The 57,671-nt window shown below is 63.0% G+C and carries 52 protein-coding genes and 1 tRNA gene (2 of these 53 cut by a window edge); 21 read left to right on the top strand and 32 right to left on the bottom strand.

All coding sequences use genetic code 11. The features are described from left to right. The 17 genes from AC6H4Z_RS13475 to dapF form a co-directional block, all read left to right on the top strand. A protein-coding gene (locus AC6H4Z_RS13475) for a hypothetical protein (RefSeq protein ID WP_497542480.1) crosses the window boundary here: on the top strand, positions 1 to 793 show its 3' portion. The gene continues 725 nt to the left of window position 1, outside the view; 793 of the gene's 1,518 nt are visible here — the last part of the coding sequence; its start codon lies beyond the left edge, outside the window; the stop codon is at positions 791 to 793. 122 nt (positions 794 to 915) lie between these two features. Then, on the top strand, positions 916 to 1,671 hold the full coding sequence (kdsB, locus tag AC6H4Z_RS13480; RefSeq protein WP_497542481.1) for a 3-deoxy-manno-octulosonate cytidylyltransferase: 756 nt from the start codon (positions 916 to 918) through the stop codon (positions 1,669 to 1,671). Positions 1,672 to 1,676: 5 nt separating this feature from the next. After that, the gene (gene pyrG, locus AC6H4Z_RS13485) at positions 1,677 to 3,347 is read left to right on the top strand and encodes a CTP synthase (RefSeq protein WP_497542482.1); all 1,671 of its coding nucleotides are present in this window, start codon (positions 1,677 to 1,679) and stop codon (positions 3,345 to 3,347) included. Between the two features lie 2 nt (positions 3,348 to 3,349). Beyond that, positions 3,350 to 4,165 (top strand): 3-deoxy-8-phosphooctulonate synthase, encoded by an 816-nt coding sequence (gene kdsA / locus AC6H4Z_RS13490; RefSeq protein WP_497542483.1) that lies wholly within the window; start codon positions 3,350 to 3,352, stop codon positions 4,163 to 4,165. Beyond that, on the top strand, positions 4,162 to 4,728 hold the full coding sequence (locus tag AC6H4Z_RS13495) for a KdsC family phosphatase (RefSeq protein ID WP_497542484.1): 567 nt from the start codon (positions 4,162 to 4,164) through the stop codon (positions 4,726 to 4,728). The genes kdsA and AC6H4Z_RS13495 overlap by 4 nt, the downstream gene beginning before the upstream one ends. Continuing rightward, entirely contained in the window at positions 4,725 to 5,696 is a 972-nt protein-coding gene (locus AC6H4Z_RS13500; RefSeq protein ID WP_497542485.1) for a KpsF/GutQ family sugar-phosphate isomerase, read from the top strand. Before AC6H4Z_RS13495 ends, AC6H4Z_RS13500 begins: the two co-directional genes overlap by 4 nt. After that, a complete protein-coding gene (gene lptC, locus AC6H4Z_RS13505; protein WP_497542486.1) occupies positions 5,696 to 6,244 on the top strand; it encodes an LPS export ABC transporter periplasmic protein LptC in 549 nt (182 codons plus the stop codon). Before AC6H4Z_RS13500 ends, lptC begins: the two co-directional genes overlap by 1 nt. Further along, a complete protein-coding gene (locus tag AC6H4Z_RS13510) occupies positions 6,241 to 7,614 on the top strand; it encodes a hypothetical protein (RefSeq protein ID WP_497542487.1) in 1,374 nt (457 codons plus the stop codon). Before lptC ends, AC6H4Z_RS13510 begins: the two co-directional genes overlap by 4 nt. Before the next feature lie 428 nt (positions 7,615 to 8,042). Then, positions 8,043 to 8,855, top strand: coding sequence for an LPS export ABC transporter ATP-binding protein (gene lptB, locus AC6H4Z_RS13515; RefSeq protein WP_497547049.1), 813 nt, complete (start codon positions 8,043 to 8,045; stop codon positions 8,853 to 8,855). Further along, on the top strand, positions 8,852 to 10,333 hold the full coding sequence (gene rpoN / locus AC6H4Z_RS13520) for an RNA polymerase factor sigma-54 (protein ID WP_497542488.1): 1,482 nt from the start codon (positions 8,852 to 8,854) through the stop codon (positions 10,331 to 10,333). The genes lptB and rpoN overlap by 4 nt, the downstream gene beginning before the upstream one ends. Continuing rightward, positions 10,330 to 11,337 (top strand): glycosyltransferase family 2 protein, encoded by a 1,008-nt coding sequence (locus tag AC6H4Z_RS13525; RefSeq protein ID WP_497542489.1) that lies wholly within the window; start codon positions 10,330 to 10,332, stop codon positions 11,335 to 11,337. The genes rpoN and AC6H4Z_RS13525 overlap by 4 nt, the downstream gene beginning before the upstream one ends. Before the next feature lie 4 nt (positions 11,338 to 11,341). Next, positions 11,342 to 12,511: a glycosyltransferase gene (locus tag AC6H4Z_RS13530; protein ID WP_497542490.1), complete on the top strand. Its 1,170-nt coding sequence runs from the start codon at positions 11,342 to 11,344 to the stop codon at positions 12,509 to 12,511. Then, entirely contained in the window at positions 12,456 to 13,439 is a 984-nt protein-coding gene (locus AC6H4Z_RS13535; RefSeq protein WP_497542491.1) for a hypothetical protein, read from the top strand. Before AC6H4Z_RS13530 ends, AC6H4Z_RS13535 begins: the two co-directional genes overlap by 56 nt. After that, the gene (locus AC6H4Z_RS13540; protein WP_497542492.1) at positions 13,440 to 15,938 is read left to right on the top strand and encodes a YfhO family protein; all 2,499 of its coding nucleotides are present in this window, start codon (positions 13,440 to 13,442) and stop codon (positions 15,936 to 15,938) included. Between the two features lie 46 nt (positions 15,939 to 15,984). Continuing rightward, the gene (locus AC6H4Z_RS13545) at positions 15,985 to 17,841 is read left to right on the top strand and encodes an Ig-like domain-containing protein (protein ID WP_497542493.1); all 1,857 of its coding nucleotides are present in this window, start codon (positions 15,985 to 15,987) and stop codon (positions 17,839 to 17,841) included. Between the two features lie 49 nt (positions 17,842 to 17,890). Further along, positions 17,891 to 18,613: a polyprenol monophosphomannose synthase gene (locus AC6H4Z_RS13550; RefSeq protein WP_497542494.1), complete on the top strand. Its 723-nt coding sequence runs from the start codon at positions 17,891 to 17,893 to the stop codon at positions 18,611 to 18,613. A gap of 22 nt (positions 18,614 to 18,635) precedes the next feature. Next, complete coding sequence (gene dapF / locus AC6H4Z_RS13555) at positions 18,636 to 19,457, top strand: diaminopimelate epimerase (protein WP_497542495.1); 822 nt, start codon at positions 18,636 to 18,638, stop codon at positions 19,455 to 19,457. 238 nt (positions 19,458 to 19,695) lie between these two features. Here the strand turns inward: dapF and AC6H4Z_RS13560 are convergent, their stop codons facing one another. Together AC6H4Z_RS13560 and AC6H4Z_RS13565 are read right to left on the bottom strand one after the other, a co-directional pair. Continuing rightward, positions 19,696 to 20,358 (bottom strand): tetratricopeptide repeat protein, encoded by a 663-nt coding sequence (locus AC6H4Z_RS13560; protein WP_497542496.1) that lies wholly within the window; start codon positions 20,356 to 20,358, stop codon positions 19,696 to 19,698. A 27-nt stretch (positions 20,359 to 20,385) separates the two neighbouring features. Continuing rightward, positions 20,386 to 20,459 (bottom strand) — tRNA-Arg (locus tag AC6H4Z_RS13565). 236 nt (positions 20,460 to 20,695) lie between these two features. Between AC6H4Z_RS13565 and AC6H4Z_RS13570 the strand changes: the two genes are divergently transcribed. Both AC6H4Z_RS13570 and AC6H4Z_RS13575 read left to right on the top strand, forming a co-directional pair. Then, complete coding sequence (locus AC6H4Z_RS13570; protein ID WP_497542497.1) at positions 20,696 to 21,547, top strand: hypothetical protein; 852 nt, start codon at positions 20,696 to 20,698, stop codon at positions 21,545 to 21,547. Positions 21,548 to 21,611: 64 nt separating this feature from the next. Beyond that, on the top strand, positions 21,612 to 24,044 hold the full coding sequence (locus AC6H4Z_RS13575) for an FG-GAP repeat domain-containing protein (RefSeq protein ID WP_497542498.1): 2,433 nt from the start codon (positions 21,612 to 21,614) through the stop codon (positions 24,042 to 24,044). Here AC6H4Z_RS13575 and AC6H4Z_RS13580 read toward each other — a convergent pair. From AC6H4Z_RS13580 to AC6H4Z_RS13595, 4 genes are read right to left on the bottom strand one after another with little or no spacing between them, the layout of a single operon-like run. Further along, positions 24,041 to 25,378, bottom strand: coding sequence for a TolC family protein (locus tag AC6H4Z_RS13580; RefSeq protein ID WP_497542499.1), 1,338 nt, complete (start codon positions 25,376 to 25,378; stop codon positions 24,041 to 24,043). The genes AC6H4Z_RS13575 and AC6H4Z_RS13580 overlap by 4 nt on opposite strands. 32 nt (positions 25,379 to 25,410) lie before the next feature. Further along, a complete protein-coding gene (locus tag AC6H4Z_RS13585; RefSeq protein ID WP_497542500.1) occupies positions 25,411 to 26,625 on the bottom strand; it encodes an ABC transporter permease in 1,215 nt (404 codons plus the stop codon). Then, complete coding sequence (locus AC6H4Z_RS13590; RefSeq protein WP_497542501.1) at positions 26,622 to 27,404, bottom strand: ABC transporter ATP-binding protein; 783 nt, start codon at positions 27,402 to 27,404, stop codon at positions 26,622 to 26,624. The genes AC6H4Z_RS13585 and AC6H4Z_RS13590 overlap by 4 nt, the downstream gene beginning before the upstream one ends. Positions 27,405 to 27,418: 14 nt before the next feature. After that, positions 27,419 to 28,726 carry an efflux RND transporter periplasmic adaptor subunit gene (locus tag AC6H4Z_RS13595; RefSeq protein WP_497542502.1) on the bottom strand — a complete coding sequence of 436 codons (1,308 nt, stop codon included), beginning with the start codon at positions 28,724 to 28,726 and terminating at the stop codon, positions 27,419 to 27,421. A 59-nt stretch (positions 28,727 to 28,785) separates the two neighbouring features. On the opposite strand from AC6H4Z_RS13595, the gene AC6H4Z_RS13600 reads away from it, so the two are divergent. Together AC6H4Z_RS13600 and AC6H4Z_RS13605 are read left to right on the top strand one after the other, a co-directional pair. Further along, on the top strand, positions 28,786 to 29,955 hold the full coding sequence (locus AC6H4Z_RS13600) for a sensor histidine kinase (protein WP_497542503.1): 1,170 nt from the start codon (positions 28,786 to 28,788) through the stop codon (positions 29,953 to 29,955). Next, on the top strand, positions 29,952 to 30,767 hold the full coding sequence (locus tag AC6H4Z_RS13605) for a LytR/AlgR family response regulator transcription factor (RefSeq protein WP_497542504.1): 816 nt from the start codon (positions 29,952 to 29,954) through the stop codon (positions 30,765 to 30,767). The genes AC6H4Z_RS13600 and AC6H4Z_RS13605 overlap by 4 nt, the downstream gene beginning before the upstream one ends. On the opposite strand, the gene AC6H4Z_RS13610 is transcribed toward AC6H4Z_RS13605, so the two are convergent. The 26 genes from AC6H4Z_RS13610 to AC6H4Z_RS13735 all read right to left on the bottom strand — a co-directional run. Then, positions 30,768 to 32,039: a dicarboxylate/amino acid:cation symporter gene (locus AC6H4Z_RS13610; protein WP_497542505.1), complete on the bottom strand. Its 1,272-nt coding sequence runs from the start codon at positions 32,037 to 32,039 to the stop codon at positions 30,768 to 30,770. Beyond that, positions 32,040 to 32,585, bottom strand: coding sequence for an adenine phosphoribosyltransferase (locus AC6H4Z_RS13615; protein ID WP_497542506.1), 546 nt, complete (start codon positions 32,583 to 32,585; stop codon positions 32,040 to 32,042). A 4-nt stretch (positions 32,586 to 32,589) separates the two neighbouring features. Continuing rightward, the gene (locus tag AC6H4Z_RS13620) at positions 32,590 to 32,859 is read right to left on the bottom strand and encodes an acylphosphatase (protein WP_497542507.1); all 270 of its coding nucleotides are present in this window, start codon (positions 32,857 to 32,859) and stop codon (positions 32,590 to 32,592) included. Beyond that, complete coding sequence (locus AC6H4Z_RS13625; RefSeq protein ID WP_497542508.1) at positions 32,859 to 33,524, bottom strand: protein-L-isoaspartate(D-aspartate) O-methyltransferase; 666 nt, start codon at positions 33,522 to 33,524, stop codon at positions 32,859 to 32,861. Before AC6H4Z_RS13625 ends, AC6H4Z_RS13620 begins: the two co-directional genes overlap by 1 nt. Beyond that, complete coding sequence (surE, locus tag AC6H4Z_RS13630; protein ID WP_497542509.1) at positions 33,509 to 34,273, bottom strand: 5'/3'-nucleotidase SurE; 765 nt, start codon at positions 34,271 to 34,273, stop codon at positions 33,509 to 33,511. The genes AC6H4Z_RS13625 and surE overlap by 16 nt, the downstream gene beginning before the upstream one ends. A gap of 4 nt (positions 34,274 to 34,277) precedes the next feature. Further along, positions 34,278 to 34,646 carry a MerR family transcriptional regulator gene (locus AC6H4Z_RS13635; RefSeq protein WP_497542510.1) on the bottom strand — a complete coding sequence of 123 codons (369 nt, stop codon included), beginning with the start codon at positions 34,644 to 34,646 and terminating at the stop codon, positions 34,278 to 34,280. Beyond that, on the bottom strand, positions 34,643 to 35,638 hold the full coding sequence (locus tag AC6H4Z_RS13640; RefSeq protein WP_497542511.1) for an NAD(P)H-dependent glycerol-3-phosphate dehydrogenase: 996 nt from the start codon (positions 35,636 to 35,638) through the stop codon (positions 34,643 to 34,645). The genes AC6H4Z_RS13635 and AC6H4Z_RS13640 overlap by 4 nt, the downstream gene beginning before the upstream one ends. Position 35,639: 1 nt before the next feature. Beyond that, positions 35,640 to 36,365 (bottom strand): glycerol-3-phosphate 1-O-acyltransferase PlsY, encoded by a 726-nt coding sequence (gene plsY / locus AC6H4Z_RS13645; RefSeq protein ID WP_497542512.1) that lies wholly within the window; start codon positions 36,363 to 36,365, stop codon positions 35,640 to 35,642. Further along, on the bottom strand, positions 36,362 to 37,672 hold the full coding sequence (der, locus tag AC6H4Z_RS13650; protein ID WP_497542513.1) for a ribosome biogenesis GTPase Der: 1,311 nt from the start codon (positions 37,670 to 37,672) through the stop codon (positions 36,362 to 36,364). The genes plsY and der overlap by 4 nt, the downstream gene beginning before the upstream one ends. After that, positions 37,669 to 38,967, bottom strand: a complete 1,299-nt coding sequence (locus AC6H4Z_RS13655) for a DUF512 domain-containing protein (protein WP_497542514.1) — start codon at positions 38,965 to 38,967, stop codon at positions 37,669 to 37,671. Before AC6H4Z_RS13655 ends, der begins: the two co-directional genes overlap by 4 nt. 205 nt (positions 38,968 to 39,172) lie before the next feature. Beyond that, the gene (locus tag AC6H4Z_RS13660) at positions 39,173 to 40,798 is read right to left on the bottom strand and encodes a tetratricopeptide repeat protein (protein WP_497542515.1); all 1,626 of its coding nucleotides are present in this window, start codon (positions 40,796 to 40,798) and stop codon (positions 39,173 to 39,175) included. A gap of 61 nt (positions 40,799 to 40,859) precedes the next feature. Then, positions 40,860 to 42,038 (bottom strand): nickel pincer cofactor biosynthesis protein LarC, encoded by a 1,179-nt coding sequence (larC, locus tag AC6H4Z_RS13665; protein WP_497542516.1) that lies wholly within the window; start codon positions 42,036 to 42,038, stop codon positions 40,860 to 40,862. Further along, positions 42,038 to 43,183 carry a threonine synthase gene (locus tag AC6H4Z_RS13670; protein WP_497542517.1) on the bottom strand — a complete coding sequence of 382 codons (1,146 nt, stop codon included), beginning with the start codon at positions 43,181 to 43,183 and terminating at the stop codon, positions 42,038 to 42,040. Before AC6H4Z_RS13670 ends, larC begins: the two co-directional genes overlap by 1 nt. Further along, entirely contained in the window at positions 43,180 to 45,105 is a 1,926-nt protein-coding gene (gene uvrC, locus AC6H4Z_RS13675) for an excinuclease ABC subunit UvrC (RefSeq protein WP_497542518.1), read from the bottom strand. The genes AC6H4Z_RS13670 and uvrC overlap by 4 nt, the downstream gene beginning before the upstream one ends. Before the next feature lie 45 nt (positions 45,106 to 45,150). Then, a complete protein-coding gene (gene murJ / locus AC6H4Z_RS13680; RefSeq protein ID WP_497542519.1) occupies positions 45,151 to 46,773 on the bottom strand; it encodes a murein biosynthesis integral membrane protein MurJ in 1,623 nt (540 codons plus the stop codon). Continuing rightward, complete coding sequence (gene bshC, locus AC6H4Z_RS13685; RefSeq protein WP_497542520.1) at positions 46,770 to 48,353, bottom strand: bacillithiol biosynthesis protein BshC; 1,584 nt, start codon at positions 48,351 to 48,353, stop codon at positions 46,770 to 46,772. Before bshC ends, murJ begins: the two co-directional genes overlap by 4 nt. Before the next feature lie 28 nt (positions 48,354 to 48,381). After that, a complete protein-coding gene (locus AC6H4Z_RS13690; protein WP_497542521.1) occupies positions 48,382 to 48,846 on the bottom strand; it encodes a 23S rRNA (pseudouridine(1915)-N(3))-methyltransferase RlmH in 465 nt (154 codons plus the stop codon). A gap of 76 nt (positions 48,847 to 48,922) precedes the next feature. After that, positions 48,923 to 50,230, bottom strand: coding sequence for a Glu/Leu/Phe/Val family dehydrogenase (locus AC6H4Z_RS13695; protein ID WP_497542522.1), 1,308 nt, complete (start codon positions 50,228 to 50,230; stop codon positions 48,923 to 48,925). Positions 50,231 to 50,250: 20 nt separating this feature from the next. After that, positions 50,251 to 51,372, bottom strand: coding sequence for a tetraacyldisaccharide 4'-kinase (gene lpxK, locus AC6H4Z_RS13700; protein ID WP_497542523.1), 1,122 nt, complete (start codon positions 51,370 to 51,372; stop codon positions 50,251 to 50,253). Further along, on the bottom strand, positions 51,302 to 51,949 hold the full coding sequence (locus AC6H4Z_RS13705; RefSeq protein WP_497542524.1) for a lysophospholipid acyltransferase family protein: 648 nt from the start codon (positions 51,947 to 51,949) through the stop codon (positions 51,302 to 51,304). The genes lpxK and AC6H4Z_RS13705 overlap by 71 nt, the downstream gene beginning before the upstream one ends. Next, positions 51,939 to 53,069, bottom strand: a complete 1,131-nt coding sequence (gene lpxB / locus AC6H4Z_RS13710; protein WP_497542525.1) for a lipid-A-disaccharide synthase — start codon at positions 53,067 to 53,069, stop codon at positions 51,939 to 51,941. Before lpxB ends, AC6H4Z_RS13705 begins: the two co-directional genes overlap by 11 nt. After that, entirely contained in the window at positions 53,062 to 54,072 is a 1,011-nt protein-coding gene (locus AC6H4Z_RS13715) for a Gfo/Idh/MocA family oxidoreductase (protein WP_497542526.1), read from the bottom strand. The genes lpxB and AC6H4Z_RS13715 overlap by 8 nt, the downstream gene beginning before the upstream one ends. Then, entirely contained in the window at positions 54,072 to 54,848 is a 777-nt protein-coding gene (gene lpxA / locus AC6H4Z_RS13720; protein ID WP_497542527.1) for an acyl-ACP--UDP-N-acetylglucosamine O-acyltransferase, read from the bottom strand. The genes AC6H4Z_RS13715 and lpxA overlap by 1 nt, the downstream gene beginning before the upstream one ends. Next, positions 54,845 to 56,119 carry a bifunctional UDP-3-O-[3-hydroxymyristoyl] N-acetylglucosamine deacetylase/3-hydroxyacyl-ACP dehydratase gene (locus tag AC6H4Z_RS13725; RefSeq protein ID WP_497542528.1) on the bottom strand — a complete coding sequence of 425 codons (1,275 nt, stop codon included), beginning with the start codon at positions 56,117 to 56,119 and terminating at the stop codon, positions 54,845 to 54,847. Before AC6H4Z_RS13725 ends, lpxA begins: the two co-directional genes overlap by 4 nt. After that, positions 56,116 to 57,189, bottom strand: a complete 1,074-nt coding sequence (lpxD, locus tag AC6H4Z_RS13730; protein WP_497542529.1) for a UDP-3-O-(3-hydroxymyristoyl)glucosamine N-acyltransferase — start codon at positions 57,187 to 57,189, stop codon at positions 56,116 to 56,118. The genes AC6H4Z_RS13725 and lpxD overlap by 4 nt, the downstream gene beginning before the upstream one ends. Next, a protein-coding gene (locus AC6H4Z_RS13735; protein WP_497542530.1) for an OmpH/Skp family outer membrane protein crosses the window boundary here: on the bottom strand, positions 57,186 to 57,671 show its 3' portion. The gene runs 147 nt beyond the window's last position; 486 of the gene's 633 nt are visible here — the last part of the coding sequence; the start codon falls outside the window, past its right edge; it ends in the stop codon at positions 57,186 to 57,188. The genes lpxD and AC6H4Z_RS13735 overlap by 4 nt, the downstream gene beginning before the upstream one ends.

The raw sequence follows: 57,671 nt of genomic DNA on the forward strand, positions 1-57,671 counted from the left end.
ATCCACGCTGGTCGGTGGCGACGACGCGCGGAACTACTTTCGCGGCACACGCGCGAGAGGAACGATCGAGCGGCGCTGGGAAGACCACTCGTTCAGCGCCGAGCCGTACATCGGCGCTCTCTGGGAGAGCGACCGAAGCGTTCGCCCAGACTCGACCGCCAACGGCGGCCCGTGGAGCTTGTTCGGTCGACACGAGCGCGACGACATGCTCCGGCCGAATCCGCTGATCGACGCTGGGTCGATCACGTCCGCACTGTTCGGCGGCCGCATGGAATGGGACGACGATCGCGGAACCACCGCTCGTCTCGATCTAGACGGCGAGTGGGGGCATCTGTCGCCCATTCGCTCGATCGCTGCCGACTCTGTGGCGTCGACCTTCGCGCAGACCACACTCGACGGCACGCTCGGCTTTCCGACCTTCGGATCGCAGTCGTTCAGGTTCGAGGGCCACGCCCTGATCACGCTCACCGGGAGTGCTCCGCGGCAGCGGTGGGGGTACGTCGGCGGCGCGGGAAGCATTCCGACGCTCGAGTTGCTGACGCGCGGCGGCGATCAGCTGCTCTTCCTGGACCTCCGATACAACATCCCCATCGAGCGATGGGGAGTACCGTACCTTGGCGCGCCAACCATCACCCTCCGGGAGATTCTCGGCGGGGCCGACGTCGACCGCTTTCCGTCGCTCGCGCAGGCGATGGGCGCGCGTCTGTCGATGAGCGTGATCTACGTCCAGTACCTGGTCGACCCCGTCCAACGTCACGGCAAGTTTTCCGGCGGAATCGCTCTCAACCGCTAATTGCCGGTGGCGTAGCGGGCAAGCGACGCGTTCGGTTTGCGTCGCCTCACTAGCAGGGCTACATTCGAGAACGTGATTTTTGCGGCCGTGCGCGCGCTCGCGCAGTTCCCGGAGCGCCCCGTATGAGGACGCTCGCCGTCATCCCAGCTCGACTGGGCGCCACGCGTCTCCCCCGAAAACCCCTTCGTCTCCTCGCCGGCCTCCCGCTGGTCGTTCGCGTGTTGCAGCGCGTCGTCGAGATCGGAGTGGCGGAAGCGGTGGTCGTCGCCACGGACAGCACCGAGGTCGGGGACATCGTCACGGCGCACGGCGGTCGCGTCGTGCTCACCTCGCCAGACCACGTTTCGGGAACGCACCGTGTGGCTGAGGTGGCTCAGCGGCCGGAGTTCGCGGACTTCGACGTGATCGTGAACGTGCAGGGCGACGAACCGTTCGTGTCGCAGCGAGCGGTGGTTGGTGCAACACGTATGGTGACCGACGCGGGATTCCCACTCGGCACCGCGGCGGTGATGGCAACGCCGCACATTCTGCTCGATCCGAACGTCGTGAAAGTTGTTGCTGCCGACGACGGGCGAGCCATGTATTTTTCGCGAGCCCCCATACCGTTTCTTCGAGACGCGGCGGACGCTGAGTTGCAGCGCACGCGCGTTTGGCAGCACCTCGGAGTGTACGCGTACGGGCGGTCGGCTTTGTTGCAATGGATTCAGCTGCCGGAGACGCCGCTCGAGCACATCGAGCGGCTCGAGCAGCTGCGACCGCTGGCGGCAGGCGTGCCAATCGGCGTATCGCTGATCGACGAGCCTGTCCGCCCTGGAATCGACACAGAAGAAGATCTCGAGCGCGCCAATCGCGACTGGACAGCATTTACCACAGGATGACTTCGATGCAAAGCGCGGGACACGCCCTCACGACCAAATACATCTTTGTCACCGGCGGCGTCGTGTCGTCGCTGGGCAAGGGAATCGCAGCCGCGTCACTCGGCCGACTGCTCGTCGAGCGCGGACTGCGCGTGTCGATGCTCAAGTTCGATCCGTATCTCAACGTCGATCCGGGAACGATGTCGCCATTTCAGCATGGCGAAGTGTTCGTCACCGATGACGGAGCGGAAACGGATCTGGATCTCGGGCACTATGAGCGTTTCATCGATCGCGCGTTGTCGCAGGCGAACAACGTCACGACTGGACGCATTTATCTGAACGTCATCACCAAGGAACGCCGCGGCGAATTCCTCGGTGCCACGGTTCAGGTAATTCCACACATTACCGACGAGATCAAAGGTGCGATTCGCCGCCTCTCGCCGGAAACGGACGTCGTAATCGTGGAAGTCGGCGGCACGGTCGGCGACATCGAGTCGCTGCCGTTCCTCGAGGCTATCCGTCAGTTCCGCCACGACGTTGGCCGCGACAATGCGATCTTCGTGCACCTCACGCTGTTGCCGTACATCGCGGCGGCCGGCGAGCTCAAGACCAAGCCGACGCAGCACTCCGTGCGCGAACTGATGCAGATCGGTATCCAGCCGGACATTCTCATCGTCCGCACAGAGCGTCCGATCTCCGACGACATCAAGCGCAAGATCGCGCTCTTCTGTAACGTCGAATTCGGCGCCGTCATCGAGAGCCCAGACGTTCGCACGATCTACGAAATTCCGCTGCGCTTTCACGAGCAGCGCTTCGACGAAAAGGTTCTTCAGAAATTTGGTATTGAGCGTCCGGCACCGGCGCTATCGCAGTGGCGCGAACTCGTGCAGCGCGTGCTCGTGCCGCACGATCGCGTACGCATCGGCGTCGTCGGCAAATACACGGACTACGCGGACAGCTACAAGAGCGTCCAGGAAGCGCTCATTCACGGCGGCATCGCCAACGACGTCGGCGTGGATATTCAGTGGATGTCGAGCGAAGACTTCTCTGGTCCCGAACGCGCCGCGCAGATTCTGCGCAACGTCGACGGCTTGCTTGTTCCCGGCGGCTTCGGCGTTCGAGGCGTCGAGGGAATGGTCGAAGCGATTCGCCACGCACGCGAGGACGATCTGCCGTTCTTCGGGATCTGCCTCGGCATGCAGACCGCGATCATCGAATTCGCACGCAATGTGTGCGGCCTCGACGACAGCCACTCGTCGGAGTTCGCGCCGGAATGCGACAATCCGGTCATCTCGCTGATGGAATCGCAGCAGCACATCACGGACATGGGTGGAACCATGCGACTCGGCGCGTATCCGTGCCGGCTCGGGCGCGGCTCGAAGGCGGCGGAGATCTACGGACAAGCCGAGGTCAGCGAGCGGCATCGTCATCGTTATGAGGTCTCTAACAAATACCGCGATCTCTTTGTCGAGCATGGCTTGCGACTCAGCGGCTTGTCGCCCGACGCATCGCTCGTCGAGATCGTCGAACTCGAGAATCACCCGTGGTTCATCGGTTGCCAGTTCCATCCGGAACTGCAGTCGCGACCCACGCGCCCACATCCGCTGTTCGCCGGATTCATTGCCGCGGCGGCCAAGGCCAAGAGCCGCAGAGGATCGGGACAGGGTTCCGCATCGCTCGTCGAGGCAGCCGACTGAACGTGCCGACTCTTTTTCGACGTGATGCGCTCTTCCTGATCGCCGGCCCCTGTGTACTCGAAGACGACGCGCTCAACCTGCGCGTCGGCGAACATCTCGCTCGGCTCGCGGAACGCGTGCCTGGCGGTATCATCTTCAAGGCAAGCTTCGACAAAGCGAACCGATCGAACGCCGGCGCACATCGCGGCCCCGGTCTCGATGAAGGGCTCGCGGCGCTCGACCGCGTTCGCGCGGCCACCGGGCTGCCGATTCTGACAGATGTTCATTTGCCCGATCAGTGCGCGCCCGCGGCAGCCATCGTCGATGTGCTGCAGATCCCTGCGTTTCTCTGCCGTCAGACAGACTTGCTCGTCGCCGCGGGGGCTACAGGCAAAGCGGTGAACGTGAAAAAGGGCCAGTGGATGCACCCGGAGGGAATGCGCGGCGCCATCGATAAGGTGCGCGCATCGCGACCGGCAGGCGTCCCGAGCGACGACGCTGTGACCGAGCGCGGCACGTTCTTCGGCTATGGCGATCTCGTCGTCGACATGCGCGATTTCATTCGGATGCGTGACGCGTGCGACGCCCCAGTCATCTTTGATGCAACGCACAGCGTGCAGCGGCCCGGGCAGGGAGCGGGCGGCGCGAGCGGCGGAGCACGGGAGTTCATTCCGCCGCTGACCCTTGCCGCACTCGCCGCAGGTGCCGACGGCCTGTTCATGGAAACGCATCCCGACCCGGACCACGCGCCGAGCGATGGCCCCAACATGATCCCCCTCGATCGTTTGGACGACCTGATCTTCCGCGCCATTGATATCTGGGACCGAGTGTCACGGTGATCCACCCCGAACTCGCTCGATCCATCCGTCTCGTCGCACTCGACGTGGACGGCGTCATGACCGATGGCGGCATCTACCTCGGCGACGTCGCAGGGAGTCGCGTGGAACTCAAGCGTTATGAGATCCAGGATGGCCTCGGCATCGCGATGCTGCGGCTCGTCGACATTCCCGTAGCGATCATCACTGGCCGCGTATCCGAGAGCGTTCGCCTGCGCGCCGAGGAATTGAGCGTCGACGACGTCGCGCAGGATCCGGACGGACACAAGCTCGCTGGCTTTACACGAATTCTGAACAAGCGCGGCCTCAGCGCAGAACAAGTCGCATTCGTCGGAGACGATTTCCCCGACCTCGCCCTGTTGCGAGTCGTTGGGCTGCCCGTTGCCGTCGGCAACGCGGTTCCCGAGGTGGCCTCGGTCTGCAAACATCACCTCACGCGGCACGGCGGACGCGGCGCCATTCGCGAGTTCGTTGAGGATTTCCTCAAGGCGCGAGGCGAGTGGGATGTCGCCTGGAATCGCTACGTCGATGCGCGGTCGACTATCCCGAGCGCGGGCGCGGTATGAGCGACGGCGATATCGTCGAGCGTGGACGCCGCGTGCTTCGCCTCGAGCGTGAGGCGTTGGCCGGGCTCGAGGATCGGCTGGGCGACGAGTTTGGCCGCGCCGTTCGGCTGATCGCCGACTCAACGGGCCGAGTCATCGTTGCGGGAGTGGGGAAGTCCGGTCTGGTCGGTCGGAAGATCGCCGCGACGCTCACGTCGACGGGAACCCCGGCCAACTTCCTCCATCCGGTCGACAGCGTTCATGGCGATCTGGGAATCGTGGGCAATGACGACGTGGCCATTCTGATCTCCAAAAGCGGAGAATCGGATGAGCTCTTGGCACTTTTGGCGCATTTGAAAGGGTTCGGTGTACGAACCATCGCCATTACCGGAAACATTGCCTCGGCGCTTGGCCGGAATTGTGATGTAGCTCTCGACGCGGCAGTGCGAGAGGAGGCCTGCCCGCACGATCTTGCGCCGACGACGAGCACGACGGCGGCGTTGGCCCTCGGCGATGCGCTGGCGGTGGTCCTGTTGGAGGAGAAGGGGTTCGCGCGCGAAGACTTCGCCCGGATTCACCCGGGGGGAGCCCTTGGTCGCAAGCTGGTCGTCCGGATCGAAGAAATCATGCTCCGTCAAAACCTGCCGGTCCTCAAAGAGAGCGACACAATGCGGGAGGCAATCGTCATGATTGCTGAGCGCCGCGGCATTGCTGTGGTCACCGATCAGGGCGGTCGCGTCGAGGGCGTGTTGACGGCGGGCGATCTGAGCCGGCTCATCGAACGCCGCGGAGACGAAGACATTTTTCCAATTCCAGTTCGAACACTGATGACGAGGAGCCCAAAGCTGGCGAACGTCGGCGAGTTGGCGAGCGCGGTCGCGTACCGACTCGAGCAGGCCGGCATCATGGCCATGCCTGTGGTCGATGATTCCGACGTCCTCATGGGCGTTGTCCATCTGCACGACCTGCTGCGCGCGAGAGTGGTCTAATGCGCCGACTGCTCTACGGAACGGTCGCGGTGCTCGCGATCGCGCTGGCCGCCTGTCGCGAGACCAAGCAGCCGCCAGTCGTCGGTGGACCGAGCATGGCCGACAGTGCCGATCAGGTACTTTTTGGTGTTCAGTATCTCCTCACGACGCGCGGCGTCCAGCGCGGCGAACTGAAGGCGGACACGGCGTACGTGCTCGACGACCAGAATCGGTTCGACCTTCGAAAAGCGCACGTCACCTTCACCACCGAGACCGGTGCGCCGCAGGGCACGATGGACGGAAACAAAGGCGTGTACAACCTCCGCACCCAACTGCTCGAAGGCTGGGGCGATGTCGTGGTCAAGCTCGTCGACGGACGCACGCTCAAGTCGCCGCACATCACGTACAACCAGATTACGCACCAGATCTCGAGCGACACGTCGTACGTCGCCACTCGCGGCACCGACACCCAGTCCGGGATCGGATTCACGTCGGATCAGGCGTTCGTGAACTTCACGTGCCTCAAGGCGTGCGGCGGAGTCTCCTCAGTACTTCTGCCAGAGAAATGACCGTGCGTCGGGTGGTCGTGCTCGTGTTCAGCGCACTTGGCGTTGCCAGCAGTGTGGTGGCCCAAACGCCGCGCACGCGGTGCGAGCTGGTTCCTCAACCGACAACACGCTTCCACACCGATACGGTGTTCGGCGGCGGCCGCGTCACGTTCCTCGGCGGCGGCGTTCTGATCCGGTGCCCGGCGCGCAACATCACGCTCAAGGGCGACAGCGCGGAGCAGTATCCCGACCGCGACTTCATGGTCGGGAACGTCGTGTATGACGAGCCGCGCTTTCACCTCACATCGAATTTTCTCAATCGCTTCACGGTCGACGATCGCATCGTGGCGGTTGGCGACGTCAAAGCCCGACTCCCAAGCGGCTCTACTCTCGTCGGCAACATCGCTGAATATCGCGCAGCGGTGCCGCGAATCCGTCCGCGACGACAGATGATCGCCAAGCAGCGGCCGACGATCACGATCATCGAGAAGGACTCGAGCGGCAAGCCGGCTCCGCCAATGACGGTAGTGGCCGACAGCGTGTTCATGGACGGTGATTCTCTGATCTACGGCAGCGGGCAAGTCGTGATCACGCGACCCGAACTCCGCGCGACGGCCGACTCCGCGTTCATCGACCAGGGCCGCGAAACGATGAAGCTGTGGGTCAAGCCCGAGCTCACAGGAAAGAAGGACCGGCCGTTCACGCTTACGGGCAGCGTGATCGACATGTTCTCGAAAAACAAGAAGCTGCAGCGTGTTCTTGCCCGCGAGAACGCGACAGCCGTGAGCGACTCGATGACGTTGCGCTCGGACACGATCGATTTGCGCATTCGCAACGACGTGCTCGATCGCGCGTACGCCTGGGGCTCAAAGAGCCGAGCGCGCGCCGAGTCGCCAAGCCAGAATTTGCTAGCCGACTCGCTCGATGTCGTGATGCCGAACAGCAAGGTGAGCCTCGTGCGCGCTGTTAGAAAGGCGTACGCGGAAGCACGCGTCGACACGGTGCGCTTCAAGCCTGATTCATCCGATCGCCACGACTGGCTCAAGGGCGACACGATCATCGCGCACTTCGATAGCGCGGCGGCGAAGGACACGTCGAAAGCGCCGAATATCCGGCAGCTGATTTCATCGGGGCATGCGAGCTCGTTCTATCACCTCGCGCCGAACGACAGTGCTGAACGTCGGCCGGCGATCGACTATCTCATCGCGCGCCTGATCACGATCGACTTCAACAAACAGCGAGTCGCGACTGTAACAGCGGTCGATTCCGTGAGCGGCGTGTACGTCGAGCCCAAAGCTGACACCACAGGCCGCCGCACTCGCGCAAACGGTCCAGCAGCGAACGCTCCGAAATCGATTATCCCACTGCCTTTGCCACCGAAAAAGCCGTGACGGGTCCGTCCGATTCATCTCGCGTTCGTCTGCTCGTCGACCAGCTTGCCAGGGGCGACCGCACCACGGCGCTCGCGCTCCACGCGTTGATCAGCGCCGCTGACTCGGCGGGCACGGTCGACTTCGATCTCGCCACCAAGGTCTACCGCGACGATCACCTCGGTGTGCTTCGAGCGAGCGGACGCGACGCCGATCGCGAAGCCGGCCGTCTGAGCCTGGACGAAGTCCGACAGCATTTGTCGCAATCCGTGCTGCCTCGTCTGGCTGCCGACGGCGTCATCGTTCCGCCTGTTGCCGGCGCGCCGTGGACGACCATCCGATTCAGCGACAAAGTCTGGCAGGCGATCGCGTTCGCGCGCGACGAGTTCGCAACGGCGTTTCGCGCCACGGGCGAGCATTCCGCGGTTCTGCCGAGTACTGATCGTCCGATTCCGGCCACCGTCGCCAAGGGCGTCAAGGTCGTTGGCGGAAGCGTTCTGGAGGCGAAAGGACTCGTCAAGACTTATCGACGTCGGCGTGTCGTGAACGACGTGGCCCTCCGATTGCAACAGGGGGAGATAGTTGGACTGTTGGGGCCGAACGGCGCGGGGAAAACGACGACCTTTTACATGATCGTCGGGCTCATCGAACCGCTTGCCGGCCACATCATGCTCGACGGCGTGGACATCACGAAAACGCCGATGTACAAGCGGGCACGCCGGGGAATCGGCTACCTTTCACAAGAGCCGTCGATTTTTCGAAAGTTGTCCGTCGAAGACAACATCCGAGCGATTCTCGAGACACTCGATCTCTCGGCCAGCGAACGACGCGCACGGTTGGAGACGTTGCTGGACGAACTGAGTATCAAGCACCTGCGGCACAGCAAGGCGTTCGCGCTCTCGGGCGGCGAGCGTCGGCGACTCGAGATCACGCGAGCACTCGTCACGCAACCGAAGTTCATGATGCTGGACGAACCCTTTGCCGGTGTCGATCCAATCGCGGTTCATGACATTCAGCAGATCGTCGGCGATCTTCGTCATCGCGGCATCGGCGTCTTGATCAGCGATCACAACGTCGAACAAACGCTGGATATCGTGGACCGCGCGTATATCATGTTCGATGGGCAGGTGAAGGTTTCAGGCACTGTGCGTGAGCTCGTGTTCGACGATACCGTAGCAGACATCTATCTCGGCCCTACGCTGACGGCGCGATTGCGCGCCCGATTCTCGGCGGCTGATGAAGGGGACCAAAACGGAACATGAGGCCGGGACTCTCCCAGAGCACGCAGCTAAAGCAGGAACTCAAAATCAATCCACGCCTGTATCAGGCGATGGATCTGCTTTACATGCCGCTCCTGGATCTTCAGCAGCATCTCAAGCAGGAACTGCTGAACAATCCCTTCCTCGACATGGTCGAACCGGAGGAAGACGAGGAGGAGGATTCCGGCGAAGAGACCATCGAGGCGAGCGAAGAGACCGAGACCAAGCCCGAAGAGGAAAAAGCAGCCAACGACGAGATCGACTGGGAGGAAATCCTCCTTGACGGCTTCGACGCTGGCGGCCGACGCGAAGAGCACGAGGAGCGCGAGTATTACGAGCCGGTCACTGTCGACAGCCGAAACCTGTCCGACCATCTGATCGATCAGATCACGCTGCTCGACCTCAGCCCGCGCCAGCAGTTCCTCGCCGATGAGTTCATCGGCAACATCGGCGAAGATGGTTACCTCTCCTGCCCGGTGACGCAGATCCTCAGCAGCGTGAACGAAGAAGTCGTTCGCGCCGCCGAAAGCGTTGATCGTGACATCGACGACCTGCCGATGTACACCGACGACGAAGTCGAGGAAATGCTGACGATCATCCAGAACCTCGACCCGCCGGGCGTGGGCGCGCGCGATCTGCGCGAGTGCCTCATGCTCCAGCTGCGCGAGGCTGGTCTCGAACAGTCGGTGCCATTCCGGCTCGTCCGCGATTGCTTCGAAGAGCTCATTGCGCACCGTTGGAGTGAAATCTCCAAGCGCTTCGGCATCAGCCCGAGCGACGTGCAGCGCGCCGCCGACGAGATCAAGAAGCTCGATCCCAAGCCGGGCCTCGTCTACTCGGACGCCAGCGACAACTACATCATTCCCGACCTGATCGTCGAGAAGATCGACGGTCGCTATCACGTCTTCCTCAACGACGCAAATCTCCCGCGCCTCAAACTGAGCCGCGCCTACCAGGAGATCGCGCGCGACAAGAAGAAGTTCGACGGCGAGAACAAGGAGTTCATCTCGAGCAAGCTGAATTCGGCCAACTGGATGATCCAGGCGATCGAACAGCGTCGTCAGACAATGCTCAAGGTCATGAACTACATCGTCGACCGGCAGCGCGAGTTCTTCGAGAAGGGCGTGCAATACCTCAAGCCCCTCACGCTTCGCGAAGTCGCCGAAGTGATCAACATGCACGAGTCGACCGTCAGCCGAGTCACGAACGAGAAGTTCGTTCAGACGCCGCGCGGCGTGTTGCCTCTCAAGTTCTTCTTCTCATCCGGCCTGTCGACGACGGCGGGCGAGGACGTCTCGGCGCGCGGCATCAAGGCGCAGATCGAGAAGCTCGTCTCTGAAGAAGACCCCAAGCGTCCGCTCACCGATCAGGCGATCGTCAACATCCTGAAGGAAGGCGGCGTGCAGATCGCTCGACGTACGGTGGCAAAGTATCGCGACCAGCTTGGAGTCCTGTCAGCGCGCATGCGAAAGCGGGTATGACCCTCACCTCCGGAGTGAGTCCGTTGGTCTCACCCCTCATGCACCGTCCACCGACGACGACAACTCGCGACATCGACGTCTCCGTACTCGTTCCGGCCAAGGACGAGGCGGAGAACCTGCCGCTGTTCATGGAGCAGGCGGCAATCGCCTTTGCCGGCTCGCCGCACAACTTCGAAGTCGTCGTGATCGACGACGGCAGCGTGGATAACACGTGGGCCGTGCTCGAGCAGCTCGCGCAACAGTACTCGTTTCTTCGACTCGCCAGACATCGCGCGCGTCGCGGCATCGCTGACTCACTGCGCACCGGATACCTCACGGCGCGCGGCGACGTCCTCGTGTTCTATCCGGCCGATCTGCAGTTCAAGCCAGAGGACATTCCGCGACTCGTCGCGCCGATTCTCGCAGGCGAATCGGACATGGTCACAGGATTCAAAGAAGGGAAGTACGAAAAGGCATTCGTCTCGGGAATTTACAATCGCCTGAGCCGCACGCTCTTTCACGTTCCCGTCAAGGATTTGAATTCTGTAAAGGCCTACCGTCGCGAGATCATGGACTCGCTGCCCGTTCGACCCGACTGGCATCGGTACATGGTGGTGATCGCCGCGGCACAGGGCTTCTCGGTGTCCGAGATCCCGGTGCCGCTGTATCCGCGCCACGCCGGCAAGTCGAAGTTCGCCACCTGGCATCGCATTCCGGTGGGCGTGCTCGACATGCTCTCCGTGTGGTTCGAGCTTCGGTTCAGCCAAAAGCCATTGCTGCTCTTTGGCATGCTTGGCGCGGCGCTGTTCGCCGTCAGCAGCATCGCGGGTGTCATTGCTCTCGTCTGGATTCGGACGCTCGCGGTCCGTCCGCTCTGGACGGTCATTCAGACCTGCCTCCTCCTCGGCAGCATTTTCTTCGCGACGGGATTGATCGGCGAACAGATCGCCGGACAGCGCGCGCAGCTTCGCGAAATTCGACGGCAGCTCGATGAGTTGGGCGCCAATCGCATCACCGAGCGCTGAATCGATGAAAGTTCTATTTCTGACGCACTCATTTCCGCGTCAGCCGGGCGATGCGGCGGGCTCCTTCGTGCTGCGCCTCGCCATGGCGCTGCGCGGCGAAGGAATCGATACGAGCGTGGTTGCCCCAGCGGCGCCAGGACTCTCCGACCGCGATCGGCTCGAAGACATTCCTGTCGAACGTTTTCGTTATGCGCCGCGTCGCTTCGAGACGCTCGCATACACCGGCAACATGGCGTCGCAATTCCAGGCGTCGTGGAGCGCGCGCGTCACGATGCTCGGCTTCCTCGGCGCTGAGTTCCGATCGGCGGTAAAGGCGCGGCGGGAAGTGGAGCCGGATCTCGTGCACGCGCACTGGTGGTTCCCGAATGGCCTCGTCGGCACCTGGCTTTCACGAATGGCGAACAAGCCCCTGGTGACGACGCTCCACGGCACCGACGTTCGGCTCGCGCGCACCGTCGCCTTCTCACGCCCGGCGTTCCGCCATGTGATGCATCACTCGGCCGCCGTCACCGCCGTTTCACGCTTCCTTGCGTCAGAAGCGCAAGAAGTCGTGTCGACGCCGGCGCCGATCGTAGCGCCCATGCCCGTATCGGCCGAGCTTTTCTCGCCAGGCGGGGAGCGCGAGAAAAAGCGGCTGCTTTTCGTCGGTCGGCTCAACAAGCAGAAGGGAATCGAGCTGCTGTTGCACGCGCTCAGCCGGATTCCAGATACGTCGGTCAGCCTGGACGTCATTGGTGACGGCGACGATCGCGCCGCACTCGAGGAGCTGGCTCGCGCGCTGGGACTCGAGAATCGCGTTCGTTGGTGCGGCGCGCTGCCGCAGCCCAAGCTTGTCGACTTTTACCGATCCGCGGCGGCGCTCGTCGTTCCGTCGGTCGCTGAAGGTTTGGGCTTGGTCGCCGTCGAAGCACAGCTCTGCGAAACGCCGGTGGTCGCGTTCGATTCGGGTGGACTGACGGACATCGTGCAGCACGACCGCACGGGTGTTCTGGTGCCCGACGTCGACGCGGGTGCCCTTGCCGCCGCACTGATTTCGTTGCTCGAGCGTGACGATCGTGGCGCATCCCTCGGCGCTGCGGGACGTCTCCACGCGCTCGCCACATTCGCCCCTGAGTCGGTTGCCCGACGCTACGCCGACATCTATCGATCCGCGATCGCCAGTTCGCCGAAATAAGACCTGGATTGCCGCCCAGTTCCTCATTGCGGCGATCGTCGTTGTCTTCATCGTCAGAGCCCTCGCGTCGCAATGGCGCGCCTTCCGCGGGGTTCCGCTCGTCGTCGCTCCGAACTGGCCTATGCTGCTCGCGGCCAGCGGTGTCGTCTTCGGTACCTACGGCGTACTGATCGAGACCTGGCGGCGCATGCTCGCCGCCTGGGATAGTCGATTGGGATTTGCGAGCGCCGCACGGATCTGGGCGGTCTCCAATCTCGGACGATATGTCCCGGGAAATGTCTGGAACGTCGCCGCGATGGCCACCATGGCGGAGGCGGCTGGCGTCAGTCCGATCGCGGCCGCAGGATCAGCGATTCTCAATACGATCGTCAACATCGCCGTCGGCTTTCTCGTGGCCATCGTGGCGAGTTGGCGTTCCTTCGACCGACTGTCGCAGGGGCACACGGCGATTGGGGTCGGTATCGCGGTCGTCGTGCTCGTTGCCGTGGTCGCGCTCCCGTTCGCGTTGCCGATGCTGCTCGCACTCGCGCGCCGTTTTACCGGACGAAGCCTGGCGATTGCATCGATTCCGCACCGAGCGGTGTATGTATCGCTCGCCGGAAATATCGTGGCGTGGCTGCTGTACGGCGCGGCGTTTCAACTGTTCGTGCATGGAGTGCTCGGGACGGCAAACGGATCGTTCGCCGAATTCGTGACGGCATGGGCGTGGCCATACGTGCTCGGCTATCTTGTGTTCGTCGCTCCCGCCGGGCTCGGCGTTCGGGATAGCGCGCTTGCATTCGCTCTCACGGCGCTGGGTTTGACCACGCCTCCCCAGGCGACATTGATCATGGTGGCTTCACGATTGTGGTATACGGTGTTGGATCTGCTTCCGGGCCTCACTTACGTCGCCATGGGTGCACGTCCACGATCCAAGAGAAACCGGTAGATGGCTCGAAACCCTGACACCTCATCGCCGGCGACGGCGAATCTCGCGGCTCCACGGCACGCCACGGCGTGGGCGTCCCTCGTCTACGCCGTCTCCACGCTGCTCCTCGCGTATCCGGCGCTGACGGGATTGTTCTTGCTCAATCCTCGCAGCGACCAGTACAAGGCCGGTTTCGCCTTCCGCGAGTTTGCCGCACAGCACTTGAGGGATGGGAAGGGGTTCCCCCAGTGGAACCCGTTCATCGAAGGCGGCCTGCCGTACATCGCCGCCATGCACGGCGACATTTTCTACCCGACGTTCCTGCTCCGCATGATCATGCCCACGGACATGGCCATGACGTGGGAGTTTCCGATCCACCTGTTCCTCTGCGGTCTGTTCACCTTCCTCTTCCTCCGCGCGTGGAACCTTGGCTTTCACGGCGCGCTGGTCGGCGGTCTGGCATATCTCCTCGGTGGATCGATTGCTGGCTACGCCGGACCGGGGCACGACGGAAAGCTGTTCGTGAGCACGATGCTGCCGCTGGCGCTCCTACTGCTCACGCGCGGAATGCGCGACGGTCGGATCTGGGCGTGGGGCGCACTGGCGATCACGATTGGGTTGGCGGTTCTCTCGCCACATCCGCAGTTGTTGCAGTACCTGCTGCTGACGTGTGGTGTCTTCGCGCTGTACGTAGCGTTCGCCAATCATCCCGGGCAGGGAACGCTGCCGAGGAGCGTGGCGATCAAGCGTCTTGGTGCGGCGGCGGGATCGGTGTTCGTCGGCGCGATGATCGGCGCAGCGCAGTACTGGCCGGCAATCATCGAGTACAAACCGTGGTCGCCGCGCGCAGCGGGCCACGACTACGCTACGGCGTCGAGCTACTCGTTTCCAATTGAGGAAACGCTAAATGCGTACTGGCCACAATTCTCCGGAATTCTCGACAACTACTGGGGCCGCAACCTCATCCATTTTCACAGCGACTATTTCGGTGTCATCGTCCTGATTCTTGTTGGAGCGGCGTTCGGCCAGATCGCGAATAAGTCGTTTCGTCGGTTCTGGGTCGCGACCGGGGCTGTGGCACTCCTGTGGGCGTTCGGCGGATATACGCCGTTCTTCAAGCTCATTCTCGCCATCGTTCCGGGTACGATCTATTTCCGCGCTCCCAGCACGATTATCTACATCACGGCTTTCGCCGTATCCGTCCTCGCCGCGCTAGGTATGGACCGCGTACTCGCCAAGCGGGTGAGTCCGAAGTACGCCATCGGTTGGGGGATCGCGGCACTGGCGTTCGCAGTGCTGATGTCCGTCGGGGGATACTCGGCGCTTTCGAGTGGGCTGATATCGAGTCTTAGAGATTCAAGCCAATCGCAGCTCCTCGATTACCTAAGCCAACGCGCGAGCACGAACTCCGGTGCGGCGATTCTGGGCGTCTGGCGCTCATTTCTCGTCACCGCCGTGGGCGCCGGGATTCTCTGGGCGTTTCTCACTGGCCGGCTTGCCGCGAAGGGAATGAGCATCGCTCTCATCGCGGTGCTCGTTCTCGATCTCTGGTCGATCGAACGCATGTACTGGGTGTTCTCGCCGCGCGCTTCAACGCTCTACGCTACCGATCCAGCGATCGATGCGATCAAAGCCGACATGGCCAAACGCGGGCAGTGGAGTCGCGTATGGACCGAAGGTTTGAGCGCTGGAGTGGCGCCGCGCGACGCCGCGTTCGCCGGCGATGCGCTCATGTCGCACGACCTGCGCATCGTCGGCAACTATCACGGCAATGAGCTCGGTATCTACGATCAGTTGCTCGGCAACGCGAATCTGTCGCAGAGCCCGGACTTTCAGATTTTTGGACCGCCGTTCTGGCTCCACGAGAACGTCGGCTATCTCTACACGGGTGCCGACGATTCCACGGCGACGCTGATCGGCAATCAGCTCAAACTCGCTGCTCCGATGACGAAGATCGCGGGTCCCGTGCGCAATGCCGCGGGCTCAATGGTCTTTGCGTACAGACTGCCAGTAGACAATCGCCCAGCATGGGTCACGAGCGCGATGGCCAAGGCACCGGAGAATCAGGCGCTCGCCACGGTCCTCGATCCGCGCTTCGATCCGGCGCGTGTCGCGATCATCGATTCCTCGGCGAAAGACATTCAGGTTGGGCCGTTGGCCGCGCTCCCAGAGCCATCACCGATTCGCGCGACTGTGACCTCCGCCACAGACGGCGCGTACGATATCTCACTCGACAAACCTGCGACGGAAGGATCAGCGCTTGTCGTGTCCGAGAACTATTTTCCTGGCTGGCACGCTACGGCCGACGGCAAGCCCGCTGGAGTGGCGCGCGCGAACTACAATCTCATTGGCGTTGCGCTTCCGGCAGGCGCCCGGTCGGTGCAATTGCGCTTTACTGATGCGGCATACAAGAAGGGAAAGGTCCTCACCTTGTTGTCCTTGGCGCTTGCACTCGTCGTATTGGGAGTCGGACTCGCGTGGGATAAGCGACGACCGACTCCAGACCAAGCCATGTCGTGACAACGCCGTCACGAAACGAAAGACCACACAGGTAGGAGCCGGCTCCATGACGTTAACTCGTTCGAATCGAATCGCCCCTCGCGCGCTGATAGCCGCGGTGGCAGCAGCCGCGCTGGCGGCTTGCGGCGGCACTACGGAAGTCGCCGTCAAGAAGGACGTCATTCCGTTCACCATTTCGACGACGGCGACCGATACGCTTCGTGCGGCCGTTGGTGCGGCCGTTGCGCCTGTGACGGTCACGGTGGTCAACAAGGCAGGCGAGCCGCTCGACACCACGCTGGTGACGTTCACCGTCGCAACCGGCGGCGGAAGCGTGACGAGTCCAACAGCCCGCACGAACGCATCCGGCCAAGCGACCACCACGTGGACGCTCGGTTCTGGCGTCGGGTTGCAGACGTTAACGGCAACTGCCGGTGGGCTCACGCCCGTGACGATCCGCGCCGTGGCAGCCGCCGGAGCTGCCGCCGGACTGACTAAGGTTGCTGGTGACGTTCAGACGGCGGCTGTGAACACCAACGTCGCGATCGCGCCGTCGGTGAAAGTCGTCGACAAGTTCGGCAATCCGCTGGCGGGCCAATTGGTCGGCTTTACGGTGGGCAGTGGCGGTGGTGTCGTCACCGGCGGCGCAGTCAACTCGGGCGCCGACGGGGTGGCGACTGTTGGTTCGTGGCGACTCGGCACGGGTGCCGGCGCAAATACGCTGGTCGCAACGAGTGGCGCGTTCACCGCGACGTTCACTGCGACCGCCGCCTTCGGAGCCGCCGCAACCGTCAAGCTGACGCCCGCGGCACCAGGGCAGCTCCTGGTCGGCCAGACCGTTCAGCTCAGCGCTCAGGTTTCGGATGCGTCGGCGAACGTCATCACGGGAGCCGCAGTTACGTACACGACCAGTAACGCGGCGGTCGCGTCGGTCAGCACCGGTGGACTCGTCACTGGAGTAGGGGCCGGAACTGCCTCTATCACGGCGACCTCCGGGGCCGCAAGCGCAAGCGTGTCGGTGACGATCACTGGCCACCCCGTTGGAAGCTCAATTTCGAACACGCTGCAGCTCGGAGCATTTCCGGGTGACGTCGCATTCACGAAGAACGCCATGCTCGTCGGCGTCACGGGATTGCAGCTCGTCCAGGTCTACGATGCGACCGGAACCACGCTGACGGGTACGGTCAACCTGGGTACGGCGGTGCCGATCCTGCTGGCACCGACTCGATCGACAGGACCTGCGGTCGCCATCAACATTGGAACGACCAGCCGCCTCTGGTTCATCGATCCAGCAACCGCCACGAAGGTTGACTCGCTCGACATCAACGACATCGCCCAGTCCGCGGACATGACCAGCGACGGCAGCCGCATCGCGGTGATGCTGTCGAGTGGCTCTCTGGCGATCGTCGATGGAACCACGCACCAGGTCACGAAGCTCCTCCTCGGTGGCGGCGTAACGAGCACGCGAGTCGCGCCAGGAGATTCGCTGCTGTACGCGATGACGAACGTCGGCGTGGTTTTCGAAGTCGACATTCGCAATGCAGTGGTAAAGCGCCAGATCATCACGAACGCGACCGCCACTGACTTCACGATTGGTCAGGATGGACTGTTCTATTTGCTCGACGGGCCGGGCGCCGTGGTGCGTATCGCCAGCATCAACAATCTTGGCGCGCCGCTGCGTGCATTGGGCGTGAGCTCGGGCGGATCGAAGATCGCCGTTACCCCGGATTCCAAGCAGATCTGGATCGCGCACACCAACCCGGCCCAGGTGACCTTCTATACCGGTGATATAAATTCCGGCTACCTTGCGAACGGCCAGATTTCGACGGCCACCGGGTATTTCCCTCTCAAGATCTACATGAGCCCGAACGGTAGCTTCGCTGCCATCACGAACTTCGGTGGCTGGGTCGACATCGTCCGCTGACGAGCGAGTCCCGCGCACCGAGGCCTCTTCCGAACAGGGAGAGGCCTCGGTGCGTGAGCGCGCCCTCGTCATTGTCCCGACGTACAACGAGCGCGAGAACGTCGCGCGCCTGATCGAGACCGTTCTCAGCCAGGATCCACGCCTCGAGGTACTGGTCGTCGACGACGGATCGCCGGATGGAACGGCCTCCGTCGTCGAAGGCATCATCGCGCAGAACAGTCGCGTTCACATCCTACAGCGGCCGAGAAAGATGGGGCTGGGCACCGCCTACATCGCCGGCTTCCGCTGGGGGCTCGAACGCGAGTACGATCTGCTTTTCGAGATGGATGCCGATTTTTCCCACGACCCGGGGCATCTGCCCGACTTTCTCCGCGCCGCCGCATCGAGCGACCTCGTCCTCGGATCGCGCTACCGCGGCGGTAAAGTGACCGTTGTAAACTGGCCAATTTCTCGGCTCTTGCTGAGCTATTTCGCCAACGTCTACGCCAGAGCCGTCACGGGTCTGCCCGTGTGGGACGCGACTGGAGGCTTCAAGTGTTTTCACAGAAAAGTCCTCCAGTCTATTGATTTTGATAAGGTTAGGTCGAACGGTTACGCGTTTCAGATTGAGATGAGCTTTCGCGCCTGGAAGCACGGTTTCACGATCGTCGAGATTCCAATCGTGTTCGTCGACCGAACCGAAGGCCAGAGCAAGATGTCCAAGGCCATCATGCGCGAAGCGATCTGGATGGTCTGGCGATTGAGATGGTTGGGTATCACCAACCGCGCGTGACAGCACCAGGTAAGGGGACGGGATGATTCCGACCGGGCGGCCTTTCTACAAGATGAGCGGGTCGGGCAACGACTTCGTCATGGTGGACGCCCGACAGGAGGCACCCGGACGCCTCGCTGAACCCAGCGTGATCCGCGAGGTTTGCGCGCACGGCACCGGGGTTGGAGCCGACGGAATCGTCTTCCTCGAACCGTCGGACTCGGCCGCGATTCGGCTCACGTACCTCAACGCCGACGGAACCCGGGCCGACTTCTGCGGCAACGCGACCCTGTGCACGACACGCCTGGCCACTGAGCTGGGAATCGGGTCGCCCAAGGGCCTCCAGATCGAGACTGACAACGGTTTGGTTGCGGCAAGGCTGGACGGCCCGCGACCAGAGATCGACCTTCAGCCGGTCTCTGAGGTCCTCGTCGAGGCCTCGGATTTTCCGCTCGAGCACGGCGAGCGCCGGATTGGATTTGCCAAGGTCGGAGTCCCGCACCTGGTCATCCTGTGCGACGACGTGGCGCTGATCGATGTGGTCGGTCGCGGTCGGCCGCTGAGGCACCATCCCAAGCTGCGTGAAGGTGCCAACGCGAACTTCGTTTCGCGCGACCGCTATGGTCGCTGGAAGATCCGGACCTACGAACGCGGCGTCGAAGCCGAAACGCTGGCGTGCGGCAGCGGGTCTGTGGCCACGGCGATCTTGCTGACTCTGTGGAACGAGTCTGCTGGCGACATCGAGCTCGAAACGAGATCCGGCCGAGTCCTGCGAGTGCGACTCCGGCGGGAAGGCGAGCGCTGGTTTCCGAGCCTGAGCGGCGAAGCCCGCGTGGTCTTTGAGGGACGACTTTCAGAGATCTGATCCAAGTCGTTCGTCCTCAACGGCTTTCGAACTAGCAACAGCTGGCGGACTCGACAGGCGTGGGGAGAACTGGAAAAGTTCTCCACAGGATTTCCTCGTCTGTAGTTTACATAATACATCTTATACGAACCGATCCTGAGAGGCGACAAAAAGGCGCCAATGCGAAATGGCGCCTCGATGTTCCTTTGGTGTCGTCCGTTTTAGAGCGCTACTTCAGTCGCCTGGATCCGACTCCGAACTAACGCTTTGCCGGCTGCGCGTCGAGCTCACCAAGTCGGACGCGAGCTTCCGCGGCCATGGTCTGACCTTTCGGATCGTTCAGCAAACCGGTCCAGATCGCGCGCGCTTTGGCGGTATCTCCGGCTGCCTGGAATGCCCGGGCTGCCTTCGACGTGTTGAACGCCTTTTCGTTCTCGAAGCTGCTCGCGTCCGCCGCGCCCTGATAGGCCTTGGCAGCGTCAGCCATTTTACCCATCTGGGCATAACCGTCGCCTTCGAGGCCCTTGATCGTCGCCTCGTTGTCCGACGCAGCGCTCGAACCGCCCACCTTTTCGAGGCGGCTGATGCCGTCCTGGAACTTGCCAGAATCGAAGTCCAGCTGCGCCAGGAGCATCGCGGCTTCGACGCCGGCACCCGTCGATTCGTACCGGGTGTAGACCTTCTGAAGATCGCTCTGCGCCAGTGCCTGGTTGCCGGCCGACAGCGACTGCTTTGCCTGCAGGAGCGCCTTTTCGGCGTTCGCGGACTGAATCTGCTTGGAGCGCATGTAGAACCAGTATCCAGCCGCCGCCACGACGACGATTGCGGCTCCGGCGGTCAGCGCCCGGCTATTGATCCTGGTCCAATCGATGAACGTCTGAGCGCGGTCCGCGGCAGCGGATTCAGGTTGCGTGCTTGTCATGTCTCTGCAGGTAGATGAGCTGTTGAGTGCCCCTGGCGTGACTCGAACACGCGGCCAACGGTTTAGGAAACCGCTGCTCTATCCATCTGAGCTACAGGGGCGCGCCCGACCATTCGGAACAGCATAGGAAGATAAGCGAGAACCGGTCTCCTTGCCACGCGCAACGGACTGGACGCGTCCGCGGGCCGAGCTCCCTGCCGACAACGGCCACCACGAGCCCAGCATTCAGTTTACGACAAACGTCCCATCGTCTCGCGCGCATCCATGATCTAGATCCCGGTCGTTCGCGGCGTTCGCTCCCTCAGCGGCGTCTCACGCACTGCGCAGGAGTGGACTGATGCGTACTGTCGAACGGATCGCGCGCGCTGGAGCCATCTCTCGTACTCGAATCGCCGTTAGCGCACTCCTTGTCGCGGCAGCCGCGTCAGCCGCCTGCGACTCTAGCAAGAATGGCGTGTTGCTACCGACCGGAACTGGCACGACGCCGGTCACGGCGCGGCGCATCATCGGCGTCGTCGAGGTCACCTTCCGCGATATCGGAACATCGGCGATGACGTCTGACGTCATCGTGGCATCGACCGTCGCTGAATTCGAGGCGCTGCGAAGTGCCCGCACGGTCCCGCCGCCCCCGGTTACCCAGGGCAACGTTGCGCTTCGCTTGGGGCTGATCGCCGAAGGATCGTTTACGTCGACAGCCACGAATGGCGCGGCGACGCGATACATGCGCGCGACCTACGGCGTGACCAATACGCGACCCGACAGCACCGTGTTCGACCCCGCAAAGCCAAACCTCACGTTCATCGCCGTCACCTTGCCGAGCACCGTTGCTCGCACGGAGGTTCGATCGCTCCTCCTGGGCAACGGCACCGCCGCGAGCCCATCGATCGCGTCGCAACTCGTGCCGACCGGCCTCGAGGCCGACGATCACTCGGGCGGCGTGATCGATCTCGACCCGAGCACCCTGAAGACGTTCAGCGCGAGCGACCTCTCGAACGTCAAGCTGCCAGCGGGAGCAACGCAGGTGCTTCCCTACGGTTTCACCGTGCGCAAAGCGCAAACGTCGGCCTCCTTCGACGGAGCCGTCACGTTCTCCTATCGCATTCAGGATCAAGCATCGGCGAACGACACGCCGACGACGATCTCCGTCGTGCTGCTGATCGTCAGCGACGCGCTCGTGCCCGTGTCATAGGCGCGGCTTCCGATCCTCGATTGGTCCAATCCTGCTCGCAACTCACGTAGTCGGAGGCGAAGGTATGTCGATTCATGGAACGGCACGGCTTGGCGGAGTGTTGCGGACGCCGGTCCTGATCGCCGCCGTCATCGCTGCGGTGTCGTGCAAACACGATGCGGTTGCGCCTGATGCGCAGACGACTCCCACGCCGGCGCGGCACGTCGTTGGAATCGTCGAGGTCACGTTCCACAACGTCGGTTCGCCGAACATGACGACTAGTGTCCTTGTAGCGCCGACTGTAGCGGCGCTCGAGGCGAAGCATGCGGCGCACGCCCGCACCGACGCCAACGGAATGGCGCCGTCGTACGACTTGACGGTGCCGACGAGTACTTCACCCGGCGACGCGACAATCGAGATCAAGCCGGTTGTCGACGGGGCTTCATCACTCTCTAATGACGGAACGCATAACAACAGCACCGTCTACATGGAGTCCACCTACTTGGTGCGCAACGCGCGCCGCGACAGCTCGGCGTTGGATACTCCGCGCCACAACCTCACGTTTGTGGCGGTGTCAACCGCGAATACGATCCTCGATACGCCCGTGCGAGTATTCGACACGCGGGCAGGGTCGCCAGCGAACCCGCTGCTCGCACGCCAACTCCTGCCAACAAGCCTCGTGATTCCCGATGCGTCGGGCATTGTCGTCGCGTTAGCGCCGGACGTACTGCAAGCGTTCACCGAGGCAGACCTCAACGGCATCGTGCTCCCGCCGGCGGTGACGAACATTTTCCCATACGGGTTCATCACCAGAAAGATCGGATCCGTGACGACGCGCACGCTGGACGCCTCGCCGGGGCCGAACGACTTCGACGGGCTTGTGAGCTTCGCGTTTCGGATTCCAAAACAGTCCAACCCGGCGGCGGATCCCACCACGATTTCGGTGATGATGCTCGCGCTCGATGACTCCGAGACGCGAATCACACAGAGTTTGGAAGAACAAACCGTGCTCGCCTCGACGGCCGTTCGTCTCCGAGCGTTGTCACTACACGCAACAACAGTCACGGTTCTCCCGGGCGGAACAGTGCCTGGCGTGCCGGCGACGCGCTACGTCTGCGCCGTGCGCACTGCCGGGCCGGCCAGCCTTCCAACTGCCTACCTGGTGAACGCGGCGACGACCGCTCTCTCACTCACGCCGAATCCGTATGCACCCGGCGGAAGCTTCATCACACGCACCACCGATTTTCAGGCAACCTTCAGCGGAATTGTGAACGGCGCGACGCCGATCACGTTCCCCGTTCGAGGTTCGCAGAGTGGACAGGCCTTCCTTGGACAGAACTACAGCGGCAACGGCACCACGTTGATTCGTACGCCAACGAAGACGTTCTTCGCCGGCGAAGTTGTCGAAGTATCAATCACCACCGCCCTTTCATGTCCGACTGCGCGCGTCGCACGCTACCGAGTCGCGACGACGCCGAGCCAGGGCAACTTCTTCCCGGCGACGACACTCTCGTCACGCGACACGGCGTCCGGCGTGGTCGTCGCAGACCTGAATCGCGACGGAAAACTCGACATCGTCTCGACGAACCTGGGCTCGAACACTGTCTCCGTAGACATGGGCAACGGCGACGGGACGTTCCGAGCGCCACAGACCTATCCAGCTGGGCGGCATCCGATCGCTGTGGCGGTTGGCGATCTCAATGGCGACGGCATTCTCGACATGGCGGTGGCGAACGAAGTCGACCGAACCGTATCAGTCCGATTCGGTCGAGGCGACGGCACGTTTGGCGACCAAGTGACATACGGAGTTGGAAGCGCACGCGCCATCTCGCTTACCGACATCGATGGCAACGGATTCCTCGACATCGTGGTGGCAAACGCGGAGGCGACCGTCTCCCTTCTTCTCAATGACGGCGGAGGGTTGTTCTTGCCGCAACAACTCCTGCAGGCAAGCGATGGCGGAAAGCACACTGCCCTGGCCATCGCCGATCTGAATCGCGACGGAATCTCCGATCTCGTCGTCACCGACTCCACCACCGGTCATGTTTCGGTGTGGCTGGGCAGCGGCAACGCGACTTTTCAGCCCGAGCGCGAGTTCACCGTCGGAACGGGGCCAAGCGGCGTGGCGATCGGTGATCTGAACGGCGATGGCATTCCCGATCTCGCAGTTTCCAATCGCGTGTCGAACAGAGTATCCGTGCTGATTGGAAATGGCGACGGGACATTTCAGCCGCAGACATTGCTCGAAACCGGGAACTTGCCGTCAGCGATTACCATCGGCGACCTGAACGGCGATGGAAAGCTCGACATCATCACAGTCAATTACAGTTCTCGTGAAGCTTCGGAATTCATTGGCAATGGCAATGGCACATTCCAAGGCCGTCGCACCTTCTTCGTCGGAGAGAGTCCGCGCGCGATCGTCACGGGAGATCTCAACGGGGACGGCGCCCTGGACCTCGTCGTGACCAATGGCACGCTGAACGGATCGGTCTCGATTTTCATCGAGCGCGTTCCCTAGAGACGCGGAGCGGCTGGATCCAAATCACCGGTGTAGTAGGCCAACGCTGTGTGTTGGAGCAGAAGGTTGTAGCGAGCGGTGATGACGGCGCTCGTCGCCTGAACCTGGGTGGCGCGCGCCTGCGTGACTTCCAGGAGCGTAGCCGCCCCAGCCTGGTAGCGCTTCTCCACGACGTCGACTGCCTGCGCCCCCGCCGTCTGCTGTGCCTCCGCCGCGGCGAGTTGTTCGCGCGCTGACGATTGATCGAGGTACGCGCGTCGTACTTCGAGCGCGATTCCCTGCCGCGTCGCGTCGAGCGACAAGCGCTCGTTGTCGGCCGTCAGCTGTGCGCGCTGCTGCGCCAAGCTCGCCGACCCACGATCGAACAACGGAATCGAAACTCCGACGCCAATCGATCCACCGCGACGTTGATCGAGCTGGTCGGCGAAGCCGATGTCACCCGCACTGCTGTACGCGCTGCTGTAGCTTCCCGTCAGTGCGATCGACGGCAGACGTGCGGCCTTCGCGGCTTTCACATCCTGGGTCGCTGCGTCGACGCGCGACGACTGAGCATCGAGATCAGCGCGATTCGCGTAGGCACGCGCCATCAGAGTGTCCAAGCTCGCCGCCTGGGAGCTGTCCACGGCAGTCATACTCGGAGCGACGAACTCGAAGGTACCAGACGGATCGAGTTGCAGCGCCTGGATCAGATCGACCTTCGCCAATTCGACTGCGCGGTTTGCCTGCGCGATCGCGAGCTTCGCCCCAGCAACCGTCGCCTGCTGTTGATACAGATCGGCGACGGGCCGCGACCCTGCATCGACGAACTTCTGAATGACGTCCTGCTGCGCCTGTTGCGCCGCAAGATTCTCCTGCTGGACTCTGAGCTGTTCGCGCTGGTTCGTCAGCGCAACGAAATCGGAGGCGACGGTGAACACCGCGGTTTGCCGCGCGCGCGTGAGGTCTTGCGAGTTCGCCTGCTGACTCGCCTGCGCCGACCGAATCGACGACGCAGTCTTGCCGCCATCGAACAACGTGAGGCTCGTTGATAACCCGCTGCTCAGCGCTTGCGTTTGCTGATTGACGATCGCGCCGTCGCTCTGACTGAAATTCCGGCCAACGTTGTCGGATCCGCTGACGCTCAGCTTCAGATCCGGGAGGAGTTGCATCCTCTGTTGCTGTACCGTGGCGTCACCGAGCGCCGCGGCGTTCTGTGCCTGACGGACGGCGATGTTTTGTTTGAGTGCGATTGCGATCGCATCGTCGAAGGTGATCGATTTCGGCTGCTGCGCGAAGATGGGGCTCGCCGCGGCGAGACCGACCGCCGCGACGAGCGTGTGGCGTATGAACGACATCGTATGACTCCTGTGTTTCTATGACTGCAAGGTCACTCGTAGCGGAGTGCCTGAATCGGATTGAGGCCGGCGGCTTTGCGTGCCGGATAGAACCCAAAGAACATTCCGACCGCTCCAGAGAATCCGAGCGCGATCGCCACAGCCGACGCAGGTGTCGACGTGGCCCAGCCCGTGACGTGCCCCAAAACGGCCGCGCCGCCGTAGCCAACGGCAAGGCCAACGATCCCGCCCAACAGGCTCATCACGATACTCTCGACGAGGAACTGTGTGAGCACGTCCGAGCCGCGCGCGCCAATCGCCATGCGAATCCCGATCTCACGCGTGCGTTCTGTCACCGACACGAGCATGATGTTCATGATGCCAATGCCGCCGACGACCAGCGAGATCGATGCAATTGCGGCGAGCAGTCCAGACATCACACGCGTGGTACTCGTCATCGCCGCGGCGATCTCCGTCTGATTGCGTACGGTGAAGTCGTCGTCGGCACCGTCGAGGCGGTGCGCGTCGCGCATGATCGTCGACACCTCATCCTGTGCGGCGGTCATGTCATCCGCCGATGTCGTGCTCACGAGGATCTGTCCGATGCGCACGTTGCCGCTCAACCGCGTCTGCGCGGTTGTGTACGGAACGAGCACAACGTCGTCCTGGTCCTGACCACCACCGTTCTGCCCCTTCGCATCCAGCACACCCAGGACCGTGAACGGTGCCTTGCCAATCTGAATCTGTGATCCGACGGGATCGGAATTCGGAAAGAGGTTTTTCACCACGGTCGCACCGAGCACCGCAACCTTGCGCGCCGAGCGAACGTCTTCGGTCGTGAAGAATGCGCCAGCGCTCGTGTTCCAATTGCGAATATCAGTGTAGTCAGTGGACACGCCGTTGATGCTCGTGCGCCAGTTCGCGCCGCCCGCGATGACTTGCGTGCGCGTCGACACGACTGGCGACACGGCATTGAACAACGTCCCCTGTTGCTTGAGCTTGTCGGCGTCGGCAACCGTCAGTTTGTTGAACGTGCCGGCGCCCTGATTCACGCCACCGGGTGTGCCCGCCCCCGGCATGACGATGATCAAGTTCGTCCCGAGCGCGTTGATCTGCGACGAAATCTGCGTTTGCGCGCCGTTGCCGATCGCCACCATGACGATCACCGCGCCCACGCCGATCACGATGCCGAGCATCGTGAGGAGCGTGCGCATCTTGTTCTTCAGAATGCTGGTCGAGGCAATGCGCAACAACGTTGACTGTTTCATGCAACCTCCTCGAGCATGGCTGCGGAGTCCGCAGCCTGTTCATCGTCCAGTTCTTTCAGGTCGTCGATCGCGCGGCGGCGTCCAATCACCGGGTGATCGCGTACGATGTGGCCGTCGCGCACCTCAACGATGCGCTTGGCGTACTGCGCAACTTCTGGCTCGTGTGTCACGACCACGACGGTGATGCCCTGATCGTTGAGCTCCTGGAAGAGCGCCATCACTTCCACCGTCGTTCGACTGTCGAGATTTCCCGTCGGCTCGTCGGCCAGCAGCAGCCGTGGCTGTGTTACGAGCGCACGGGCGATTGCCACGCGCTGCTGCTGTCCGCCGGACAACTCACTCGGCTGGTGGTCCAGCCGCTCGCCGAGGCCCACCCGCCTCAACGATTCGGTAGCGAGTGCCCTAGTATCGAGCTTTCGGCCACTGCGATCGTACAGCAATGGTAGTTCGACATTATCGAGCGCGGTGGTGCGTGCGAGAAGATTGAAACCCTGAAAAATGAAGCCGAGCTTTTGATTTCTCAGATCGGCCAGTTGATTCTTGCTGAGGCCATTGACGCGCGTTCCATCGAGCACGTACGTGCCCTCGGTCGGCACGTCGAGACATCCGAGAATGTTCATGAGCGTCGACTTGCCGGAACCCGACGTGCCCATGACCGCGATCAGTTCGCCCGGCTCGACGGTGAGGTCGATTCCCCGCAGCGCGAACACTTTGTTCGAGCCCATCGTGTAGACCTTTTTCACACCCGAGATCTGGATGACTGCGTTGTCCTGTGACATGGTTCGGTCTCCGGTTACAAGCCGCCCGGTCGGCGGGCAGCGCCGCCTGGGCGCGCCGGCTGGAACGGGTTGCTACTACTCGTCGCCGCAGTCGCGGCGGCGCCAGTCGTGCCGTCGGTCACGTTCGTGATGACCTGCATGCCCTCTTCAATTCCCTTCCCGTCGATCTGCGTTTTCTGACCGTCGGTGCGTCCGGTGCGAACGCGTGTCTGATGAAGCGCCCCCTGTGCGTCTATATACCAGAGTGTTGCCATCGCGGGCTTCGCTCCACCCGTGCGCGTCGAGTCGCCTCGTCCACCCTGACCGCCAGCCGCTCTCGCCGCCGCAAATCGAGCGCGCGTTGCCGAATCCGGTTTGGTGCGCGTCGAATCAGACTTCGTCGATGCGCCAGCCTGCTCGAGCATCTGCGGCGTTGCCTTGATGCGTAGCGCCGCGTTCGGAACCGTGAGCACGTTGTCCGCCGAACCCGTGACGAAATTCACCGTCGCCGTCATTCCGGGGAGCAGCTTACCAGTCGGGTTGTCGACGCTGACCACCGCCGTGTAGCTCACGACGTTGTCGGTCGTCGTCGACTGCAAGCGCACCTGCTGCACTTTGCCATCGAAGTGTTCGCTCGGATACGACTGCACCGTGAATTGTGCCGGCGCTCCGTCCTTGATCAGGCCAATGTCGCTCTCGTCGACCGACGCGAGGATCTGCATTTCCGACAGATCGTTCGCGATCAGAAAGAGCTGCGGCGCCGAAAGACTCGCCGCCACGGTCTGACCGACGTCGACGTTACGTTCGACGATCACGCCGTCGATCGGCGCAAAGATCGATGTATATGAGAGATTCTGCTTCGCGCGATCGAGTGCGATCTGCGCGCTCTTGATTGTTGCCTGCTGCACACCAAAGTTCGATTGCGACGTCGCAAACTCGCTCGCCGTGATCACGCGAGCGTCGAAGAGCTGCTTGTTTCGTGTATAGTCGTCCTGGGCGAGGCTCAACTGAGCCTGGGCGCGTTCGAGCTGCGCCTGCGCGTCCTGGACGGCCTGCTGCTGCAGCGTCGGGTCGATCGTCGCCAGGAGCTGACCCTTTTTCACCTTGTCGTTGAAATCGACGTAGATCTTGGCGACCTGTCCCGACACCTGCGTGCCGACTTGCACGGTGCGCACGGCGCTCAGCGCACCGGTGGCCGACACCGTGGACGTCAGCGTTCCGCGCGTCACGGGGGCCGTGCGATAGGCGGGTGTCTCCTTTCCATCTGCCCGGCGATAGAACCACGTTGTTCCAGCCAGCATAGCAACCGCGACGGTCGTGGCGGTAAACTTGATCTTGTTCATATCACGGCCTCCTCGTGTCTTGCTCATTAGACGCTGACGCGAAGAGTTCCATCCACGCTGTGTCACCAACTGCACGCACGCGTCACGAAATGCCGGAAATCGAGCACGAACGGCACGCCAGAGACCGCTTCAGACTTCGCCCGGGCGAAGTGCTGGGGATTCTGGTGTTCTGGGCCTTCCTCGCAGCGCTCACGGCTACAGGTCGTCTTCTCGACCCGCGGCTGCCCGAGCGTCCGGAAGTCTCGTCGGCGCTCATTTCGCTGGCGTTCATCGAGTATTCCATCTGGGCGGCGCTCACGATCCCGATCGCATGGGTCGTCAACCGGCTCAGCCGCGAGACCGACAATCAGGCTGTCAGAATTCTCGTGTTCGTCGGCTTTGGCGTACTCATCGCCATTGCGGTGGACACGACGTTGTTGCAGGCGCGCATCCATTTGCTGCCGCCCTTCCCTGGCCGGCCGCCACGCGCCGGCGGCTATAGCAACATCATTCGCTTCGAGTTTCTCGACGACCTGATGGTGTACTTTGCCGTGCTCGGCGCGGCACTGGCTCGCAACTACTTCCTGCGCTACCAGTTACGGCTCGAAGAGACGCAGGCGCTCAGGGCCGAGGCCGCCCTGTTGCAGGCCCGACTCGCCGAAGCGCAACTCGCGGTGCTGCGAACGCAACTCAATCCGCACTTTCTGTTCAACACGCTGCACGCGATCTCGAGCCTCGTCGAGCGCGATCCGCGCGGCGTTCGTCGAATGATCGCCCGACTAAGCGATCTCCTCCGACACACGCTCGAACAGACCAGTGAACAGGAAGTCTCGCTCGATCGCGAGCTCGAGCTGCTCGGGCGCTATCTCGACATCATGGAAGTGAGGTTCCAAGGCCGGCTCGACGTGACGCAGAAGATCGACGACGATGTTCGCGATGCGCTCGTCCCCAACCTCGTGCTTCAACCACTCGTTGAGAATGCGCTCAAGCATGGCGTGACGGCGATCGAGGGACCCGGTCGCGTCGACATCACGGCGCGCAGATCGAATGGCAGCGTCGTACTCAGCGTTCGCGACAACGGCCCCGGCCCGGCAACACCAAACGTCGACGGCCTTGGGCTTCGCAACACGACGGCGCGCCTGTCGCAACTTTATGGAGAGAAGCAGCACTTCTCACTGCGCGCTGCCCCCGGCGGCGGAACGATCGCCGAGGTGACGCTGCCCTACCGCTCCGCTGGGACAACGAAGTGAGTAGCACACCAACACTCGGCGTGTTGATCGTCGACGACGAGCCACTCGCGCGTCAACGCATCATCGATCTGCTCGCACACGAAGAAAACGTCGCCATCCTCGGAACCGCCGATACCGGCACGGCCGCGGTCGACGCGATCAAGCGGCTGTCGCCCGACCTCGTGTTCCTCGACGTGCAGATGCCTGGAATGACTGGACTCGATGTGGTTCGAACGATCGGCCCGGCAGCGATGCCGGCGACGATCTTCGTCACGGCATTCGACCAGCACGCGTTGCAAGCGTTCGACCTCGCGGCGCTCGACTATCTCGTGAAGCCTTTCGACGACGAACGCTTCGAGCAGGCGCTGCGTCGCGCGCGTCGACTCACCGCGCTCGAAGATACCGGTCGTCTCCACGAGCAACTGCTATCGGTCCTGCGCGGTGAGCCTGCCCGACAACCGGCGCCAACGCCGTCAGAAGCGACGGCGGCGCCAACGCACTTCGTCGATCGCATTCCAATCGAATCGCGCGGCAAGGTCAAGTTCCTGCCGGTGTCGCAGATCGATTACATCATATCGAGTGGACCGTACGCCGAAGTCGTCGCGGCAGGTAGAAAGCACCTGATTCGCGAAGCGATGCAAGCGCTCGAGGACCGACTCGACCCCGAGCAGTTTGCGCGCATTCATCGATCGACGATCGTGCGGTTAGACCGTGTCGATACCCTGCACCGCGGATCGGGCGGCGAGTACGACGTTCAGCTCCGCGACGGCACTCGGCTTCGCGTGAGTCGATCGCGACGCGATGCGCTCGCCGCGAGACTCGGAATGACCTGACTAGGCTCTCGCGGCGCGGCGCTCTTCGCGTAGTTCGTCGATGGCGCGAACTCGCTGCCGGTCGTCGAACGCGCCTTCGCTTCGCGCCACGACGAGCGTCGCCGCGCCGTTGCCAATGAGGTTCGTGATCGACCGCGCCTCACTCATGAATCGATCAACGCCCAACACCAGCGCAATTCCCTCGATCGGCACGATCTGGAGCGCCGAGAGCGTGCTCGCGAGCACAATGAACCCGGAGCCGGTCACGCCGGCCGCTCCCTTCGACGTCAACATGAGCACACCGAGTAGCTCCAGCTGTTGCGTCACGCTCATGTGTACGCCGAACGCCTGCGCGATGAAGATCGACGCCATCGACAGGTAGATCGATGTCCCGTCGAGATTGAACGAGTAGCCGGCCGGAATCACGAGGCCAACGACTGGCTTCGCGCAACCATAGCGCTCCATCTTCGCCAGCATCCTCGGCAGCGCAGCTTCCGACGACGATGTGCCGAGGACGATGAGAATCTCCTCTCGGATGAACGACAGGTATTGCCAGAGGCTGAAGCCGTACATCCGCAGCACGAGATTCAGCACGATGAAAATGAACAGCGCCATCGTCGTGTATACGGCAAGCATCAGGCGGCCGAGCGGCAGCAGTGCAGCGACCCCGAAGTTGCCGATGGTGTACGCCATCGCGCCGAACGCGCCGATCGGCGCAACGACCATGATGATCGCCACGATTCGGAAGAACACGCGCGACAATGCATCGAACACGATCGTGAGCGGCTTCCCTGATTCTCCGAGCATCGCCAGGCCGGAGCCGAACAACACCGCGATGAATACCACCTGCAGCATGTCACCGCGCACGAACGCATCGGCCATGCTCGACGGCACGACGTGCGTGATGAAATCGACGAACGTCAGCGCCTTCCCCTGCGTGACATACGCGCTGATGTCAGGCTTCGCGAGCGTCGCCACGGCGAGACCGGCGCCGGGTTTCATCAGGTTCACGACGACGAGCCCAATGACAAGCGCGAACGTCGTCACGATCTCGAAGTAGAGCAACGCCTTTCCACCAACGCGCCCAACCTTCTTGAGATCGTGCATGTTCGCGATTCCGAGCACGATCGTGAGAAACACGACCGGCGCGATGACCATCTTGACCAGGTTCACGAACGTGTCGCCGATGGGCTTCATCTTGCGCGCGACGTCGGGCGCCGCGATACCAAGCGCAATACCCAGCGCGATCGCGACGAGAACCTGGAACGTGAGATTTTTGTGAATCGCCCGCATTCAGTAAGTCATCACCGACGCGACGTTGTGGCTGCCGAGCCTCGCCACACCAGGGAGAAAGCTCAGCGACATGAGGAAGGAGAATCCAACGACCTGCGCACCAAGCGATTCGACCAACCGACGTGTGGCGTCGGCAGTACCGCCGGTCGCCAGGACGTCGTCCACGATCAACACACGAGCAGGAGGCGCCCACGCGTCGGCGTGAATTTCGAGTGAATCGGTGCCGTACTCGAGGTCATACGTCTCACGTCGCGTGACCGCTGGCAGTTTACCCGGCTTTCTCACGGGAATGAACCCGGCGCCAAGCCGCTGCGCCACCGGACCACCTAGGATGAAGCCCCGGCTTTCGATCGCTACGACGTGACTGATTTCCGCGTCCGTGAACGGCGCAGCCATCGCCTCTGTGGCCGCACTGAAAGCCTCGGGTTCGGCAAGCAGCGGCGTGATGTCCTTGAACAAGATGCCGGGCTTTGGGTAGTCCGGAATGTCCCGAATCAGAGTCTGCAACCGCCGTCGTACATCGTCGCTGATTCGAGAGTCAGGCACGTCGCTACCTCAGGATGGTGAACGGTCGAGCGAGAAGCTCGCTCGTCACGCCCTGATCATCAAGCGCCGAAACGACCGCGCCTTCAGGTCCCGTCTCCAGCGCCGCGCGAAGAGATTCGATCGCTGATTCACTGCCGTCGGCTTCGACTTCCACGGCGCCGTCAGGCCGATTGCGCACCCATCCCGCGAGGTCGAGCGCACGCGCCGCTTCGCGGACGAACCAACGAAAGCCGACGCCCTGCACGCGACCGCGCACGACGACGTGAATGCGCATTACTGGCCGTCGCCAGCGCTCCAGCCGTGTGAACCGACGAGCGGAACGAAACGCACCGGCGCAACCTCCTGCATCTCGAACTTGTCGCCCTTTCGTTGGGCGACGACGAGCTTCTGCTCGTTGCGATCTCCCACCGGCACTAGAAGTCGCCCGCCTTCGGCCAACTGCTCGAGGAGCGGCTGAGGGACCGACGGCGCACCGGCACCGACGAGGATCGCATCGTACGGCGCGTACTCGCGCCAGCCAACCGTTCCGTCGCCGAGGAGCAGTGACACGTTGCGAACGCCCTCGCGCTGAATGGCCTCGCGCGCCATCTGCATGATCGCGGGAATACGCTCGATCGAGAACACCTGCGCCACGAGATGCGCGAGCAGCACGGTTTGATATCCGGAACCCGTTCCGATCTCGAGCACGCGCTCCTTCCCCGTGAGCTTGAGCAGTTCGAGGTACCGCGCGTGCACGAACGGCTGCGAAATGGTCTGGCCGCTGCCAATCGGCAACGACGAGTCCTCATATGCGCGATGCCGCAGCCCCGTGGGCACGAACGTGTGCCTCGGCGTCATCTCGATGGCGCGCAGCACGGCGAGGTCGCGAATACCCTTCTGCTGCAAGGTCTCGACCAGTCGCTCTCGTGCGCCGCGAAATTCTTCTACAGGTCGCGCCACCACGTCTCTGCCCCCTGAAGTACGTCATGGTGCGTCAGATCGAGCTTGAGCGGCGTCACGGACACGTACCGCTCGTCGATTGCGCGAAAATCCGAATCCGGCTCCCCCGTCCAACTCATCTCGCCGCCGCCAATCCAATAAATCTGACGGCCCCACGGGTCCTTCATCGGTGCAACGGACTTCGAGTACACCCGCCGCCCAAGTCGCGTCAATCGTACCCCCTTCACTTCACTGGCCGACACCGGCGGAAGGTTCACGTTGAACAACGTGTCCGCTGGAAAACTCGGCAGCGACGTGAGGTGCTTCAGTAGCGGCGTGAGAACCTTCACCTGCTCGTTCAGGTTGTCGACGTCGCTGCGTACATCGCCGCGCGCCGCGAACGAAATCGCGATCGACGGAATACCAAGCGCCAAGCCCTCCATTGCCGCCGCAACGGTGCCTGAGTACAGCACGTCTTCGCCCATGTTCTGCCCGTGATTGACACCGCTCAGCACAAAGTCGGGCCGTCCGTCCATCAGCGCCTCGAGCGCGAGCATCACGCAGTCGGTTGGCGTACCATCAACCTGCCAGCGTCGTTCGCCGCGCGACACCGGACGCACAGGATGATGCAGGGTGAGCGAATGGCTCGTTGCGCTCTGCTCACGATCGGGGGCAACAACCGTCACTTCGCCCAGCGGACTCGCTGCCTTGACGAGACACTCGATGCCGTGTGCGAGGATGCCGTCGTCGTTGGTAACTAGCAAGCGCATCGCGTCAGTCGGCCAGATTGTTTGCGCCAAGAAGTCCCACGAGCTCCTTGAGATCGGATTCGAGCGACTCCAGCGACTGCACAGCGAGCGCGCCACGCGCGACAACCTTGAGATCACCGCCCTTGCGATGCTCGTCGACTTTCTGACGCGCACCTTCGATGGTGTACTTCTCATCGTACAACAAATGCTTCACGAGCATGATCAGGTCGACTTCACGGCGCTGATACACGCGATTTCCCGAGCGGTTTTTCGCCGGACTCAGAAAGCGAAACTGGCTCTCCCAATACCGAAGCACATGCGGCTTCAATCCGGTGAGATCGCAGACTTCGCCGATCGAGAAGAATTCTTGAACTGGGTCGGATGCTGGGCTCACGGGTCTTGCTCCGATCGTAGCTCGCGAGTCATCAACTCGGACACGGCGGTCCGAGCCACGTGACCCTCGAACAAAACACGGTTGACCATCTCTACAATCGGCATGGCGACGCCATGGCGATGCGCGAGCGCACGCGCGCTCGCCGCGGTGACCACGCCTTCAGCGACCGTCTCCTTTCCCTCGAGCGCGCGTTCGAGCGTCGCGCCCTTGCCGATCTCGATGCCGATTGCGCGATTGCGACTCAACCCGCCGGTGCACGTCAGCACGAGATCGCCGAGTCCAGCGAGCCCCGCGAACGTCGATGCGTGCGCACCGACGGCGACACCGAGTCGTGTCATCTCATGCAATCCGCGCGTAATGAGCGCTGCGCGCGTGTTGTGGCCAAGTCCAACGCCCTCGACGACGCCTGTTGCGACGGCCATCACGTTCTTGAGTGAACCACCAAGCTCGACGCCCGGAACATCGTCGTGCGTGTAGACGCGGAAGGTCGTATTGCTGAATGCGAGTTGCGTGACGAGCGCCGCTCGCTGATTGATCGATGCCGCAACGACAGCCGTTGGCTGTTTTGCCACGACCTCCGCCGCGAAGCTCGGCCCCGAGATCCCAACGACGTCATGACTCGGCGCCGCACCCGCAACGACCTCGGTCATGAGCGATAGCGTCTCCTGTTCAATGCCTTTCGTGGCAACGACAAGGATGGCATCGCGTTCGAGAAACGGCGCGCACTCCATGACGACGCGGCGAAGGTGCGCCGACGGTGTAGCAAAAACGACGAGCGCCGCGCCGCGGACTGCTTCTCCGTGCGAGTTCGTCGATCGTAGTCGATTAGAGATCGCAAATCCGGCGAGAAAGCGGCGGTTCTCGTGCGCCGTGTTGATCGACTCAGCGACGTCGGGCTCCAACGCCCACACGAGCGTGTCGTGCCCATTGATCGCGAGCAGATCGGCGAGTGCAGTACCCCATGCCCCTGCGCCAACGACCGCGCATCGCATTTTACGCGACCCTCGTTGCGAAGAAGATCGCGAGAATGACGATGAGGCCTATGGCCAGCGATGCGGTCCAGGTCGCCGACAGACGGCGCTTACCAAAGCGATGCTCTTCGCCATTCCGCAGACGAGTAATGTTCGCGCGATGCGTCCAGAACACGAACACCGCCACGAGCGCGCTCATGATGAATATTGGCGAATGAAGCCCGACCGTCAGCGCCAATAGCACCGGCAGGGCCAGCGCGCTCGTCAACGAGCCGAGCGACACGAAGCCGCTCGTGAGCAACACGACCGCGAACACGACTAGCGCGAGTAGCGTTTGAAGCGGCGCCAGGGCGATGAACACGCCAGCGGCAGTCGCTACGCCTTTTCCGCCTTTACCAAACTTTAAATAGATCGGTCGAACGTGACCAATGATTGCGGCGATGCCACACATGATCGCGGCAATCGTAACGCTGCCCCACGGCCACGCCGACGGCGGAAGCAAATGTTGCGCAAGCAACACGGGCACAGCGCCCTTCGCCATGTCGAACGCGAACACGGCGATACCGATCTTGGCGCCAAGCACGCGAATGACGTTGGTGGCGCCAAGGTTGCCGGAGCCATGCTTGCGCAGGTCGACGCCCTTCAGCCGGCCGGCGATGAACGCCGCCGGAATTGATCCGAGCAGATACGAGGCGACGATCGCGGCGACCAAGGGCATCGCGGTCACTTCGCTCATCGCTTCGGTCATCCCGCTTTGCGCCTCATCAGAATGCGGAGCGGATTTCCCGTGAAACCCCAGAAACCACGGAACCCATTGTGGAGGTAGCGCACGTAGTGCTCTTCCACGAGATCCGGCGCGTTGCCAAATACGGCGATGGTCGGCGGACTCGTCTCCACCTGCGTGGCGTAATTGAGCTTGATCTCGCGCCCAGCTGCCTGCGGCGGCTGAAGGCGCGCCAACAACTCGCCAAGCTTCTGGTTCACTTCGGACGTCGTGATCCGCTTCGAGCGTTCGGCTTCGACCTGCAGAAGCACATCGAGCACACGACTGACGCGCTGGCCCGTGAGCGCCGACGTGAACAGAAACGGAACGAACTTCAGAAACGGCGCCTTTTCACCGGCTTTCTTCTCGTACTTCGCCGTCGCTTTGTCGTCCTTCTCTGCCAAATCCCACTTGTTGACGATCATGATCAACCCACGACCTGCTTCCCACGCCAACGCGGCGATCTTGAGATCCTGATTCTGGATCTCGCCTTCGGTCGCGTCGACCATGAGAATGCAGATATCGGCACGCTCGATTGCGCGGCGCGTACGGAGCGACGAGTAAAACTCGATGCCGTCGTCGATCTTGCTCTGTCGACGAAGACCTGCCGTGTCCACGAAGATGATCTGGCGATCATGGTACCGCATTGGCGTATCGATCGAGTCGCGCGTCGTGCCCGCGATCTCCGACACCACGAGCCGGTTCTGCCCGAGCAGCTTGTTGACGAACGACGACTTGCCGACGTTCGGCTTGCCAATCACGGCAACGCGGAGCGCGGCTTCCTTCTCTGGCTCAGCGGCCGGCAGTCGAGCGATCAACGCGTCGAGCATGTCGCCTGAGCCCTTACCATTGATCGCCGAAACCGGGAAAACTTCGTCGACGCCAAGCGCGTAGAACTCGTAGTAGTCCGTCGAGCGCGGATCGTCGACCTTGTTCGCCGCGATCATCCACGGCTTGCGCGAATTACGCAGCAATTCGGCGACGTGATAGTCGCTCGGATGCAGTCCGACCTTTGCGTCGACGACGAGCACGAGGAAATCGGCTTCGCCCATCGCCTCGTCCACCTGGCGGCGAATCTCGACGTCCATTGGCGTATGCGGATCGTCGGCAATGCCGCCGGTGTCGACGAGCCAGAACGACTGCCCCGCCCAATCGGTCTCCGCAAAGTGACGATCGCGCGTCGTTCCCGCCTCTTCCGAGACGATGGCGCTGTCGTCACCGACGATGCGATTGAACAACGCTGATTTCCCGACATTCGGTCGGCCTATCAGTGCAACAACTGGAATGCTCATGCGGCTGCCTCGGCAACGCGTGGCTCACCTTCATGCACGAGCACGTCGATGAAATCGTAGGATGGATATACAGGCATGGTCATCTCTTCGCGCACCGTGATGAACGGCTCGTCGTCGAGGAACACACCGTGGTCGTTGATGCACTCGGCCGGTATCAGCGCGAGATCGAGATCGTGGCGATCGGCCAGCGCACGACGAATGTCGGCACCGACCAGCAAACCAGCCGTTGTTGTCGTCGGACCAAAGAGTGAGTTCTCGGTCACGATCAACTCGAACGACGCACCAGTTGCCTCTTTGAGCTGCTCGAGCAGTTCGGGCATGAGGCCAGCCATGGAAACGCCCGTCACGACGCCAATGCGGCGTCCCTCGAGGCGTGGAAGCGTTGCGAGGCCCTCTCGGACACGCATGCGCAGTGCGGCAACCGCACCAACGCCATTCTCGATCTGGGCGAAGTCCTCGTAGTGTTCGGCGTCGGGCAGTGGACGCTCGGCGAGCAGATAGAGCTCGTCGGAGCCGTTCACCCACGAATGCCCGCGCTCCTCGCGCGCACGCGCCGCCCATCGCTCGACGGTGTCCAACAGCGTTCGCGCGTTGTCACGGTCCATCGATTTGCCCGTGTACAGATGCGAGAACTGCGTCAGGCCAACGGGAACGATTGCGACCGACAGACACGCATCGCCAAGGTTCCACAGGTCCGTGAACGACTCCTCGAGTACGTCGCCATCGTTCAACCCCGGGACGATGACCATCTGTCCGTGGAACTGAATTCCGCCCTCGGCGAGCCGCGTGAGTTGCTCGACGATATTCGGCACGCGCGGGTTGTTGAGCAGGACCTTGCGGGCTTCCCACGGAGTCGCGTGCACCGAGATGTACAAGGGCGACAGGCGATACTCGAGAATTCGCGCGATATCGCGCTCTTTCATGTTCGAGAGCGTCGCGAAATTACCGTAGGCGAATGACAGACGATAATCGTCATCGCGCACATAGAGGGGCTTTCGGAGTCCTTTGGGCAGACCCTCGATGAAGCAGAACTCGCAGCGATTGGCGCACCGGCGGATTGTGGGCGGCTCCAACTCCACGCCCATCGATTCCCCTTCCGGTCGCTCGATCTCGTAAACGACGGCCTCACCATCGGGGAGGCGCGCTTCGATGACCAGTTCGTCGTCGGCAGTCAGGAATTCCCAGTCGAGAAAATCGGCGAGATCGCGACCGTTGACCGTGAGCAACTCGGTCCCCGCCACGATCCCTAACTCCTCCGCAATACTCCCGTCCTGGACCCCTTTGACGCGAACCATTCACCCACCATTGCAATAGGGGAGACCACTGGAGCGATCTCCCCCAAAATGACGAACTGAGCAAACCGACCTTGGTATTTCGGCGACAAAAACGTCGCGTGCTGCGATCGGCCTTAGCTCATGCAATGTAGGAGATCAGTGGGCCGAAAACAAGCTAAATGGCTGACTTGGCCGCTTTCGGCCCACCGATACTTCACTGCTTACTTCAGGGAATCGCCGGGTAGCGGAAGGCTACGATTCCAGCACCGGTTCCAGTCGCGTTGAACGCCGCGGCCGTGTGCGGCGCAACCGACGGAAGGCTGATTTCCTGCGACGAAACCACGTTGCCAGCCTTGTCGAGGAACTCGACCTTGAAGGCGAACGCACGAGCCGCGTCGGTCTGGTTCGTCACGTTGCCACCGATCGTGGTCTTCGCATCGGTCGGCGTGAATTCGGTGAACACGACCTTCGCCGGAAGCTTGGTCATGACCGCCTGATACTTGAGCGCCGAGTCGATCGTGACGGCCGACGAATCCGTGTACGCCTTGATGACCGGATTGATCTTCGCAGCAGAGTCGATGTTCGCCTTCATCACCGCGGCGACCTTCGACGTGTTGGCACGCTGGCCGTACACCTTGGCCTTACCCTCGGCTTCCTTCAGCTTCGCGTCGTACTCCTTCTTCATGCTCGCGTACGCGATCGCGATCAGCTGGTAGTTATCCGGGTTCGACGGATCGACCGTGACGAGCTGGCGGGCCAACGGAAGGCCCTTGGTGTACGCGCTGTCGAGCAGGTACAGGCGCGACAGGTTGTACAGCACGTCGCGGTGATAGGGGTTCATCGCCCGCGCTGACTCGAACAGCTTGATCGCATCCTTGGTCTGGCCGGTGCGCGCCGCCGTGACGGCAGCGGACATCAGCGACGCGTACGAGAACGCGCCCGGATTCGCCAGCTGATCGCCGTACGAGGCCTTGATGGCCGTCGTGTCGCCGCTGAGCTGAGCGAGTCGCGCCTGGCCGTTGCGTGCCGCGTCAGCGTACTTGGTGCCCGGATCCTTGCCGAGCGCCTCGAACGCAGCCTTCGCCTCGGCCATGTAGGCCGCCTTGTCTTCGCCCGTGGCGCCGTCGTAGAGATCCGCCGCGTAGTTACCGACGGTCATCAACACGTTGCGACGATTGTCCTGCATCGCGGCCGACGTGTCCTTGGCTGCGAGCGCCGCTGCCTGCTTGTAGTAGTTGATCGCGTCCTTCGGCTGGTTCTTCTCCGCCGACGCCTTGGCGAGGACGAGATAGCCGTACGGAGCGTTCTTGTAGAGCTGGAGCGACCGCTTGGCGAGGTACACCGCGGAATCCGTCTGGCCCGGCGAGTTGCCGACTTCGATCGCGTGGTTCACGAGATCGACCCAGCCCTTCTGCTGGCGATAGGGACCCGTCTGCGAGATGCAGTCGGCGTTGGACGCCTCGACGATCGAGAACGCGGAGTCAATGCCGGCAACGAGATCGAACGCCGCCAACGTGTCAGTCTGGAAACCGACCGCACCACGCGTCGTGATGCCGTTCGACAGGCCGGGCTGACCCATCCACATGGAGAGGGCCTTGCCGTAGACCATCGCTCGGCCGACCGGGTTACGAGCCTTGTCGCCCTCGTTGAGCAGCTTCACGGCATCCTTGAGCGCCTTCGTGGCGTCTGCCGGCTTCGTCGCGCTCTGCGCGAGATTCAAGTCGAGCATCGCGCGCGCAACCTGCGCCGGATTACCCTCGTCGACGTCACATGCCTTTTGCTGCGCCCCGGCGGTGGCGGCCAAGCTGGCAACCATCAACGCGGGCAGAGCGCCTTTTCCCCAAACGAGCATCGGTCTCTCCTGAAGTATCTGCTCAAAAAAACGCCGGCCGGTAGGGCCCGGATTGCCTACACTAACCGTCTGAATACCGTTCCGCTTCTACTGCGGCCAATCGAGAAATATCCTGCAGAGGCCGTCCCGTCGCCAGTGCAACACGCTCAACATCCGCGAACTCCGGCTTCGCGCGCCGATTGCCGTTCGGCAATGTGACGAGCTTCGCCGCGACCGCGTGACCCAGGACGGTCAATTCGACCGTCTCCCGCGGTAGCGCTCGTCTCCGAACCGACCGCTGCCGCACTCCAATCGTCGTCGTCTCGGTGAATAGCAGCATTTCGATCGTCGAAACGTCCGCGGGCCGACACAACACTTCAACGCGCACACCCGGTCGTCCCCGCTTCATCGTCACCGACGCCAGCGTGACGTCCAGCGATCCCGCCGAACGCAAGCGATCAGTCACAGCAGCGAGGTACTCCGGACTCATATCGTCGATCTCGCACACCAGCTCCGTGAGTTCCTCCCCGGCGCCCGTCTTTGACTGCTCATCGGCGATGATGACGCGCAAGGCATTCGCGCGACCGCGAAAATCCTTTGTCCCAGCGCCGAACCCACTGCGCAGCGGAACGTATTCCGCCGGCGGAGGCCCCGACGACAACACTCGAACCAACGCAGCCCCCGTTGGCGTCACCAACTCGCCCGAGCCTTCGGGCCCTGGGCGCACGGGATGACCTTCGAGCAGCTTCAACGTCGCCGGCGCGGGCACCGGCAGGATCCCATGCGCCGCGCGCACAGTGCCGTCGCCGAGTGCAATGGTTCCCGCGTAGACGCGCTCTACGCCGAGCACATCGAGCCCCCAGATCACGCCCACGACATCGAGAATTGCGTCGACCGCTCCAACTTCGTGCAGATGCACTTCTTCGGGCGGCATACCGTGGATCTCGCCCTCGGCCGTCGCAATCGCCATGAACGCGCGATCGGCGAGCACGCGCACGCGCTCCGGCGCTCCGCTCGACGCGACGAGCTGTTTGATTTCTCTAATGTGCCGTCCGTGCGGCTGCGGCGGGATGTCGAAGTCGACTTTCTGGCACACGATCTCGCCACGAATGACTTCGCGGATTTCGACGCCGATGTCCGCGAGCCCGAGCACTCCGGGGAGTGCTCGCAGCCATTCGGGATCGAGCCCCACCTGCAACAGCGCACCAAGCGTCATGTCGCCCGCGATGCCGCTGAACGGATCGAAGATCGCGATCCGCATCAGAACCGGTACGACGCGCCGCTGCCCGTGTTGAACACGAGGACGCTCGCGCTGGACGGAATGCGGCCAGCCGCTACGAGCTGCTCCGTCACGGCGAGCGCGCATCCGCCTTCGGGCGCAGCATCCACGCCGCTCGCGCGCGAAAGCCGCAGCGTGGCTGCGTAGATCGCGTCTTCGCTCACGGAATGCGCATCACCCTTGCTCTCGTACAGAGCACGCAGGATGAGCCGATCACCCAGCGGGCCCGGTACGCGCAAACCGCTCGCATGCGTCGTTGGGTTCTCCCACGGTGTCGCCCGGTCGAGGCCCGCCTTGAACGCACGAATGATCGGCGCGCAGCCATCGGCCTGCGCCACCACCATGTGCGGCAGCGGAATGTCCTTCGACAACCAACCACCTTCGCGCATTTCGGCGAACACCTTCCACATGCCGATCAGCCCCGTGCCGCCGCCAGTTGGGTAGATGATGTGTGTAGGCAAATTCCAGTCGAGTTGCTCGGCCAACTCGATGCCCATCGTTTTCTTGCCCTCAATGCGATACGGCTCACGTAACGTCGAGATGTCGAAGTAGCCGCTCTCCGCGGCGAACGCGCGCGCCTGTTTCCCGGCGTCGCCAATGTGCCCCTGTACGAGCTGCAGATCAGCGCCGAGCGTGCGAATGGTGTCGAGGATGGGCTTGGGCGTTGTCTCAGGCGCGTAGACGCGCACTGGAAGGCCCGCTGCCGCCGCATAAGCTGTCAGTGCGGCACCTGCGTTGCCTGCGGTCGGAACGACCAACCCAGTCACGCCCAGGCCGCGAGCGCGCGTCACTGCCGCGCTCATTCCCCGCGCCTTGAATGACGCGGTTGGGTTGAGACCTTCGTCCTTCACCCACAGACGCGCCACGCCAATTTCCTTCGCGAGCTTTGGCAGCGACTGAAGCGGAGTGAGACCCTCGCCAAGCGATACGGGCGTTTCGCCGTCCTTGAGTGGCATCACCGGCGCGTATCGCCACATGTCCCAGCGTGGCGTTACCGCGGTGCGCGGCGGCATTGGAGAATCGTAACGGACGAGAAAGGGCTGCCCGCACGCGGGGCACACCGTAGCGCGCGCGTCGCCAGACTCGCGGACGTCACACGCAGAACATTCGAGATGCCAAGTGCTCACGGAATTTCGGTCGAAGGGTCAGGTGCTGCGTTGGGTGCTACTTCGTGAATAGCGTCGGGCGCGGATTCGTGTACAGCGTCGACTCCGTCTGCTGCTACCGGAACTGCAGTTGGCGAATTGTCGCGAAGCACGGCAAGAATTCGCTCCGCCGTCTTTTGCCCGAAGCCCGGCAACGCCGCAATCGCTTCGGGGGCCGCCTCGCGCACGCCCTGTAAGCTACCAAAGGCCGCCAGCAACTGACGACGCTTCGATTCGCCAACTCCCGGAATGCGCAGGAGCTCCGATGTGACCGTACGCATCGCGCGGCGTTTGCGCTGGAAGGTGATCGCGAAACGATGGGCCTCGTCGCGCGCCTGCTGCAGCACGCGCAGGGCCGGCGAGCGCCGCGACAGGCGCAATGATTCGCTCCGACCCAATACGAAGATCTCTTCCTCACGCTTCGCCAGACTAATCAGTGACATGGCGCCAAGGCCAAGCGCCTCCAGCGCGGCGTGCGCCGCATTGAGCTGGCCCTTTCCGCCGTCGATCACGACGAGGTCCGGAAGCGACTTCTCCTCTTCGATGCGACGAGTGAAAAACCGCGTGACCACTTCGTTCATCGACGCGAAGTCGTCGATGCCCTCGACAGTCTTCACCTTGAACTTGCGATACTCCGCGCGAAACGGACGGCCGTTCTGGAACCAGACACATGACGCCACGGTGTCCGTTCCCTGGGCATGCGAGATGTCGAAACACACCAACGAGCGCGGGACCTTTTGCAGTCCAAGCTGCCGCTGCAACTCGTAAATCGGATCGCCTGCCCGCTCGTCCGTCTCGTCGCCCGTGAGTCGCACTTCCTCGAGAAGATGGCGAGCGTTCTGCGTCGCGAGATCGACGAGTTCGCGACGCGGGCCGCGCTGTGGCGCGTGCACCTTCGTGCGCTCCAACGACGCTTCCACCAACTCTCGCTCGGCCGGATCGAAGGGAACGAGCAATTCTGCCGCGCGTTCGTCGAGCGGCAGATACTTCCCCGCCAGATACGCCTGCAACACCGCGTCGTCAGCCTCTCCTTCGAGGTTCTCGAGGAAAGCATGCTCGCGCGCCAACAGTTTCCCCGAGCGAATTCTCATCAGCGCGACGACGGCCGAGTCGCCGTCGCGCGCATACCCGACCACGTCGCGATCACCGCCCTCGATCGACAACACGACGGTCGGCTCCTCCATACGCTCGAGATGCTGCAACGCATCACGGAGCTCCGCGGCTCGCTCGAAGTCGAGCGACTCTGCGGCGAGCTGCATCCTCTCACGGACATGCCGTTCCACATCTCTGGTTTTTCCGTCGAGAAACAGCAAGACCTCGTCGATCATCGCGCGATACTCGGCCTGCGTTTGCGCGAGAATGCACGGAGCCTTGCACCGCTTGATGTAGTAGTCGAGGCAGGGCCGCTCGGGCATCTGCTTCGGCATGTCGTAGTTGCACGACCGCACGGTGAAGATCCGCTTCACGACGTTGAGCGCGCGACGCATCGCGCCGACATCGGTGTACGGTCCGAAGTACCGACTCCCATCGTCAGCGAGATGACGGGTCACCCAAACGCGCGGAAACGGTTCGGCAACCGTCACCTTGATGTACGGATACGACTTGTCGTCCCGCAGCGCGATGTTGTACTTCGGGTGGTACTCCTTGATCAGATTCGCTTCGAGGATCAGTGCGTGGGCTTCCGTCGGCACGACGATCGTCTCGAGACCGGCCACAGATAGCATCAGCGCGCGCGTCTTGATGCTCTCGGCGTGATCGCCAGTGACGTAGCTGCGCACGCGTGATCTCAGGCGCTTGGCCTTGCCTACGTACAGCACCGTTCCGTCCGCGTCGCGCCAGAGATATACCCCGGGCGACTCCGGCAAATGCGGGATCTTATCGAGGACGGAATCGGGAACGGCCATGACTGAATAATACCCCGGAGGTTCCACCGGCCGGGCCGTTCGGCGCTAGCGGAAGCGCTTCGTCACGCGGGAGATTGCCGTTCGCGCCTCGGGAATCCTGAGCGCGATCGTCATTGCGAGATACGCCACGCCGAACACCAGCAGCACCAACACTGCGTCGAGGAAGCTCAGGCGTGCGGTGAAGCTGCCCGTGAGCAAGCGTCTCAGACCCCAGCCAGCAGCCACGCCGATCAGCGCCGACGCCCAGAGTCGCGCCACGAGACCGAATGGAACGCCCGTGTCGCCAATGCGCTGATTGAGTCGCGTGCGGAGTAGTGTGAACTCGACCCAGCCCGCAATGCCGGCCGACGCGGTCAAGCCAGCCGCACCCCAATGCGCATCGATGCCGAGCAGGCCGGGGAGTCTGAGCGCGGCGATGTATCCGAGAACCGTCGTGAGCACCACGCGGACGATGGCGAAGTTGAGCGGCGTTCGCGTGTCGTGCAGCGCATAGTAGGCGGCCGAGTAGAGCCGTCCGAGCGTGCTGGCCAAGAGACCGACCGATGCTCCAGCCAGAATGCCCCACGAATACAACGAATCCGCATGCGTGAACTTTCCGCGCTGTAGCAGAATGCGCGTGATCACGTCGCCAAAGGCGAGAAACGCCGCCGCCGACGGGATGGCGAAGTACGCAATGTTGCGCAGGCCCCGCCCAAGGCTCTCTCGCAATCGCGCCGCGATGTCCGCCTCGGTACCTACGACGCGCGACATTTCCGGAAGCTCGGCCGCGGAGACCGCCATGCCGAACAGGCTAACCGGTAGCAGCACGATCGTCGAGGCGTAGCCGAACGTTGCGACCATTCCCGCTGGGAGAAACGTCGCGAGCCAGTTGTCGATGTAGCTGCTGATCTGTACGACGCCGCGACTGATGAACACCGGCCCAAAATTCTTCAACACGAGCCGAACGTTCGACGACTGGAGACTTGGGTTCAGCCGCAGTTGGCCGATCAATCCCATCGTCGTTGGCAGCTGCACGAGAAACTGCAGCCCCGCGCCCGCGACCGACGCCCACGCGAGGGTCGAGATCAGATCCGTCGGCGTCTGTCGCGGCCCCTGCACCGCCAGCGCAACGATCATCACGACGTTCCACAGCACCGGCGCGAGATACGGCAGCAAGAACTTCCGGTGGCTGTTGAGCACACCGAGACACCAGGCGGAAATGACGAAAATGCCCGCGCCGGGAAATAGTATCCGTGTGACTCTAATTGTGAGGTCGCGCCGCTCGCCGTCAAACCCCTTGGCGATCAGCGGAATCAGGGCCGGAGTCGCAACCACGCCGATGAGCACCAGCACCGACACTGTGAGCAACAACAGCGAGGCGATCGCTCCAGCAACGCGGTCCGCTTCGACGTCGTCGCCCTTCTCCAGCAAACGCGAGTACACGGGAATGAACGACGACGACAGCGCGCCTTCGCCAAACAGATTCTGCAGATAATTCGTGATCTTGAACGCGGCCGTAAACGCGTCCGCTTGAATGCTCGCGCCGAGGAACTGCGCCATGAGCATCTGTCGCACCAGGCCGAACAGGCGCGATATGAGAATGCCGAGTGAGACGAACACCGCCGCCGCGCCACGTTTGGCGGCTGGCTTCGCGGCCTCCACGACTACCTCGGGATTCGACGCCGTCACACCGACGCCGGCGCAGTCGCCGGCGCATTCGGAAGCGTCGGAGCGCCAGCGACGAGCGCCCGCGCATGCCCGCCGGCCGACGCGAGCATCGTGTCGATCAGTTCCGGACCGTATCGCGCAAAGAACACCATGAACGAGAGCTTGCGCTCCTGTCGCGCGCCATGCGGAAAGAGCGACGCGCGCGCCGTCGCAATTCGGCGCATCACCTCTGTCTCCTTTCGCTTCACACCGGAGACGAATCGCCGCTCCAGTCGGTTGAGCTTATGGTCCAGGTCGCGACGAATACCATCCAACACCGCGTCGGAAACGATGCCACCATTTACACGACGCAAAGCATCGACATCGGCCGCGAGATCGGTTCGCAGCGACCGCAACGCCTGCTCGGCATCGCTCGAAAGATTCTCGCGTGCCGCGCGAGTCTCGAGTCCGTGAGGATCCACGAGGTCGTCGACGCTCGCCGAAAACTCCTCGAGAATTGTCGCGACTCGCGGCTCGATGATCGTCGCCGACCAGCGCGGCAGTACAAGCGGTGTCGGTACGTCGAGAGCCTTCGCCACCGCGTTCACCTGCGCGAAGTACGCGACCTCGCCGGGGCCGCCGAGATACGCCGCGGTCGGCAGAATGAATCGCTCCATCACGGGGCGTAACAGGACGGTAGACGAGAGAAACTCGCCGCCCGTGCCGCTGAATGCCTCGGCCTCGGGGATCGGCAATCGACGCTTCGTTCCCCCGCCGTTCGCGAACACGACCGACAACCCTTCGACTTCTTCGACCTGTGGATGAAAGCCGCGCGCGACGAGTTCTTCGCTGCGCGCATGCACCGCGGCCGCAATGGCGCTCGCCTCGTGCGCCGCACGCATGAGCAATGGCGCGCCGGCGCCGCACACGCTGGGATGCGAGGCATCGAGTACGGCGATACCGAGCGGCTCGAGGAGATTGCGCAGCAGCGTGACGTATGCGCTTCCGACCGTTGCGCCGTCGCGATACGCGCTGAACGCGAGGTCGAGATAAGACGCATGCGACGCGGAACCACTCGCCTCACGCAGCACCCGTGCGAGCGCATCCAACTCGGCGCCGTCGAGGGGCGCGTTCGCCATGGGCGTCGCAGGCGGCGGGCGATGCGTGAGTCTGAGTGCTCGCGCCTGACCTTCGAGCGCGACCGACACCACCGATGCCTCTTCGAAGTCCGCGTCGTCGGTCGCCGCCCAAAAGACCGGAGCAACGGGCATTCCGAGCGTGGCCTGCAGCTCGTCGGCGAGCGCGCGCGCACTCAGCGCCTTGATGAACGTCATGAGCGCGCCGCCGAACAGCCCGGGCTGTTGCCCCGTCGTCACGACGATTCCCTGTCCGCCCGCGCTCCGCTGCAATCGTTCGGCCGCCGCACCGCGCGCCTGAAACGCCGGCGCGAGACTCTCATACCAGTTTGCTGAAACGCTCGCACGAACCTCGGTAGCGTACCGACGCCACTCATCGCCGCGAGGGGTGGCGCGATACCAATCGCCGAGTTCTCCTGCGCGCGCGGCACGTGACAGTGCTGATCCGCCGAGCGATTCCGTGCGAACTGAAAACGCTTCCCTCACGCTCGCCCCCTCCCGCTTCCTGCGTCCTTCATTTGTGGTAGGGCTCTCCCCGCCCGATCGTTCCGGCGCGATACAACTGCTCCGCGAGCACGAGTCTCGCCAACTCGTGGGGCAGCGTCCATGGTGCGAGCACGATGCTGCTCGACGCGCGCTGCTTCACCGCCGCGCCAAGCCCCATCGCACCGCCAATGAGAATTGCCACGTCCCGAGCTCGTTCGCGCTGCTCCTGCATCCATTGCGCAAACTGCTCCGACGTCATCGCTCGCCCGGTCAGGTCGCATGCGACGACGGTGGCAGCGGGCGGCACGGCGTCGAGCAAGCGCGCGCCCTCCCGTTCACGCACAAGGTCCGCGGAACCGGATCGTGCCGGCTCTTCGCGGACCTCGTGAACTTCCAGGGGCCAATAGCGCCCCGCTCGTGTTTCATACTCGCGAATCGCCGCAGCGAGATTGACGTCGCGTGGTTTTCCCACGACAGCCACGACAAATCGCACGAGAAGCGATCGCGAGCATCAACACCGCGCGGGCTCGACGAACCCGCGCACCGCACAACACTCCGGGCAACACCCGTCAGGCATAGATGCCGCGAAGGCGATGCACGGTCGCAACACGGCTGATCGACAGCATGTACGCCGCCGTGCGCATGTTGACCTTATGCTGCGTTGACAACTTCAACACATCGACGAAGCTGCGCTGCATGATCTCGGTGAGACGCTGGTTGACCGTCTCCTCCGTCCAGAAGTAGCCACCGCGATCCTGCACCCACTCGAAGTACGAGACCGTCACACCGCCGGCATTCGCGAGAATGTCCGGGATGACGAAGATGCCCTTCTCGTCGAGAATCGAGTCAGCACCGGCCGTGGTCGGACCGTTGGCGCCTTCGCAAATGATCTTCGCGCGAATCTTGCCGGCGTTCTTGCTCGTGATGACGTTCTCGAGCGCCGCCGGGACGAGCACGTCGACGTCGAGTACCAGCAAATCCTCATTCGAGATCTGTTCGCCGCCCGTGAATCCTTCGAGCGAACGATGCTGGCGCACGTGCTTGATCGCCGCGTCGACGTCGATGCCGCCTTTGTTGTGATAGCCGCCGGTACGATCGCTGATCGCCACGATCTTGCAGCCTTCCTTCTGCAGCAGGTCCGCCGCGACGGAGCCCACGTTGCCAAAGCCCTGCACGGCAACCGTGGTACCGCTCACCTGCATCCCGAGATGCTTGAGCGCTTCTTTGGTGACGATCATGCAGCCGCGTCCCGTCGCTTCGCGACGCCCCAACGAGCCGCCCATCTCGACCGGCTTGCCAGTGACGACGGCCGTCACGGTGTGGCCCATGCGCATGGAGTAGGTGTCCATCACCCACGCCATGACGCGCTCGTTCGTGTTGACGTCCGGAGCCGGAACGTCAGAGTCAGGACCGAGCGTGCTGATGATGCCCGCCGTGTAGCGACGCGTGAGTCGCTCCAACTCGCCAGCGCTCATCTTGAGCGGGTCGCAAACGACCCCGCCTTTTGCACCGCCAAATGGCAAATTCACAACCGCGCACTTCCACGTCATCCACGCCGCGAGCGCCTTCACTTCCTCGAGCGTGACCTGCATGTCGAAACGAATGCCGCCCTTTGCCGGACCGCGCGACGTGTTGTACAGCACGCGGTGACCGGTGAACACTTCCACTTCGCCATTGTCCATCATCACCGGCACGGACACGGTGATCTGCTTCTCGGGGTGGCGAAGCACCTTGTAAAGACCCGGCTCGAGATCCAGCAACTCAGCCGCACGGTCGAAGCGCGACATCATCGCTTCGAATGGGTTTTCTTCGTCCAGAAAACGGTCTTTATCGGGTCGAACGATTCTATCGGTAGGGAGTCGGAGGTCGGTGGCCATTGGGAGCGATACGGGCCGGCTTAGCCGGCGGTGCGAGAGGTTCCGGGGGTTTTGAAGCGCACGCGCACGAGGTCGTCAAGCACCCGCTCGAGACCGCCGACGCCGCGCTCTACCATCACCTGCTGAGAAACATACCACAACCGCGGCGCAAGGCGAGGCCACAACGGGCCGAGCTTGACCGCGTCCTTGAGCGTGCAAATCACGACGTCGTTTGTCCCGAGTCCGGAGGTTAGCCCATCTACCTCGGCCGCGGTGAACGCATGGTGATCGGGAAAGATCCGTGCGTCGACCGTCGCCCCTGCCGACTCGATCTGTTGCACGAATGCGCGCGGATCGGCGATCGACAGAATCGCCCGAACGGTGATGCCCGCCACACTGTCGATCGGGCGAGTCTCGCTCGCGTCGTCAGTACGAACGAGTTCCCCGGGCGCGAGGCGCACCGATACTCGCGGAATCGACGGCGCGATCCTGGCCAACTGCTCATGCACCTCGCCCACACGTAGGTCGCTCGCGGCCTTACGCGTGACGACGACGAGCGTCGCGCGCCGCACAGACTCGAGCGGCTCACGCCAGGGGCCTGCAGGGAGCAACCTGACGTCGCCAGTCCATCGATCCGCGCTCACTAGCACGATGTCCGCGAGACGTTGCACGCGTCGATGCTGAAATGCGTCGTCGAGCACTGCCACTGTGGCGCCGGCGGCCGCAGCCTGCGCCACAGCCGTAACGCGATCTGCGCCGATGATCACCGGCACATCGGGATTGAGCGTTCGATGCACGAGCGGCTCGTCGTCGCCGTAGCCGCGAAGCACCACGGCCGGACGCGCGCCGCGCGCAACGAGGCCGCGTGCAATCCAGGCCGCCATCGGTGTTTTTCCAGTCCCGCCAACCGTGAGGTTTCCCACGCTCACCGCGGGGATCGACGTCTCCATGGCCGGCAACCAGCCCGCATCGTAGAGAATGTCACGAGCGCCGACGAGCCCGCCGAAGAGTCGCTCGGCTGGGATTAGCGCAGTGCGCAGCGTCGACGCGAGGACGTCGCTGCCGTACCACACTCGCTCGGCAATCCCGTGATCATCCACCGATTCGCGCCTCAGCGCTGTCCATCGCTCGCCGAACGTGGTCGGCGTTGGCTGCCGCTTCACGCGCGTCGGCTGCGGTACTGCGAGTCGCGTCGCTGTAGGCGATATCGACTCGCGCAAACGGTCGCGGAATGACGAACGAATCCCAGCTCTTCAAGCGCCACGCTGACGTCGTAACGGCCGCGGCGGCAATCATCGGCGCACCCGTGCGCTGGGCCACGACGGCAGTCCCCTTCGCAATCGACTTCGCTGGCCCGCGCGGTCCATCCGGCGTGATGGCCAAGTCGTGGCCCTCCGTCACGGCGCGAGCGAGTCCGAGGAGCGCACGCGCCGCACCGCGCGATGTAGAACCACGCACCGTGCGATATCCGAGGCTCTCGGCAATGCGAGCAATGATTTCGCCGTCGGCGTGTTCGCTGATCAGCACGGCGACCTGCTGGCGACGATGGTGATACAACAATGGCAGGAGCTGGCCATGCCACAAGGTGAAGATGATCGGTTGCTTCGCCGCGCGCAGTCGGCGCACATCGTCGTCGTGTGAGACGCGAATCCGCCACGTCCATCCCAGGAGACGAACGAGCCATACGCCCGCACCCGCGATCCATGCGATGCGCCGCTCCGCACGACGATCAGTCCCCATGGTCTGCCTGCTTCGCGAGGCCAGCCGCCATTTCGGCGACGCGTACGGCGGCGCCCGGTCGGCCGAGAGACGCACGCACGGCGTCGAGCTCTCCAACCATCCTACGATGCTCGGTGCTCTCGGGATTCAACAGCCGCTCGAGCGTATCCGCGACCGCGCCAGGCTGCAGGGCGTCCTGAATGAATTCCGGCGCCACGAGGCGCCCGGCGACGATGTTCACTAAACCGATATGAGGAATCTTTATCAGCCACTTCCCCACCATGTAGTCGAACGCGCGAGCGCGATACGCCACAACGAGCGGACAGCCGGCGACCGCCGCCTCGAGCGTCGTCGTTCCACTCTTGCACAGCGCGGCATCGGCGGCGCGGAGAATGGCGAACGACTCCGATCGTACCATCTCGAATGGACAGCGCGCCGGATCGAGCGTGATGTTCGGCGCGAGCCCCACGACGACCTTGAGTCCGGGAATGCGTCGCTGAAGTTCACGGGCCGTGGCCACGAACACGTCGAGGTGCTGATTGATCTCCTGCTTTCGGCTGCCGGGAAAGAGCGCCAGCACACGATCGCTCGGGGAAAAGCCCAGCCGGCGACGCGCCTCGTTGCGATCGGGTACGGCCGCGAGCCGGTCCAGCAACGGGTGGCCGACGAACGTCGCGTCGATGCCGTGCTTGCGAAGCAGCGCCTCTTCGAACGGGAGAATCACCGCCGCCTTCGTTACCGTGCGCGCCAGTTGCTCGAGACGCTTCGCGCGCGACGCCCACACCTGCGGCGTGATGAAGTACAGCACGGGAACGCCCGCCGCCGCCGCCGCGGAGGCAACGCGCATGTTGAACGCCGCATGATCGATCAGCACGACGAGTGCAACGGTGCCCGACTGAATGCGCGCCGTGAGTTGTTGGAGCAGCGCGCGATACTTCGGCAGGCGTTTGATCGGCTCGATGAAGCCCATCACCGCCATCTGCCCAACGTGGGCGATCAGCTCGACGCCTGCCGCGCGCATCGCATCGCCACCCACGCCGACCAGGCGGAAGGGAGCGCCGCGCGCCACGAGCTCGCGCGCGACGCCCGATGCGTGCAGGTCGCCGGAGACCTCACCGGCGACGAACAGAATTTCACGCACCGCTGGTCGCCATCGGCCGCGCAGACAGCGCCGGGAACGACCGCTCGATATCGTGCACGATCGTCAGCGCCACCGCGAGCGCCTCTCGACCATCTTCGCCGGTCACGGCAATCGGCGCTTCGCCGGCGACGGCTTGGACGAAGGCCTCGAGCTCCAACCGGAGTGGTTCTCCTTCCGGCGCTTCGAGCGGAATGCGCTCGACGAACGACTCGAGTGCCTGTGCACCCTGCGCCTGACGCACCAGTTCGCCGAGGTCGACATCCTTTCGCAGGCGATAGAACTCGCCGTTTCCAGCGCCGAGGTCGAGCGACAGATATCCGCTCTCCTGGAAGATGCGCAGCTTGCGCATTCTCTCGCGCGACACACGGCTCGCCGTGATGTTCGCGACCGCACCGGCTTCGAACGTGATGCGCGCGTTCGCAATGTCGACGAACGGCGTCAGCACAGGAACGCCCACTGCCGACACCTGCGACACGCCGCCACCAACGAACGTACGAACGAGATCGATGTCGTGAATCATCAGGTCGAGCACGACGGCGACGTCCGATCCACGCGGATTGAACGGCGCCAAACGATCGCTCTCGATGAAACGAGGATTGTCCACGTACGGCAGCGCGGCGCGAACCGCACGATTGAACCGCTCGACGTGGCCCGTCTGCAGTACCGCACCCGTGCGGCGCGCAATCGCCAACAGCGCGTCCGCTTCTTCGAGTGTAGTCGCGATCGGCTTTTCGACGAGCACGTGCAAGCCGCGCTCGAGCGCCGGTGCGGCGACCGCATAGTGCGCTGGCGTGGGAACGACAACGCTCACCGCGTCGACTTCGTCGAGCAGTGCGTCGAGCGACGCGAACGACTTCACGCCGAGCTCCGAGCTCACCGTGCTCGCGCGCGTCGTATTTGCTTCGTGGAATCCAATGAGCTGCGCGCCAGGAACGTCGCGCAGAATTCGTGTATGATGAAATCCGAGCGCGCCGGCGCCGACCACTCCAATGCGAACAGGCATTAGATCACCGACCCGCGATCGCTACGCTCGAAGAACGCCAGGAATTCCTCAATCTCCGGAAACTTGTTCAACTCCGCAGTCGCGCGATCGCGCGCCTGCGAGAGATTCAGCTCCGACTTGAAGAACAGACGATACGCACGCTTCAACTCTTTGCGCACGTCGTCGGGAAAGCCATTTCGCTCGAGGCCCACCACGTTCAAGCCATACAGCTTGATCGGATTTCCCACGGCCTTCACGAACGGCGGAACGTCCTTCGCAACGCGCGAACAGCCGCCAATGAAGCTGTACCGACCGATGGTCGCGAACTGGTGCACCGCCACGAGCCCGGACAGAATCGCCTTCTCGTCGATCGTGACGTGACCGGCGAGCTGGGTGCCGTTCGAGATCATCACGCCGTCGCCGATGTGACAATCGTGCGCTAGATGCACGTACGACATCAGGAAGCAGTTCTTCCCCACGGTCGTGCGAAAGGATTGCGTCGTTCCACGATTGATCGTGGTGTATTCGCGAATCGTCGTGCCTTCGCCGACTTCAACGAACGTCGGCTCGCCCTTGTACTTGAGATCCTGCGGATCGCCGCCAAGGACAGTGCCGACGCCGACCTTCACCCGCGCACCAAGAATGACGTTGCGCTCCAGGACCGCACGCGGCGCAATCACACATCCGTCGCCCACCGAGCATCCTTCGCCAACGATCGCGAACGCGCCGATCTCGACGCCGTCGCCGATCTCCGCGTCCGGATGAATGATCGCACTCGAATGAATATTCGCGCTCATTTGTCGCGTACCACCGCGCCCATGTCTGCCTCGCATACCACTTGGCCATCGACCTTCGCAACACCGGACATCTTGCACATCATGCCGCGCACCTGTTGCAATTCGAGCTCGAAACGCAGCTGGTCGCCCGGCTTTACCGGACGCCGCCACTTCACGTTGTTCAGCGACGTAAAATACACGACCTTGTTCTGCGGATCGGGAACGGCGCCCATGAGCAGCATCCCGCCCACCTGCGCCATCGCCTCGATGATCAACACGCCCGGCATAATCGGGTGCCCAGGGAAATGTCCCTGAAAGAACGGCTCGTTGATCGTCACGTTCTTCACGCCGACGATTCGCTTGCCCTCTTCGATCTCGAGCACCCGGTCCACGAGAAGAAATGGATACCGGTGCGGCAGGACCTTCATGATGTCTTCGATCTCGATCACCGTTGTCTCCTTCGCGATCGCCTCTTTCATGGCGCGTACGAAACGCACCGTTCCGCGATGACTCGGCCGACTCGCCGTGATGCGCGCGCGTACGCGCCCTCCGGCCAACGCTAAATCTCCGACGCAGTCCAACGCCTTGTGCCGCACAAATTCGTCGGGCCAACGCAAACTGGACGCGCCCCCGATCACACCATTCTCGTCGAGGACGACCGCATTGTCGAGCGACGCCCCCTGAATGAGGCCCATTGCTCGCAACGCCTCCACCTCGTGCACGAACCCAAACGTGCGCGCCGCCGCCAGCTCCTTCGCGAAGCTATCCCGCGTCACCCGGTGGCAGATCTGCTGCTTCCCGATCGCCGCATGGGGGAACTCGATGCTGACGCTGAGATCCAGATCGGGCGCTGGTATCGCCTCGTACGTCGATTCACCGTCGCGCAGCATGATCGGACTGCGCAACGTCAGGAACTTGACCTCTCCCGCGTGCTCCACGATTTCCGCCGACACCAGTGCGTCGACGAACGGCTGCGCGCTGCCATCCATGATCGGCGGCTCTGCGGCGTCCAGGTCGATCTCCAGATCGTCGATTCCGCAGCCAGCCACCGCAGCGAGTACATGCTCCACGGTGTGTACCGAAATCGGATCTTCGCCGAGCTGCGTGTGACGCTGCGTGAGCACCGCGCGCTCGGCCAGCGCCGGAATGGTCGGCGCGCCAGCGAGGTCGGTTCTACGAAATACGATGCCTGCCCCGCTCGGCGCGGGGCGAAACGATAAACGGCACGCTGCGCCGAGGTGTAACCCGATTCCCTCGAGTGACACCGGACGTGCGATGGTGCGACGGTTCATTCTGTGTCTTTCGTGCGCTCGAGCAGACGCTCGATGCGTCGGAGTAGGCCAGGAAGTCTGAAGAGCGCCGCCTGTGCGCGGAGCGCTTCTTTGTGCGGACGGGCAGGATAACCCGACCACGTTTCACCAGCCGGAATATCGCCGAATACACCGGCCTGCGCAGCCAGGCGCGCACCCTTTCCGACCGTATGGTGCCCTGAGACCCCGACTTGCCCGAGCAGCATGGCCCCGTCCTCGACCCGCACCGAGCCGGCGATGCCCACCTGCGCCATGATCAGGCACAGACGCCCAATCCGGACGTTGTGCGCAATCTGCACGAGGTTGTCGACCTTCGTCCCGGCGCCGACCACCGTGTCGTCGATGCTGCCGCGATCGATCGTCGTATTTGCGCCAATCTCGACGTCATCCTCGATGACGCAGCGGCCGACATGAGGAATTTTTAAATGCTGCCCGTCGCGCTGCACGTACCCAAAGCCGTCGGAGCCAATCCGGGCGCCGGCGTGGATCGTCACGCGACTGCCAATCACCGAGCCGCTGTACACCGTCACCGACGGATACAGGTGAGACCCGTCGCCGATCTGCACACCGGCGCTGACCACCGCGTGCGCACCAATGACGACAGAATCGCCGAGGCGCACGCCGTCCCCGATCACCGCGTACGGTCCGATCGACACGTCGGTGCCGAACGTCGCGCCACTGCCGATCACCGCGGTGGAGTGCACGCCGCGCGCTGCCGGAGCAACGCGATGGAAGCGCGGCAGGAGCGAGAGCAACGATTCCTGCGGCTTGTCGACGACGATGCGCGTCAGCACCTGCCCCGGCGTTTCCGCGAGGTCCGGAGTGACCAGTACCACCCCCGCCTGCGACGCCGTGAACATCGTGGCGTATTTCGCAGTGCCCAGGAAACTCAGATCACGAGACGAGGCGCGGTCCAGCGGCGCCACACCACTCACGACAGTCGAGCCGTCGCCGATCACTCGCCCGCCCACGACCTCCGCAATAGCCGCAGCGGTGAGAACGAGTCCGTTCTCACCGCCGTTGCTCTGCTCTTGGGATGCTGCCTGAATCACTGCGGCGGTCGTCGCGGCGACGTCACTCCGGCCGGAGCCGGCGGGGCGCCCTTCTTTTCCGGCGCGACGGTTTCCTGCGCCTTCATCTTGGCGGCGGGAGTCGCCTTGAGGCGAGACACGACGCGATCAGTGATGTCGAGATTCTTGTCCGCGGAAACGATGACCGAGGCGCCTGGGGCGTTATCGAGAATCATCGCATAGCCATCTTCGACGCGGATATCGTCGAGCACCTTCTTCACGAGATCGGTGATCGGCGCCATCAGCTCCGACTGGCGCGCCTGGAACTGCTGCTGGAAGCTCTGCTGCTTCGACTGCAGCGTGTCCTCGATCGCTTGGATGGCCTTCTGGGCCTTTTCCTTCTGCGCGGCCGTAAGCTTCGGCTCGTCCTTCTGATAGTTCGACAGCATCGTGCGTGCGGAGTCCTGCAGCTTGTCGAGCGTCGCGCGGAAGCCCTGGCCCGTCTTGGCGAGCAGCGACTCGGC

This window comes from Leucogemmata humicola, assembly GCF_055379415.1.

Excerpts from the sequence above, each read along its gene's own strand:
- kdsB (WP_497542481.1), top strand. The coding sequence starts at position 916 with ATGAGGACGCTCGCCGTCATCCCAGCTCGACTGGGCGCCACGCGTCTC.
- pyrG (WP_497542482.1), top strand. The coding sequence starts at position 1,677 with ATGCAAAGCGCGGGACACGCCCTCACGACCAAATACATCTTTGTCACC.
- AC6H4Z_RS13500 (WP_497542485.1), top strand. The coding sequence starts at position 4,725 with ATGAGCGACGGCGATATCGTCGAGCGTGGACGCCGCGTGCTTCGCCTC.
- lptC (WP_497542486.1), top strand. The coding sequence starts at position 5,696 with ATGCGCCGACTGCTCTACGGAACGGTCGCGGTGCTCGCGATCGCGCTG.
- AC6H4Z_RS13510 (WP_497542487.1), top strand. The coding sequence starts at position 6,241 with ATGACCGTGCGTCGGGTGGTCGTGCTCGTGTTCAGCGCACTTGGCGTT.
- rpoN (WP_497542488.1), top strand. The coding sequence starts at position 8,852 with ATGAGGCCGGGACTCTCCCAGAGCACGCAGCTAAAGCAGGAACTCAAA.
- AC6H4Z_RS13525 (WP_497542489.1), top strand. The coding sequence starts at position 10,330 with ATGACCCTCACCTCCGGAGTGAGTCCGTTGGTCTCACCCCTCATGCAC.
- AC6H4Z_RS13530 (WP_497542490.1), top strand. The coding sequence starts at position 11,342 with ATGAAAGTTCTATTTCTGACGCACTCATTTCCGCGTCAGCCGGGCGAT.
- AC6H4Z_RS13540 (WP_497542492.1), top strand. The coding sequence starts at position 13,440 with ATGGCTCGAAACCCTGACACCTCATCGCCGGCGACGGCGAATCTCGCG.
- AC6H4Z_RS13545 (WP_497542493.1), top strand. The coding sequence starts at position 15,985 with ATGACGTTAACTCGTTCGAATCGAATCGCCCCTCGCGCGCTGATAGCC.
- dapF (WP_497542495.1), top strand. The coding sequence starts at position 18,636 with ATGATTCCGACCGGGCGGCCTTTCTACAAGATGAGCGGGTCGGGCAAC.
- AC6H4Z_RS13560 (WP_497542496.1), bottom strand. The coding sequence starts at position 20,358 with ATGACAAGCACGCAACCTGAATCCGCTGCCGCGGACCGCGCTCAGACG.
- AC6H4Z_RS13570 (WP_497542497.1), top strand. The coding sequence starts at position 20,696 with ATGCGTACTGTCGAACGGATCGCGCGCGCTGGAGCCATCTCTCGTACT.
- AC6H4Z_RS13575 (WP_497542498.1), top strand. The coding sequence starts at position 21,612 with ATGTCGATTCATGGAACGGCACGGCTTGGCGGAGTGTTGCGGACGCCG.
- AC6H4Z_RS13580 (WP_497542499.1), bottom strand. The coding sequence starts at position 25,378 with ATGTCGTTCATACGCCACACGCTCGTCGCGGCGGTCGGTCTCGCCGCG.
- AC6H4Z_RS13585 (WP_497542500.1), bottom strand. The coding sequence starts at position 26,625 with ATGAAACAGTCAACGTTGTTGCGCATTGCCTCGACCAGCATTCTGAAG.
- AC6H4Z_RS13590 (WP_497542501.1), bottom strand. The coding sequence starts at position 27,404 with ATGTCACAGGACAACGCAGTCATCCAGATCTCGGGTGTGAAAAAGGTC.
- AC6H4Z_RS13595 (WP_497542502.1), bottom strand. The coding sequence starts at position 28,726 with ATGAACAAGATCAAGTTTACCGCCACGACCGTCGCGGTTGCTATGCTG.
- AC6H4Z_RS13610 (WP_497542505.1), bottom strand. The coding sequence starts at position 32,039 with ATGCGGGCGATTCACAAAAATCTCACGTTCCAGGTTCTCGTCGCGATC.
- AC6H4Z_RS13620 (WP_497542507.1), bottom strand. The coding sequence starts at position 32,859 with ATGCGCATTCACGTCGTCGTGCGCGGTCGCGTGCAGGGCGTCGGCTTT.
- surE (WP_497542509.1), bottom strand. The coding sequence starts at position 34,273 with ATGCGCTTGCTAGTTACCAACGACGACGGCATCCTCGCACACGGCATC.
- AC6H4Z_RS13640 (WP_497542511.1), bottom strand. The coding sequence starts at position 35,638 with ATGCGATGCGCGGTCGTTGGCGCAGGGGCATGGGGTACTGCACTCGCC.
- plsY (WP_497542512.1), bottom strand. The coding sequence starts at position 36,365 with ATGACCGAAGCGATGAGCGAAGTGACCGCGATGCCCTTGGTCGCCGCG.
- der (WP_497542513.1), bottom strand. The coding sequence starts at position 37,672 with ATGAGCATTCCAGTTGTTGCACTGATAGGCCGACCGAATGTCGGGAAA.
- AC6H4Z_RS13655 (WP_497542514.1), bottom strand. The coding sequence starts at position 38,967 with ATGGTTCGCGTCAAAGGGGTCCAGGACGGGAGTATTGCGGAGGAGTTA.
- AC6H4Z_RS13660 (WP_497542515.1), bottom strand. The coding sequence starts at position 40,798 with ATGCTCGTTTGGGGAAAAGGCGCTCTGCCCGCGTTGATGGTTGCCAGC.
- larC (WP_497542516.1), bottom strand. The coding sequence starts at position 42,038 with ATGCGGATCGCGATCTTCGATCCGTTCAGCGGCATCGCGGGCGACATG.
- uvrC (WP_497542518.1), bottom strand. The coding sequence starts at position 45,105 with ATGGCCGTTCCCGATTCCGTCCTCGATAAGATCCCGCATTTGCCGGAG.
- AC6H4Z_RS13695 (WP_497542522.1), bottom strand. The coding sequence starts at position 50,230 with ATGGCCACCGACCTCCGACTCCCTACCGATAGAATCGTTCGACCCGAT.
- AC6H4Z_RS13705 (WP_497542524.1), bottom strand. The coding sequence starts at position 51,949 with ATGGGGACTGATCGTCGTGCGGAGCGGCGCATCGCATGGATCGCGGGT.
- AC6H4Z_RS13715 (WP_497542526.1), bottom strand. The coding sequence starts at position 54,072 with ATGCCTGTTCGCATTGGAGTGGTCGGCGCCGGCGCGCTCGGATTTCAT.
- lpxA (WP_497542527.1), bottom strand. The coding sequence starts at position 54,848 with ATGAGCGCGAATATTCATTCGAGTGCGATCATTCATCCGGACGCGGAG.
- AC6H4Z_RS13725 (WP_497542528.1), bottom strand. The coding sequence starts at position 56,119 with ATGAACCGTCGCACCATCGCACGTCCGGTGTCACTCGAGGGAATCGGG.